Origin of the sequence: Flavobacterium mesophilum, from assembly GCF_039581405.1 — a bacterium.
In the GTDB taxonomy this organism is placed as follows: Bacteria; Bacteroidota; Bacteroidia; order Flavobacteriales; family Flavobacteriaceae; genus Flavobacterium.
In genome coordinates this window covers 634,384-692,054 of the sequence record NZ_JBCPXZ010000003.1, presented here as the reverse complement: position 1 = coordinate 692,054, position 57,671 = coordinate 634,384, and the positions used below count along the sequence as shown (strand labels likewise).

56 protein-coding genes (1 of these 56 running past the window's edge) are annotated in these 57,671 nt (G+C 34.2%); 14 read left to right on the top strand and 42 right to left on the bottom strand.

The window, feature by feature from the left end; all coding sequences use genetic code 11:
* The first annotated feature begins 384 nt into the window (after nt 1–384).
* The 7 genes from AAYQ19_RS11940 to AAYQ19_RS11910 all read left to right on the top strand — a co-directional run bounded on the left by AAYQ19_RS11940 (nt 385) and on the right by AAYQ19_RS11910 (nt 7,429).
* A complete protein-coding gene (locus AAYQ19_RS11940; RefSeq protein ID WP_343536516.1) occupies nt 385–831 on the top strand; it encodes a GNAT family N-acetyltransferase in 447 nt (148 codons plus the stop codon).
* Between the two features lie 93 nt (nt 832–924).
* The gene (locus AAYQ19_RS11935) at nt 925–2,385 is read left to right on the top strand and encodes a lipopolysaccharide biosynthesis protein (protein ID WP_343536515.1); all 1,461 of its coding nucleotides are present in this window, start codon (nt 925–927) and stop codon (nt 2,383–2,385) included.
* A gap of 29 nt (nt 2,386–2,414) precedes the next feature.
* Entirely contained in the window at nt 2,415–2,849 is a 435-nt protein-coding gene (dut, locus tag AAYQ19_RS11930; protein ID WP_035646609.1) for a dUTP diphosphatase, read from the top strand.
* Nucleotides 2,850–2,947: 98 nt separating this feature from the next.
* Nucleotides 2,948–3,964: a sugar phosphate nucleotidyltransferase gene (locus AAYQ19_RS11925; protein ID WP_343536514.1), complete on the top strand. Its 1,017-nt coding sequence runs from the start codon at nt 2,948–2,950 to the stop codon at nt 3,962–3,964.
* A gap of 52 nt (nt 3,965–4,016) precedes the next feature.
* The gene (locus AAYQ19_RS11920) at nt 4,017–5,366 is read left to right on the top strand and encodes a tetratricopeptide repeat protein (RefSeq protein WP_343536513.1); all 1,350 of its coding nucleotides are present in this window, start codon (nt 4,017–4,019) and stop codon (nt 5,364–5,366) included.
* 3 nt (nt 5,367–5,369) lie between these two features.
* Nucleotides 5,370–6,152, top strand: coding sequence for a lipoprotein insertase outer membrane protein LolB1 (lolB1, locus tag AAYQ19_RS11915; RefSeq protein WP_343536512.1), 783 nt, complete (start codon nt 5,370–5,372; stop codon nt 6,150–6,152).
* A gap of 23 nt (nt 6,153–6,175) precedes the next feature.
* A complete protein-coding gene (locus tag AAYQ19_RS11910; protein WP_343536511.1) occupies nt 6,176–7,429 on the top strand; it encodes a murein hydrolase activator EnvC family protein in 1,254 nt (417 codons plus the stop codon).
* A 45-nt stretch (nt 7,430–7,474) separates the two neighbouring features.
* Here the strand turns inward: AAYQ19_RS11910 and AAYQ19_RS11905 are convergent, their stop codons facing one another.
* Nucleotides 7,475–7,894, bottom strand: a complete 420-nt coding sequence (locus AAYQ19_RS11905) for a CBS domain-containing protein (protein WP_343536510.1) — start codon at nt 7,892–7,894, stop codon at nt 7,475–7,477.
* A gap of 230 nt (nt 7,895–8,124) precedes the next feature.
* Here AAYQ19_RS11905 and rbfA point away from each other — a divergent pair, with 230 nt between their 5' ends.
* From rbfA to AAYQ19_RS11885, 4 genes are all read left to right on the top strand, one after another.
* On the top strand, nt 8,125–8,517 hold the full coding sequence (gene rbfA, locus AAYQ19_RS11900; RefSeq protein WP_163409529.1) for a 30S ribosome-binding factor RbfA: 393 nt from the start codon (nt 8,125–8,127) through the stop codon (nt 8,515–8,517).
* A gap of 1 nt (nt 8,518) precedes the next feature.
* A complete protein-coding gene (locus tag AAYQ19_RS11895; RefSeq protein ID WP_343536506.1) occupies nt 8,519–9,718 on the top strand; it encodes an ABC transporter permease in 1,200 nt (399 codons plus the stop codon).
* Nucleotides 9,719–9,890: 172 nt separating this feature from the next.
* On the top strand, nt 9,891–11,318 hold the full coding sequence (locus AAYQ19_RS11890; RefSeq protein WP_343536505.1) for an MATE family efflux transporter: 1,428 nt from the start codon (nt 9,891–9,893) through the stop codon (nt 11,316–11,318).
* Between the two features lie 70 nt (nt 11,319–11,388).
* Complete coding sequence (locus tag AAYQ19_RS11885) at nt 11,389–11,997, top strand: N-acetylmuramoyl-L-alanine amidase family protein (RefSeq protein WP_343536504.1); 609 nt, start codon at nt 11,389–11,391, stop codon at nt 11,995–11,997.
* A 54-nt stretch (nt 11,998–12,051) separates the two neighbouring features.
* Here AAYQ19_RS11885 and dusB read toward each other — a convergent pair whose 3' ends face one another.
* The 34 genes from dusB to flxA all read right to left on the bottom strand — a co-directional run bounded on the left by dusB (nt 12,052) and on the right by flxA (nt 44,917).
* Entirely contained in the window at nt 12,052–13,044 is a 993-nt protein-coding gene (dusB, locus tag AAYQ19_RS11880; protein WP_343536503.1) for a tRNA dihydrouridine synthase DusB, read from the bottom strand.
* Between the two features lie 148 nt (nt 13,045–13,192).
* Entirely contained in the window at nt 13,193–14,482 is a 1,290-nt protein-coding gene (gene flxY, locus AAYQ19_RS11875; protein WP_343536502.1) for a flexirubin biosynthesis putative acyl-CoA ligase FlxY, read from the bottom strand.
* A complete protein-coding gene (locus AAYQ19_RS11870) occupies nt 14,479–16,146 on the bottom strand; it encodes a C45 family autoproteolytic acyltransferase/hydrolase (protein WP_343536501.1) in 1,668 nt (555 codons plus the stop codon). The genes flxY and AAYQ19_RS11870 overlap by 4 nt, the downstream gene beginning before the upstream one ends.
* Before the next feature lie 7 nt (nt 16,147–16,153).
* Nucleotides 16,154–17,668, bottom strand: a complete 1,515-nt coding sequence (locus AAYQ19_RS11865; protein ID WP_343536500.1) for a phytoene desaturase family protein — start codon at nt 17,666–17,668, stop codon at nt 16,154–16,156.
* Nucleotides 17,665–21,342: an MMPL family transporter gene (locus AAYQ19_RS11860; protein WP_343536499.1), complete on the bottom strand. Its 3,678-nt coding sequence runs from the start codon at nt 21,340–21,342 to the stop codon at nt 17,665–17,667. The genes AAYQ19_RS11865 and AAYQ19_RS11860 overlap by 4 nt, the downstream gene beginning before the upstream one ends.
* Before the next feature lie 170 nt (nt 21,343–21,512).
* Nucleotides 21,513–22,697: a DUF2062 domain-containing protein gene (locus AAYQ19_RS11855; protein ID WP_343536498.1), complete on the bottom strand. Its 1,185-nt coding sequence runs from the start codon at nt 22,695–22,697 to the stop codon at nt 21,513–21,515.
* Nucleotides 22,698–22,716: 19 nt separating this feature from the next.
* Nucleotides 22,717–23,202 carry a hypothetical protein gene (locus tag AAYQ19_RS11850; RefSeq protein ID WP_343536497.1) on the bottom strand — a complete coding sequence of 162 codons (486 nt, stop codon included), beginning with the start codon at nt 23,200–23,202 and terminating at the stop codon, nt 22,717–22,719.
* Nucleotides 23,199–23,576 carry an ApeI family dehydratase gene (locus tag AAYQ19_RS11845; RefSeq protein WP_343536496.1) on the bottom strand — a complete coding sequence of 126 codons (378 nt, stop codon included), beginning with the start codon at nt 23,574–23,576 and terminating at the stop codon, nt 23,199–23,201. The genes AAYQ19_RS11850 and AAYQ19_RS11845 overlap by 4 nt, the downstream gene beginning before the upstream one ends.
* A 95-nt stretch (nt 23,577–23,671) precedes the next feature.
* Nucleotides 23,672–24,292: a porin family protein gene (locus tag AAYQ19_RS11840; protein ID WP_343536495.1), complete on the bottom strand. Its 621-nt coding sequence runs from the start codon at nt 24,290–24,292 to the stop codon at nt 23,672–23,674.
* A gap of 28 nt (nt 24,293–24,320) precedes the next feature.
* A complete protein-coding gene (gene lolB2, locus AAYQ19_RS11835; protein WP_343536494.1) occupies nt 24,321–24,956 on the bottom strand; it encodes a flexirubin biosynthesis protein LolB2 in 636 nt (211 codons plus the stop codon).
* On the bottom strand, nt 24,922–25,554 hold the full coding sequence (gene lolA2, locus AAYQ19_RS11830; protein WP_343536493.1) for a flexirubin biosynthesis/transport protein LolA2: 633 nt from the start codon (nt 25,552–25,554) through the stop codon (nt 24,922–24,924). Before lolA2 ends, lolB2 begins: the two co-directional genes overlap by 35 nt.
* Nucleotides 25,544–26,320, bottom strand: coding sequence for a polysaccharide deacetylase family protein (locus AAYQ19_RS11825; RefSeq protein ID WP_343536492.1), 777 nt, complete (start codon nt 26,318–26,320; stop codon nt 25,544–25,546). Before AAYQ19_RS11825 ends, lolA2 begins: the two co-directional genes overlap by 11 nt.
* Entirely contained in the window at nt 26,317–27,381 is a 1,065-nt protein-coding gene (locus tag AAYQ19_RS11820) for a beta-ketoacyl synthase N-terminal-like domain-containing protein (RefSeq protein ID WP_343536491.1), read from the bottom strand. The genes AAYQ19_RS11825 and AAYQ19_RS11820 overlap by 4 nt, the downstream gene beginning before the upstream one ends.
* The gene (locus AAYQ19_RS11815; protein ID WP_343536490.1) at nt 27,381–28,577 is read right to left on the bottom strand and encodes a beta-ketoacyl-[acyl-carrier-protein] synthase family protein; all 1,197 of its coding nucleotides are present in this window, start codon (nt 28,575–28,577) and stop codon (nt 27,381–27,383) included. Before AAYQ19_RS11815 ends, AAYQ19_RS11820 begins: the two co-directional genes overlap by 1 nt.
* Nucleotides 28,578–28,751: 174 nt before the next feature.
* A complete protein-coding gene (locus tag AAYQ19_RS11810) occupies nt 28,752–29,009 on the bottom strand; it encodes a phosphopantetheine-binding protein (RefSeq protein ID WP_343536489.1) in 258 nt (85 codons plus the stop codon).
* Nucleotides 29,010–29,011: 2 nt separating this feature from the next.
* Nucleotides 29,012–29,626, bottom strand: a complete 615-nt coding sequence (locus AAYQ19_RS11805; protein ID WP_343536488.1) for a beta-ketoacyl-[acyl-carrier-protein] synthase family protein — start codon at nt 29,624–29,626, stop codon at nt 29,012–29,014.
* Between the two features lie 40 nt (nt 29,627–29,666).
* Complete coding sequence (locus tag AAYQ19_RS11800) at nt 29,667–30,131, bottom strand: hypothetical protein (protein WP_343536487.1); 465 nt, start codon at nt 30,129–30,131, stop codon at nt 29,667–29,669.
* Between the two features lie 110 nt (nt 30,132–30,241).
* Nucleotides 30,242–31,384, bottom strand: a complete 1,143-nt coding sequence (locus AAYQ19_RS11795; RefSeq protein ID WP_343536486.1) for a beta-ketoacyl synthase N-terminal-like domain-containing protein — start codon at nt 31,382–31,384, stop codon at nt 30,242–30,244.
* A 103-nt stretch (nt 31,385–31,487) separates the two neighbouring features.
* Nucleotides 31,488–31,937 (bottom strand): acyl-CoA thioesterase, encoded by a 450-nt coding sequence (locus tag AAYQ19_RS11790; protein ID WP_343536485.1) that lies wholly within the window; start codon nt 31,935–31,937, stop codon nt 31,488–31,490.
* Nucleotides 31,912–33,195 carry an ABC transporter permease gene (locus AAYQ19_RS11785; protein ID WP_343536483.1) on the bottom strand — a complete coding sequence of 428 codons (1,284 nt, stop codon included), beginning with the start codon at nt 33,193–33,195 and terminating at the stop codon, nt 31,912–31,914. Before AAYQ19_RS11785 ends, AAYQ19_RS11790 begins: the two co-directional genes overlap by 26 nt.
* Nucleotides 33,185–33,883, bottom strand: a complete 699-nt coding sequence (locus AAYQ19_RS11780; protein ID WP_343536482.1) for an ABC transporter ATP-binding protein — start codon at nt 33,881–33,883, stop codon at nt 33,185–33,187. Before AAYQ19_RS11780 ends, AAYQ19_RS11785 begins: the two co-directional genes overlap by 11 nt.
* 61 nt (nt 33,884–33,944) lie before the next feature.
* Nucleotides 33,945–34,943 carry a BtrH-related acyltransferase DarH gene (darH, locus tag AAYQ19_RS11775; protein ID WP_343536481.1) on the bottom strand — a complete coding sequence of 333 codons (999 nt, stop codon included), beginning with the start codon at nt 34,941–34,943 and terminating at the stop codon, nt 33,945–33,947.
* Complete coding sequence (gene DarG, locus AAYQ19_RS11770) at nt 34,943–35,347, bottom strand: flexirubin biosynthesis protein DarG (protein WP_343536479.1); 405 nt, start codon at nt 35,345–35,347, stop codon at nt 34,943–34,945. The genes darH and DarG overlap by 1 nt, the downstream gene beginning before the upstream one ends.
* A 24-nt stretch (nt 35,348–35,371) precedes the next feature.
* Nucleotides 35,372–35,836: a hotdog family protein gene (locus tag AAYQ19_RS11765; protein ID WP_343536820.1), complete on the bottom strand. Its 465-nt coding sequence runs from the start codon at nt 35,834–35,836 to the stop codon at nt 35,372–35,374.
* Between the two features lie 9 nt (nt 35,837–35,845).
* On the bottom strand, nt 35,846–36,277 hold the full coding sequence (locus AAYQ19_RS11760) for a hotdog family protein (RefSeq protein ID WP_343536477.1): 432 nt from the start codon (nt 36,275–36,277) through the stop codon (nt 35,846–35,848).
* Nucleotides 36,277–37,410, bottom strand: coding sequence for a dialkylresorcinol biosynthesis protein DarB (gene darB, locus AAYQ19_RS11755; protein WP_343536476.1), 1,134 nt, complete (start codon nt 37,408–37,410; stop codon nt 36,277–36,279). The genes AAYQ19_RS11760 and darB overlap by 1 nt, the downstream gene beginning before the upstream one ends.
* Before the next feature lie 19 nt (nt 37,411–37,429).
* On the bottom strand, nt 37,430–38,332 hold the full coding sequence (locus AAYQ19_RS11750; RefSeq protein WP_343536475.1) for an NADPH-dependent FMN reductase family protein: 903 nt from the start codon (nt 38,330–38,332) through the stop codon (nt 37,430–37,432).
* A gap of 205 nt (nt 38,333–38,537) precedes the next feature.
* A complete protein-coding gene (locus tag AAYQ19_RS11745) occupies nt 38,538–39,416 on the bottom strand; it encodes a lysophospholipid acyltransferase family protein (RefSeq protein ID WP_343536474.1) in 879 nt (292 codons plus the stop codon).
* Nucleotides 39,416–39,670, bottom strand: a complete 255-nt coding sequence (locus tag AAYQ19_RS11740) for an acyl carrier protein (RefSeq protein WP_132988170.1) — start codon at nt 39,668–39,670, stop codon at nt 39,416–39,418. Before AAYQ19_RS11740 ends, AAYQ19_RS11745 begins: the two co-directional genes overlap by 1 nt.
* Nucleotides 39,663–40,898: a beta-ketoacyl-[acyl-carrier-protein] synthase family protein gene (locus AAYQ19_RS11735; protein WP_343536472.1), complete on the bottom strand. Its 1,236-nt coding sequence runs from the start codon at nt 40,896–40,898 to the stop codon at nt 39,663–39,665. Before AAYQ19_RS11735 ends, AAYQ19_RS11740 begins: the two co-directional genes overlap by 8 nt.
* Before the next feature lie 96 nt (nt 40,899–40,994).
* Nucleotides 40,995–41,333: a hypothetical protein gene (locus AAYQ19_RS11730; protein WP_343536470.1), complete on the bottom strand. Its 339-nt coding sequence runs from the start codon at nt 41,331–41,333 to the stop codon at nt 40,995–40,997.
* 32 nt (nt 41,334–41,365) lie between these two features.
* Nucleotides 41,366–42,097, bottom strand: coding sequence for a flexirubin biosynthesis SDR family reductase FlxB (gene flxB, locus AAYQ19_RS11725; protein ID WP_343536469.1), 732 nt, complete (start codon nt 42,095–42,097; stop codon nt 41,366–41,368).
* 34 nt (nt 42,098–42,131) lie between these two features.
* Nucleotides 42,132–43,358: a WG repeat-containing protein gene (locus AAYQ19_RS11720; protein WP_343536468.1), complete on the bottom strand. Its 1,227-nt coding sequence runs from the start codon at nt 43,356–43,358 to the stop codon at nt 42,132–42,134.
* A 38-nt stretch (nt 43,359–43,396) separates the two neighbouring features.
* A complete protein-coding gene (flxA, locus tag AAYQ19_RS11715) occupies nt 43,397–44,917 on the bottom strand; it encodes a flexirubin biosynthesis tyrosine ammonia-lyase FlxA (protein WP_343536466.1) in 1,521 nt (506 codons plus the stop codon).
* A gap of 101 nt (nt 44,918–45,018) precedes the next feature.
* Between flxA and AAYQ19_RS11710 the strand changes: the two genes are divergently transcribed.
* A complete protein-coding gene (locus AAYQ19_RS11710) occupies nt 45,019–46,269 on the top strand; it encodes an NAD(P)/FAD-dependent oxidoreductase (RefSeq protein ID WP_343536465.1) in 1,251 nt (416 codons plus the stop codon).
* Nucleotides 46,270–46,333: 64 nt separating this feature from the next.
* On the opposite strand, the gene AAYQ19_RS11705 is transcribed toward AAYQ19_RS11710, so the two are convergent.
* From AAYQ19_RS11705 to AAYQ19_RS11675, 7 genes are all read right to left on the bottom strand, one after another.
* The gene (locus tag AAYQ19_RS11705) at nt 46,334–46,798 is read right to left on the bottom strand and encodes a hypothetical protein (RefSeq protein ID WP_343536464.1); all 465 of its coding nucleotides are present in this window, start codon (nt 46,796–46,798) and stop codon (nt 46,334–46,336) included.
* Nucleotides 46,799–46,941: 143 nt separating this feature from the next.
* Nucleotides 46,942–48,627 (bottom strand): sodium/sugar symporter, encoded by a 1,686-nt coding sequence (locus tag AAYQ19_RS11700; protein ID WP_343536463.1) that lies wholly within the window; start codon nt 48,625–48,627, stop codon nt 46,942–46,944.
* Nucleotides 48,628–48,903: 276 nt separating this feature from the next.
* Complete coding sequence (locus AAYQ19_RS11695; RefSeq protein ID WP_343536461.1) at nt 48,904–49,953, bottom strand: UDP-glucose--hexose-1-phosphate uridylyltransferase; 1,050 nt, start codon at nt 49,951–49,953, stop codon at nt 48,904–48,906.
* Between the two features lie 17 nt (nt 49,954–49,970).
* On the bottom strand, nt 49,971–51,131 hold the full coding sequence (galK, locus tag AAYQ19_RS11690) for a galactokinase (RefSeq protein ID WP_343536460.1): 1,161 nt from the start codon (nt 51,129–51,131) through the stop codon (nt 49,971–49,973).
* Nucleotides 51,131–53,479: a glycoside hydrolase family 2 protein gene (locus AAYQ19_RS11685; RefSeq protein WP_343536459.1), complete on the bottom strand. Its 2,349-nt coding sequence runs from the start codon at nt 53,477–53,479 to the stop codon at nt 51,131–51,133. Before AAYQ19_RS11685 ends, galK begins: the two co-directional genes overlap by 1 nt.
* 10 nt (nt 53,480–53,489) lie before the next feature.
* Complete coding sequence (locus tag AAYQ19_RS11680) at nt 53,490–54,527, bottom strand: glycoside hydrolase family 53 protein (RefSeq protein WP_343536458.1); 1,038 nt, start codon at nt 54,525–54,527, stop codon at nt 53,490–53,492.
* 5 nt (nt 54,528–54,532) lie between these two features.
* A complete protein-coding gene (locus AAYQ19_RS11675; protein ID WP_343536457.1) occupies nt 54,533–55,585 on the bottom strand; it encodes an aldose epimerase family protein in 1,053 nt (350 codons plus the stop codon).
* Between the two features lie 102 nt (nt 55,586–55,687).
* Between AAYQ19_RS11675 and AAYQ19_RS11670 the strand changes: the two genes are divergently transcribed.
* Complete coding sequence (locus tag AAYQ19_RS11670) at nt 55,688–56,686, top strand: GntR family transcriptional regulator (protein WP_343536456.1); 999 nt, start codon at nt 55,688–55,690, stop codon at nt 56,684–56,686.
* A 267-nt stretch (nt 56,687–56,953) separates the two neighbouring features.
* On the top strand, nt 56,954–57,671 hold the start of the coding sequence (locus AAYQ19_RS11665; protein WP_343536454.1) for a transketolase family protein. Its footprint extends 1,337 nt past the window's final position; 718 of the gene's 2,055 nt are visible here — the first part of the coding sequence; its start codon is at nt 56,954–56,956; its stop codon lies off the right edge, out of view.

The window sequence follows — 57,671 nt, the reverse complement described above, 5'->3', positions numbered from 1 at the left end:
AATCAAAAATTGAGAATCACTACCATTTTATAAAATTATTGCACAGATTTATCACCTCTGTTTTGCTTTGTCTTTTATGGGAACAAACTAGCTTTATTAGTCCCAAGGCTCTGTTTTTTTGAGGGTTACATTTCAGCAGAATCAATCCCTTGTGCTTTGTCTTTTGTGGGAACAAACTAGCTTTATCCGTCCCAATGCTTTGCTTTTTTAAAGGGTTGCATTTTAGCTTTTCTCATTCCCTGTTATACAAAGTTAATACAGAAGCAATTGTAAAAAATTATATAATTTTTTTAGGTTTTTATACATTTCACATCTTTAGTTGTCTCAGAATTATACTATAAACGTTGAAAAATTGAGTATTTTTGAGGTTTATTTTTTAGTACAATGGAATTTCAAATACGAGAACTTACCACAATCGAAGAAATGCTGGAACAAATTGACACCATGCGATTTCTTTATCCAAAACTTTCAGTTGAAAAGTATCAATCCTTTCTTTTGGAGATGGTACCACATAATTATATTCAAATTGGAGTTTTTGATAATGATTCTTGTTTAGGAATCACAGGTTGCTGGTCGGCGACAAAACTATGGACAGGAAAATATCTTGAGATTGATAATTTTGTTGTAAATCCAGAATTTAGATCTAAAGGAATAGGAAAATTGCTAACAGATTATGTTGATCAAAAAGCCAAGGATTTAGGATGCAGCAGTATCGTTTTGGATGCATTTACTGGAAATTTTGGAGCACATCGCTTTTACTACAATCAAGGTTATGGACCAAAAGGATTTCACTTTGTAAAAGTTTTGGACGAAACTAAATTGACACAATAAAAATACAGAAAACCTGTTTTATTGAACCTGCAAATCATTATTAAACCAAAGAATTGGTTATTTTTGTTTTACGAACTTTATTATTAAATTATTTTGGGATTATATAAAAATCTATTCAAACAAACTGCGATTTACGGACTAGCAACGGTTTTACCTAGAATGCTGAGTTTTTTATTGGTCAGATTATATACCGGTATTTTGCCAACAGCAGAATATGGCGAAGTGTCGATTGTCTTGTCTTGGATGGTTTTCTTTAATGTTGTTCTTTCTTACGGAATGGAAACTGCTTTTTTCAGATTCTATAGTGCCGAAGAAGACAAGAAAAATGTAATCGCAACTTCTACGATTTCAATATTTTGGTCGTCTATTGGATTTTTGTTTGCAGCTTTGATTTTTAGAAATACGCTTGCAACTTGGGCCGAAGTCGATGTTCAATATATTACTTATTCCGTTTGGATTTTGGTCCTGGACGCCCTGGTTTTAGTGCCTTTTTCAAAATTAAGAGCGAATCAGCGCCCAATGGTTTATGCTGCAATCAAGATTGGAAATGTGATAATAAATTTATTACTGAACATTTTCTTCTTAATGTATTTGCCTACACTTGCCGCTTCAAACCCTAATTCAATTTGGGATAATTTATATGTTGAGAATTTCCAAATCGCTTATATTTTCATTGCAAATCTTTTGGCAAGTCTAGCCACTTTTATTGTGCTTTCGCCAAATTATCTTTCACTTGGGCGAAAATTCGATCCAGAACTTTGGAGAAGAATGATGAAATACGGACTGCCAATTTTGGTTGCCGGATTAGCATTTGCCGTAAACGAACATTTCGATAAAATCTTATTGGGATATTTGCTTCCTGAAAATTTGGCAAAATCTGAAGTTGGTGCTTATTCAGCTTGTTATAAATTAGGATTGTTTATGGTTCTATTTGCAACAGCATTCAGATTAGGAATAGAACCTTTCTTTTTTAGTCATGCAAAAAATGAAAACGCACCGCAGACTTATGCCGTAATTACGAAATATTTTGTGATTTTAGGATCACTAATTTTGTTGGGAGTTATCGTATTTGCTGATGTCTTGAAGTTTTTGCTTCTTAACGACAAATCCTATTGGGAAGCAATGAAAGTAGTTCCTTTGATTATTTTGGCAAACTTCTTTTTAGGAATTTACAACAACTTATCGGTTTGGTATAAATTGACAGACAAAACAAAAATTGGAGCTTATATTTCGATAGTTGGTGCGATTGTAACTTTGGTTTTAAACTATCTTTTGATTCCGAAATACAGTTATTATGGTTCGGCGATTGCGACCATTTCTGCTTACGGAAGCATGATGCTTATTTCCTATATCCTTGGAAATAGATATTACCCAATTCCTTATGACATGAACAAGATTGGTGCTTATTTAGGCGTTTCAATATTATTTTCAATAATTTCATTTTACGGATTTAGAGAGAAATATTATGTTGGAATTCCGCTTCTTTTAATCTTTATGTATATGGTTTATCATTTTGAAAAAGATACAATTAAGGGAATAATGAAGAAAAAGTAAGACCGCATTTAAAAATTTTATACGTACAAATGAAAATACAGATCATAAATAAATCACAGCACGACTTACCAAACTACGAAACAATTGCTTCGGCAGGGATGGATTTGCGTGCTAATTTAACAGAATCAATTACATTAAAACCGTTAGAAAGAACCATTGTAAAAACAGGGCTTTTTATTGAATTGCCAATTGGTTATGAAGCACAGGTAAGACCAAGAAGCGGACTGGCAGCGAAAAAAGGCGTAACCGTTTTAAATTCTCCAGGAACTGTAGATGCTGATTACAGAGGTGAAATAGGAGTGATTTTAGTAAATTTATCAAATGAGGAATTCGTTGTTGAAAATGGCGAGCGAATTGCACAATTGATTATCGCAAAACACGAAAGGGCAGAGTGGATTGAAGTTGAAGAATTATCTGAAACATCAAGAGGCGCTGGAGGTTTTGGAAGCACAGGCGTGAAATAGTCACAGTCGCAGTTTTCAATAATCAGTACTTTCAAATGAAAAAATAAGAACCAAACCAAGAAGATTTTTAAAATCTTCCCGTAAAAATAAAGATAAAAATGAAAATAATAGTTCCAATGGCGGGCCGCGGCTCGAGACTTAGACCACATACATTAACAGTTCCAAAACCTTTAATTCCGGTTGCAGGAAAATCTATCGTTCACCGTTTGGTGGAGGATATTGCCAAAATTTTAAAAGAACCTATCGAGGAAGTTGCTTTCATTTTAGGTGACGAAGCTTTCTTTGGCGAAGATGTTGTAACAAGTTTACAGGATTTGGCAAAAGGTCTTGGAGCCAAAGCGTCTATTTACCGTCAAGATTTACCTTTAGGAACAGGTCATGCGATTATGTGTGCGAAAGATTCTTTGTCTGGTCCTGCAGTTATCGCTTACGCAGATACTTTAATCAGAGCTGATTTTGAATTGGATCCTTCGGCAGATGCTGTAATTTGGGTAAAACAAGTAGAGCAGCCAGAAGCTTTTGGAGTTGTGAAATTAAATTCAAATAATGAAATTATTGAGTTAGTTGAGAAACCAAAGGATTTTGTAAGCGATTTAGCGGTTATTGGAATTTACTATTTCAAAGAAGTGGGAGATTTGAAAAAAGAACTTCAAGGCGTTTTGGATAATAATATTCAAAATGGTGGAGAATACCAAATCAACGACGGAATTAAAGCCATGATGGCAAACGGAAAAGTTTTCAAAACGGGAAGCGTTGATGAATGGATGGATTGTGGAAACAAAGATGTAACTGTTGAAACAAACAGCAGAATGCTTGGATTTTTGCACAACGACGGCGAGCATTTAGTTGATTATAATGTTACGTTGGAAAATGCAACGATTATTCCACCATGTTATATTGGAGAAAATGTTGTCTTGAAAAACACAACAGTTGGACCGAATGTTTCTGTTGGAAAAGGTTGCCGAATCACTGACAGTTCTATTAAAAATAGCTTAATACAAACCTATTCTCAAATAAAAAACGCTAACTTAGACAATGCGATGATTGGAAATCACGTTAGCTATGATGGTAAGTTTACTAGCATCAGTATTGGAGATTATTCGGTTTTAGAATAAAAAAAGAGTTTTAGTAGATTCTTTTTGGTTTAAAAAATAAATTGTAAAAAGAATGAAAAAAGGCGTTTTAGTACTTTTATTTTTGGTTTTGCTTGGCAATTCAAATTCGGTTTTGGCTCAGACTGAACCGGAAGATATTGCCATGGTGCCAGATGAATATCAAGATGCTTTTTATGAATCTTTGAAACAAAAAGGAATCGAAAATTATGATAAAGCTATAGTATCATTAGAGAAATGTATAAAAATAAAACCTAGTGATGCTGTTGCTTATTTCGAATTAGGGAAAAATTATTTTGCTTTAAAAGACTATCAAAGTGCAAATACGGCTTTTGAAAAAGCGACACAGTTAAATCCTAAAAACAAATGGTATTGGCTTGGAATTTATGACGTAAGTTATGAAACCAAAAATTATCCGTTGGCGATTGAAACGATTCAGAAAATTATTGTTTTTGACGAAGAATACAAAGATGATTTGATTTCGTTATATATGCTTACCAATCAATTTGATAAAGCGCTTGTTGCGATAAACGAAATGAATGATAAATTCGGAAAATCAGAAGATCGTGATCGCTACAAAATGCAGATTTTATCGCAGGGAAAATATCAAAATGCAGAGATTGCGAATTTGATCGATCAGATAAAAAAGAATCCGAAAGAAGAATCAAATTATATCAATCTGATTTATTTGTATTCGAAAACAGATGATAATGATAAAGCTTTGGAAGCCGCAAAACAATTGGCAAAAGAAGTTCCAAATTCAGAATGGGCGCAAGTAAGCTTGTTTAAAACCTATTTGGATGCCAATCAAGCAGACAAAGCAATTAAGTCGATGAATGTGATTTTGTCAAGTTCAAAAATTGATCCAAAAATCAAGCATCGCACATTGAATGAATTTTTGATTTATGTGAATAAAAATCCGCAATATGCTCCAGATTTAGAGAAAGCGATTTCTTATTTTGACAATGACCCAAATGTAGATGTTGCAAAAGAAATTGGAAAATTTTATCACAGCAAAGGCCAGTATGAAAATGCTATTAAATATTATGAAAAAGATTTAAAAGCACATTCAGATACTGATCGCGAAACCAATTTGCTTCTGCTCGAAGCGTATACAAAGGCCAAACAATTTGAGCCAATGACAAAAAGAGCTATGAATATGATTGAAGTTTATCCGAGTCAGCCACAATTTTATTATTATGCAGGACTGGGAAACAATCAGTTAAAGCAATTTAAGAACGCAAAAACCGTTTTAGAAATGGGACTTGATTATGTTGTGGATGATAAAACGCTGGAATCAAATTTTAATATTCAATTAGGAGAGGCTTACAATGGTTTGGGAGATGCCAAGAAAAAAGAGGAATACTTTTTGAAGGCCAATGAGTTATTAAAACAAAAGAAGTAAAAGATGAAAAAATATATAGCAGTTTTAGTACTGTCGGTTTTTGTGATTTCATGCAAATCAAAAGCTGTAGCGTTACAAAACAATACTACTAAAACAGAAGAAGCGCCAAAAGAAGATAAAAAAGCAATTGAAAAACATTATAACAATAAGTTAGATTTTTCGACTTTAAGCATAAAAGCCAGCGCAAAATATGAAGATGAAAAGCAAAGCCAGAATGTTACGGCCGATATCAAAATCGAAAAAGACAAACAGATTTTAATAAGCGTTCGTTTTCTTGGAATCACAATGGCGAAAGCTTTGATCACGCCAACAACGGTTAGTTATTATGAAAAAGTAAAAGGTTCTTATTATGAAGGCGATTTTACTAGTTTAAGCAAATGGCTGGGAACAGAACTAGATTACAGCAAAGTTCAAAATTTACTGGTAGGAGAAGCTCTTGACGATTTGAGAAAAGGAAAATATACGCAGACAATTGTAGAAAATCTTTTCCGTTTGGAAGATGAAAAAGAAGATAAAGTAAAAAAGGTTTTTTATCTTGATTCGGATAAATATTTGATTCAGAAGGAAGAAATTTCACAATCGGCAGAAAATGTAAATCTGGAAATTATTTATTCAGATGTTAAAACATATAATCAAGGAACGCTTCCAACGAATATTGAAATTAATGCGGTACAGCCAAAAGGCAAAACAAACATTAGTTTAAATTATAATAATATTTCATTTAATGAAGAACTTTCTTTCCCATATAGTGTTCCTAGTGGGTATAAAAAAGTTATAATTAAGTAAATTTGCAAAAAGAAAACAGAAACATGCATAAATTTCTCCTAAGCCTAATTTTTATTTGTGCCACGACTTTTACGTGGGCACAGGATTCACAGCAAGAAAAACTTGAGCAGCGTAAAGCGCAAATTCAGCAGGAAATTAGAGATAATGAAAAAATGCTTCAGTCTGTGAAGAAACAGGAGAAATCGGCTGTAAATGTTTACATGATTCAGGCGAATAAAATTAAGCTGAAAGAGAAACTTATTAATACAACTGCAAAGCAAGAGCGAATTTTAAGCAATGACATGTACATTAACCAAGTTCAGGTTAATAAGCTGAAAAAAGAATTGACAGTTTTGAAAGCTGATTACGCGAAGATGATTTTGAAATCCTATAAAAGTCGTTCTGAGCAAAGTAGAGCCATGTTTATTTTGTCTTCTGAAAGTTTTTTGCAGGCTTATAAAAGAGCGCAATATTTAAAACAATATACAAATTACAGAAAAAATCAAGGTTTAGAAATTCAGTCTAAAACGGCTCAATTGGTTGATTTTAATGCAAAACTAGACGGACAGCGACAAGTTAAAAAGAAGATTATTGCTGAAAATCAGAAAGAAAAACAAAGCTTAGAAGTTGAAAAGAAAGAACAGCAAAAATTAGTTAATTCTCTTAAAAAAGACAAAAACAAAATTATTGCCGATACCAGAAACAAACAAGCTGAAGCTAAAAGAATCGACAGACAAATTGATCGTTTGATTCGTGAAGCAATTGCTGAAGCAAATAGAAAAGCGGCCCTTGAAAGAGCAAAAGAAAATCCAGGATCTACATCTTCAACAGCGCCAGTTTCATCTTCTAAAATTGCTTTAACGCCAGAAGGAAAAATATTAGCAGCAGACTTTAAAGCAAACCGAGGAAAATTGCCTTGGCCAGTTGAAAAAGGATTTGTTTCGTTAGGTTATGGAGATCAGCCACACCCGTTGCATCCGTCAATTACGGTTCATAATTCAGGAGTTGAAATCACAACAGAACAAGGCGCAACAGCCCGTGCAGTATTTGAAGGAGAGGTTTCGAGCGTAATTGTTTTATCGCCAATCAACAGAGCTGTTATGATTCAGCACGGAGATTATTTTACAGTTTATCAAAATTTAAGTTCAGTTTCAGTTGCAAAAGGTGATAAGGTAAGTACGAAACAAAGTATTGGAAAAGTAAGAACCAGTGGAGATACAGGAAAAACAACCATTAAGTTTTTGATTCTTCAAAATACAACCAATATGAATCCGGAAGGATGGTTGCAAAATAGATAAAAAAAGGGAGCTCAATGCTCCCTTTTTTATTAAATATAAATTTGATTAATCGTATTGTTCTAAAAGATATTTGATAACATCTGTTGTGGTGACAATTCCTTTAAGCTCGTCGTGATCGACAACTGGCAATGCGTGGAAATCTTCTTTGGCAAAAATCTCGGCCAAATCTTTAATAATCATGTCTGACGGAACTGTTTTTGGTTTGTTCGTCATTACTTGAGAAATTGTCAACATATCAAGAATTGCTTCATCTGCGCCTTCTTGACCTTCAAACAAAGCTCCAAAAGTCAGTCGGTTGATGTCTGTTCGGCTGATGATACCCACGACTTCTTTTCCTTTAACAATCGGAATGTGACGAATTGTATTTTTCTTTAATTTTTCAACTACAGTTTTTAAATCATCTTTTTCATTTGCAGTCACCACGGTTTTTGTCATAATGTGACTAATTGGTTCTCTCTTTTTCATGATAAATAGGTTGTAATGTTTCCATCAAAGGTCGAAAAAGAATAGTGTGAAAAATATGACTTTTATCAGATTTACTGTTTGAAAATAAGAAAGTTAAGTTAATTTTATTTTTGAATTAAAAATGAAGAAATGAGGATCAGATAAGGATGAAATAATCATCTAATTGAAAAATCAATTTATATCTTGAGTCGAAATTAACCGATTGAATTTAAAAATAGTATTTTTGCAGTATGGAAACAAATAGACAGAAAAAAATAGGCGGTGTCATCCAGAAAGACTTGGTTGATATTTTGCAAGGTGAAGTGCGAAAAAACGGAATTAGCAATTTAGTAATTTCGGTATCCAAAGTTAGTGTTACTACAGATTTATCTGTGGCAACAGTATATTTAAGCATTTTTCCTCAGGAGAAAGCAAAAGAAACTTTAGAAGCTATAAAAACAAATACAACTTTAATCAAACATGATTTGTCACAACGCGTGCGTTTGCAATTGCGTCGTGTGCCAAACTTGGTGTTTTTTATTGACGATTCATTAGATTATATCGAAAAAATCGACAATGCTCTTGCAGGTAAAGAAAACCCAATTGAAAACCGTGACCTTTTAGAAAAAAGAAGAAAATCATAAATTGAATTTCCCGCTTTACATAGCCAAACGTTATATTTTTAGCAAAAGCAAAAACAATGCTATCAATATCATTAATCGTATTGCCAGCTTAGGTATTATTGCTGGTACGATGGCTTTGTTTGTGGTTTTATCTGTTTTTAGTGGATTAAAGGTTTTTAGTTTGTCGTTTACAAACGAGATTGATCCCGATTTGAAAATGACAAGCACCTATGGAAAATCATTTTTGATTACACCAGATCAGGAAAGCCAGATCAAAAAAATTGACGGTGTCGTATCCTATACCAAAATTATAGAAGAACGCGTTTTGTTTTTGTTTAAAGACAAACAAAAAGTTACTTCGTTAAAAGGAGTTGACCGCAATTATCCTGTAGTCAATGATATTAGAAAAAAGCTTTTTACTGGACAATGGCTTAAACCAGATACATATCAGGTGGTTATTGGCTATGGAATTTCGCGTGATTTTTCTTTAGGCGTTTTGGATTTTGAAAATCCGTTGCAGATTTTTGCGCCAAAGCCAGGAAAAGGAGCGATTGAAAATCCTGAAGATGCTTTTACAAAAACAGATGTTTTGCCAGTCGGAATTTATTCGATTAGTGAAGATTTAGATTCCAAATACGTTTTTGCTGATTTAGGTTTGGTTCAAGAATTGTTGATGTACAAGCCAAATCAAATTTCTGGGCTTGAATTTAATCTGAAAGAAAATGCAGATGAAAGTGCAATTCGATCACAATTAGAAAGCATCTTCAAAAACAAAGTAACACTTCGAAACCGTGCACAGCTCAATGAATCTTTGTACAGAATGCTTAATACCGAAAATATTGCGGTGTATTTGATTTTTACATTGGTGATCATTGTGGCACTTTTTAATTTGATTGGTGCTTTGATTATGATGATTTTGGAGAAAAAAGGAAATCTAAAAACCCTTTTTAATCTCGGAACAGAAATTAGTCATCTGCGAAAAATATTCCTTCTTCAAGGAACTTTGCTAAGCGTTTTCGGTGGAATAATTGGACTTATTCTTGGAGTCATTTTAGTATTGTTGCAGCAGAAATACGAGTTGATTATGATTACGCCAACTTTGGCTTTTCCAGTTGTTTTTACAATTGAAAACATTCTTATCGTTTTAGGAACCATTATTTCTCTTGGTTTTCTGGCTTCTTTAATTGCTTGTAGCCGTGTCAGCAAAAAGCTGTTAGATTAAGATTTCCGGCTGAAAAATATTTCCTATATTTATCGGATCAAAAAATTACCGCATATGATTGTTTCTGCCTAATCCTGATTTATTTTTTTAGAATAATTAGGATACTTACGTTTTTTACTTTTTAGTTCAGGTTTGCTGATCTGAACAATTTTATCATTTATCCTAACTTATCATGACAGAAACATCTATAAAGGAAAGTTTTATTTCCAAAATTTTTACCACAACAAAACAAGCTTTAAAAGGCGATGAATCATTTGATTATACTTCTGGAAGTATAAAAAAAGCTGTAATTCTATTGGCCATTCCAATGGTTTTGGAAATGATGATGGAATCGGTTTTTGCATTAGTCGATTTGTATTTTGTTGGACATTTAGAACATAGTAGTTTTGCCATTCAAACTGTTGGTTTGACAGAATCGGTATTAACCGTAATTTATTCATTAGCAATAGGAATGAGTATGGCAGCCACGGCGGTTGTCGCCAGACGAATAGGAGAAAAAGATCCTGTCGCTGCAGCGAAAGCGGGAATGCAGTCAATTATAATCGCATTTGCAGTAAATAGTGTTCTGAGCATTTTCGGAATTATTTATGCAAAAGATATTTTGATTTTAATGGGTTCTTCTATAGAATCAGCAGAACACGGTTTTCGATTTACACAGATTATGATTGGCTCTAGTTTATGCATTATGCTTTTATTCTTGATAAACGGAATTTTCCGCGGAGCAGGAAATGCAGCAATTGCCATGAAAAGTCTTTGGATCGCGAATATTTGCAATATTATTTTGTGTCCGATTTTAATTAATGGTTTTGGACCAGTTCCAGCTTTCGGATTAATTGGTGCTGCATTGGCAACTACTATTGGAAGAAGTATTGGGGTTTTATATCAATTATATCATTTGTTTTCTGGAAGCGGCATTTTAAAAATTAAGCTTCCTTATTTTGCTCCAGATTTTACACAAATAAAAGCTTTGGTAAAAATCGCAGCTCCAGGAATTTTACAGTTTGTAATTGCATCTTGTAGCTGGATTTTCTTGGCACAATTAGTAGCAACAACAGGAGGCGACCACGGTTCAGCAGGATATCAGACCGCTTTAAGGATTATGATGTTTTTCATTCTTCCTGCATGGGGATTAAGCAATGCGGCAGCAACTTTGGTTGGGCAGAATTTAGGTGCCAAACAAATCGAGCGTGCTGAAAAATCCGTTTATACGACCGCGCGATACAATGTAATTTTCATGGCTACTATTATGATTATTACCTTAGGACTGGGACAATATATTATTTCGTTTTTCACGAATGATGAACAAGTGAAAACCATTGCAATTGAAGCTTTGCAGATTATGAGCATCGGCTTTATTTTCTACGGAATCGGGATGGTTTTGATTAATACGTTCAACGGAGCAGGAGATACTTGGACACCAACCGGAATTAATTTCTTTGGATTTTGGTTATTCCAAATTCCGTTAGCTTTTGTATTGGCAAAACATTTTAATATGGGACCAACCGGCGTTTTTATTGCCATTCCAGTTGCCGAAACTGCAATTACCTTGACGGGAATCTTTTTTTATAAAAGAGGAAAATGGAAACGAGTTCAAGTATAAACACCAATTTTGTGCAATATTTTCTTAAATTTTTCGTTGGAATTTACTTAACACCAAAAACAAATTTAGTATGAAAACAATCACCAAAGTTTTAGGAATTCTAAGTACCGTATTTTTATTTGTGCTTTTTTCGTTCAAGCCAGCAGAAGAAAAAAGAGTAATTGTAATTGATGCCGGGCACGGAGGAGAAGATCTTGGTGCTGTAATTAATGGCATTCAGGAAAAAACTATTTCCGAAACAATTGCAAAAAAAGTAAAAGCTTTAAACAAAGATTCTAACATTGAAGTTGTACTGTTGCGAGATGGAGATCATTTTATAGAATTGAAAGACAGAGTTTCCATGATTAATAATCTTAATCCAGATTTGGTAATTTCGTTGCATATCAATTCTTCTCAAAATAAAGACATGAACGGTGTTCAAGCGTATGTTTCATCTTCTAAAAAAGAGTACCGTGACAAGTCGATGGAAAGTGCAGAAAAGATCGTCAATAACGTTTCTGGCAATAATCTTGCAAAAGGTAAAATTGAAGAAGCTAATTTTTATATTTTGAAAAACGCAAATTGTCCAGCAGTTACATTAGAAGTGGGTTACTTATCAAACAATAATGATAGAGCGTATTTAAATAGTGAAAAAGGGCAAAATGAAATTGCCTTTAGAATTTTAGAATCGGTAAAATAAAAACCATAATATAAAAATAAAAAGACCTTCAATTTTGAAGGTCTTTTTTATGTTTTAAGCAAACTCATATCCTGCATAAACCTGTTCGATTTCTTTCATAATGGCGAATAAATCTTCAGGCACATCAGTTGTAACTAATTTTTGTTTGAATTCTTTAAACGAATGGATTCCTTTGAAATAATTTGTATAATGACGACGCATTTCCACAATTCCAAGACGCTCGCCTTTCCAATCCATTGACCATTGCAAATGATTTCTAGCGGCTTCCACACGATCAATAACCGTTGGAGCAGGTAAGTGTTCTCCAGTTTTGAAATAGTGCTTGATTTCGTTAAAAATCCACGGATAACCAATCGCAGCACGACCAATCATGATACCGTCAATTCCGTATTCGTTTTTATATTTTAAAGCTTTTTCCGGACTGTCGATATCGCCATTTCCGAAAATAGGCATTGTAATTCTTGGATTGTTTTTTACACGCGCAATGTGTGACCAGTCAGAATGGCCTTTGTACATTTGCGCACGAGTTCTAGCGTGAATCGTTAAAGCTTGAACACCAATATCTTGAAGTCTTTCTGCTACTTCATCAATATTGATTGAGTTTTCATCCCAACCTAAACGCGTTTTTACAGTAACTGGCAAATTAGTTCCTTTGATAACGGCTTGTGTCAAACGAACCATCAAATCAACATCTTTTAAAACTCCCGCGCCCGCACCTCTGCAGACTACCTTTTTTACTGGACAACCAAAATTGATATCCACTAAATCCGGTTTTACCGTTGAAACAATTTTAGAAGACATTTCCATCGCTTCTTCGTCACCACCAAAAATCTGAATTCCAACAGGGCGTTCGTAATCAAAAATATCCAGCTTCATTCTACTTTTTATAGCATCACGAATCAATCCTTCCGATGAAATAAATTCAGAGTACATCATGTCAGCTCCATGCGTTTTGCATAATCTGCGAAACGGCGGATCACTAACATCTTCCATCGGTGCGAGTAATAAAGGAAATTCGGGTAATTCTATGTTGCCAATCTTGACCATCTTCATAATTTTTTGCAAAATTACAACTTTTCTTCGAATTGACGTGATATTAGGGGCAAAGTGACAGAGTAACAAAGTTGCAAAGTTTTTTTTATCAGGCAATTACATGACCTTTGTTACTCTGTCACTTTGTAACTTTGTCCCTATACTAAGATCTATAGTCAAAAAATCGAATTGGTTTTCGGCTCATTGGGTTAAAAACGATGGGATTTAGAATTTCCTTTGGAACAAATTCTATTTTCGGAGTTACTCTTAGTTTCGCTCTAAAATGATCTTTAATTTCCTGAAGAAATTCTGGAGATTGGTTTTTTACCGCAATTTTGATTAGGATTTCATCCGTACCTAAATCATTGGTTGAAATTTCAATTAAATGATTTTCGATATTATCAAAACTGCTCAAAACATCGTTCATCGCTGGTGGATACAATGTTGTCCCTTTATATTTGATCATTTGTTTTTTACGACCAACAACCGGGCCGACACGTAAAGTATTTCGTCCGCATTCACAAGGTTCATCATGAAATTGTACAATATCGCCGGTTTTAAAACGAAGCAAAGGCATCGCTTCAATTCCTAAAGTGGTAAAAGTAAGCTCGCCAGTTTCACCATTTTTAACCGGCATATTATCTTCATCTAAAACTTCGACAATGATTAATTCCGGATGATGATGTCCGCCTTTTCCATGTTCACATTCTGTAAAAGCCGTACTCATTTCGGTAGAAGCATAAGTCGAAAACAACTTGATGCTCCATTTATCGGTGATTTTTTTAGATAAAATATTCATTGAAAAATCTTGTTCTCTCAAAGATTCTCCAATGCAAATGGCACCTTTTATGCTCGAATTATTGTAATCGATTCCGTGAATTTCGGCGTATTCAATTAATTTCAAAAGGAAAGAAGGAACCGTAATCAAATAACTCGGATTGTATTTTAAAATCGAATCCCACTGCATTTCTGGAATTCCGGCACCAACGCGAATAACGCCAACTTTCAATTTTCTTAAACCAAGAAAATAAGCCAATCCGGCCATAAATTTTCGATCAATTGTCGTCATTAATTGAACCACATCACCTTCTGCAATTCCGGCGCAAGCGAAAGAAATAGCTTCATTATATGCTAATCGATCCAAATCAGAATCAGTTAAACCGAAAGTTACCGGATCACCCAAAGTTCCTGATGTTGAGGCATAATCGATAATTTTATGTGGCGGAACACACAAAAAATCATCGTTGTATTGTTGTAAATCTTCTTTTGTAGTTACGGGAAGATATTGCAAATCTTCCAGCTTTTTTATCGTCGAAATATCAATATTTCTTCCTGCAAAAAGTCTTTTATAAAAGGGAGAATTCTCACTTATATAAGCTAAAAGTTCAGTCAATTTATGCTCTTGAAAAACTTTAATTTCGTCTAAAGAATTTTTTTCTATTGCTGGAATCATTGTAATTTTCTTTTGAGTTTTTTTAAATATTTTTCAATTTTTGCTTTATCAGGAGCTGTTGTAATTTCTTTGGTAAGCGCTTTCTCAAAATTGATCTGAGCTGCGCGGAATTCTTTTCGCTGATAAAAGTACAACCCTGCTTTGTAATATACAACCCAATAATCGGGGTTTAAGGATTGATAATGGCTTATAAATTCAGAAGAAATTGCCTCTTTATTTTTGAACCAAACATCTATTTGATGATTTTCATTTCTAAATTTTTTATAGTTTTGAAACGCCTCTGTCTTTAAAAAAGGATCTTTGGCAATATTCAAATTTGCTTCTGCAAATGAAATTGCGGTATTTGTTTTTTTGGAAGAAAAAATAGAATCCAAATTATAGCAAACGAATTCTCCTAATTGATACGGATTTGCCGAAACCCAAACGAGTTTTTGTTCTGGTTTGAAAATAATTCCGTGATGCGCCATTAATTGATTCAGCGCTTTTTCATTTCCAAAACCTAGCGGAATATCATGTAGGCCATTTTTATTTCTAAGAATTTCTGAAGCAATTTCTGGGTTTATTTTTTGGTTTTCCGAAAGAAGTTCCTGTATTCTTTCAAAACGATATTCAGAATGACTTTCGGCGATTTGCGTTTTATTTCGTTTGTCATTTTTAAAAGAGTCACTCTGAAAATGGTTAGAACAAATTAATTGATTGCTATTTGGGACTTCAAAAACGTCTATTTTTTTTGGAGAAACTTCAATTAAAACGGCTTTGTTGTCTTGAGCGCTTCCTACCATAATAGATTCGGAAACAAATACTTTTCTTTTTTTTGCAATCGCAATTGCTTCTTCAATATTTTGTGCGTGTTGTAAAATTTCTCGAGTCAAAATAGAAATTGGTGTTTTGGCGCTCAACGGAATTTCTGATTTTGCGGCATTAATCGTAACCGTCAAACCTTGCTGATTCATTCCAGAAACTGCACCAATCATTCCGGGCCAGGAAACCATCATAAAATTGTGACCTTGCTCAGGTTTAATAAAGGCAATGATTTTATTTTCTGCGAAAGCATCGTTGACATAAAAATCAAAATTTCGGCCCAAAATCAAATTTCCATCTTCTGATTTTTCGCCCCAAGCGGCAAATGACGAGCAGCCAACTAAAGCCAAATCCTGTAAAGCGTGCCCAATGTCGTGCGCCGCGTGCAAGTACAAACCGCGCTGATATTGTGGTGCAATGTTGTCAAAATCGTGCGAGGTATATTGTGAAACACCAAAAATCTCGGTCTGATATTCGTCGGGAACATTGGCATATAATTTACGGTTGTACCATTTTAAGAAATGACGCAATAGTTTTTGCTCAAATTTTGACGGAACTAAATCTTTGATTTTGGAGAAAAATATTTGTTGTTGTCTCTGTAAAAGTGAATCAGACAAAGCACCGGTATTCAGTCCTATTTCTAAAGGATCACCTTCGACATAAAGTTCCCAAAGGCCTTGTTTATTTTTTAAAAGAGAATTATTTCCTGAAATAAAAACGCTATCAGAAACTTTTGTGACAACAGGTTTTGCGGCATTAAAGTTCGAAATATCCGGCTGATGATTTTTTGATTTCGAAGTACCACAAGAAACCAGAATCCCTAAAAAACCGATGAAGAAAAGATATGTAATTCGGTTTTTCATAATTCATTTATTCAGCCTGATTGATTTTAGTAATCAAATATTCTTTCCCAACAATTTCAGAACAAGTTACCACGGCACCAATAGTTACGCCCAGAACACCATGCATGTTGATGCTTTGTCCGGTTAGATATAAATTTTCGATTTTTGTTTTTGACGGAATCAAAGTTTTCATCGGATTGTTGGAATCTTTGACGTAACCGTACATATTTCCGTTATCACCACCAATATAATCACGATAGGACAGCGGACTAGAAGTGTGGATTGATTTGATACAATCTTTGATTCCTGGAAATTTTATTTCAATCTCATCTAAAAATTTAGCCGTTTTTCTGGCTTTGAATTCTTCATAACTTTCACCTCGATCGTTTTTTTCTACAGTTGTATTAAACGTTTCAGCCCAAGGCAAAACATCGTCAAATTTCATGTAGGTTATGAAAGTCATTCCGTCAGCCCAGATTTCGTCATCTTTAGAAGCATTCATCGAAGCCATGTACGTTTTTGGCCAAGAATCTTCGTCATATTCATGAGCTGTCCAAACTTCACTGCTATCTTTAAAATGATAATAATTATGATTGATGTATTTGAAAGTTTCAGGCTTAAAAACAAGATACAAACTGAAAGCTGAAAGCACGCCTTCAAGATTTTGAATTCGGTTGAAAAATGGTTTTCTGAAGTTTTCTTCACCTACCATTTTTAAAGTGGTTTTCGGTTCAATATTCGAAATAAAAAGAGTACCAGAAACCTGTGTTCCATCTTTCATTTTAACCAAATTCACTTTGTGATTTTCGACTTCAAAATGGGTAACTTCTTTATGTTTATAAAATTCGCCACCATATTTTTTGAGCTGTTTCAAAAGTTGTTTCGTAATCTGGCTTCCGCCATTGATGCAACGCCATGAACTTTGGATATATGAATTTACAATCAACGCGTGAACGTAAAAAGGCGATTTATCAGGAATTCCTGCATATAAAAAATTAGACCCGGCCAAAACAGCTTTTAGCTTTTCATTTTCGGTAAAGGAATCGATTGTTTCTTTTGCATTGAGTGTCAAAATTTCAGAATCGTATTTACCTTCCCATTCTAAATTATAAAGCGGAAAAGAATCACAAATAGCTTGTAAATTTTGACAGTAGTTTTCAATATTTGCCTCTTCTTCTGGGAAATATTTTGCTAATTGACGAACAAAATTTTCATAACCTTGCGCATGTGGATATTCGGTATTATCATTTTCGAAAGAAATAATATCGAAAGCATTTTCATCTAATTTTTTCAAATTCAGCTTATCGATAATTCCCAAATATTTGAAATATTGATGCAGATTTTGGCCTTCACCTAAACCTCCGATATAATGAATTCCAGTATCAAAAATGGTTTTGTCCCGAACAAAAGTCTGCAGATTGCCACCGTACTGATTATTTTTTTCAAGTACACAAACGCTGTAGCCTTCTTTAGCCAGAATGATAGACGAAACTAATCCGCCCAAACCGCTACCGATAATTACTACATCGTAATGTTCTTTCATTTTTTTAAAATAATCAGGTCATTTTCGTCTAAAACGCAATGAAAACCAAGGTCAATAATTCTATTTTTTAAACGGGGACAATCAATTAAAATTACACAAGATGTTACAGAAATAACGTTTTGAATTTCATTTTCATGATTTTCATCTGAAATTAAAACGACATCAAATTGATTTTCTGATATTGTTTCTAAATTTTCGAGATAGGTTATTTTTCTCTTTCCAACGATATAATTGGTTTTAGCAACATCTCGTTTTTCTTCATCAACGATATAAGAATGAATTTTTCGCTGTGGTTCCTGCAAGGTCAATAAAACATCCAATTGTCCATAATTATCAGCTAAATGCAATACTTTGGCTTTCGCCGAAAATTGTTTTCCAAGAATAAAATAGGTTTCGAGATGTTTCTTTAAATCTTTTTTTACGCTATCCACCACTTCAATTTCTTTATAATCAAAACTGTGAAGCAACATTTTTCTGAAATAATCTGCGCCTTCTAATTGTTGACGGATTGTACGATATTCTGTTTTGAAGAAAGTACTTATTTGTTTTGTTCTTTCGGCATAATTTTTTCCGAACGAAGTATTTTCAGGCGTAATTCTTTCTAAAATCGTAATCGTTAATTTCCCGTTATGAATGACAAAATCGCCTTTCGGAATTAACTCAGAAGCACCGTGAATAACAATCGGCAGAATATCTAAATTAAATTCTTCTGCCAAGAAAAAAGCACCTTTATGGAATCGTTTTACAACATTACTTTCGGAACGCGTTCCTTCTGGAAAAACCATTAAAGAATATCCTTCGTTTACTTTTTTACGCAAATGTTCGACACCACCTTCCAAGCCTTCAGAAACGGGATAGAAACCAGCTTTTCTAACTACACCACCAAAAATAGGAGAGTTGTAAACCCAGTCGCTTACCAGAAATATAATTTTTGGACTCAACATTCCCATTGCCAAAATGTCTAGAAAGGAAGAATGATTGGCGATAATAACGGCAGGTTTCTCGAACGTTTCATTAAAATTATTGACGACTTTTTTGCGAATAAACGGATTTGAATACAATACCGATTTCATGAATTTTGAAACGATATATCTAAAACCTTTCATTTTTGTTTTGGCACTCAAAGGTAAAATTGGCATTAGTGTAAAACTGAAAATGGACATGATAATACCGCCCAAACCATAATAGGTAAACGAAATTACACCGTGAACAAAAGTGCGCAAATGAAATGGCGGATTTCCTTTTTTTGATCGGTTTGAAATGAATAATTTAAAAAGAATCGGGTAGAAGATAAATGTGATAATCAACGCAGCGAAAACCCCAATCAAAGAAACTGATGAAATCGAAGTCAACGCCGGATGTTTGGCAAAAATCATCGCGCCAATTCCTAAAATTGTCGTGATTACGGCTAAAATAATCGAAGTTCGGTAAATGGCAATTTCATTTCTTCCGGTCGTATATTCTTTTTGTAAAGCACTCGTCATGAAAATGCTAAAATCGACACCGTGACCAAAAATTAAAGTGCAGACAATCATGCTGAAAATATTCATTTGAATGCCAAAAATGCCCATAATTCCGGCCGTTACAATTCCGGTTAACGCAATTGGAATACAGCTTACGATGACCAATTCAATTCTTCTGAAAAAGAAGAACAGAATTAAAATTACTGCGACAAACGAATAATTGACAAGCGAATTGAAATCGGTTTTTAAAGTACTGAAAAACGTTTCGTTCATTTGTTGGCGGTCAATGGCAATCAAATTATTTTTGGCTGAAGCCGATTTTACAAACGCATCGCGCTGTTCTGGGGACACTTTTACCAAAGTTGAAATCGTATAAAAACCATTTTTTTCAGTCACAAATTCTTTTAGTTGAAGTGCCTGAATTTTTAAAAATTCGTTTGCCGAAACTGGTTTGAAATCAAAATTCAAATGATCGAAAAACAAGGAATAAGTAGTTGGCTTAAAACCAAGTTTTGAACCTTCGGAAATTAATTGTGATTGTAAAAATTGCTTTTTATTGGTATCCCAAAAGGAATTCCATTTTTCAATTTTTTGAAGCTGTGCCGTCTGCGAGAGCATAATGCCGCCGACAGAACTAAAATTCAAGATTCTGTTTTGTTGTTTTTCTGTAGATAAATCAGAGAAAAGTTTGCTGTTGGTTTGCAAAACTTCATCCATGCTTTTTCCGTACGAAGCGACATAAATGGTTTTTGAAGTTAAGCTTGTGCTTTCTTCCAATTGTTTTTCGGCCGCTTTGATTTCTTTTGGAACAAAATTCAATTGCGACAAATCGTTATTGAAACCAACATCGTTATAAGTCAAACAGCAAATAATCGTGATGATTACGCAAAATCCAATCAGGAATTTATTGTTGTGAAATGAAAAATGCGCCATTTTATCAATGACATTTTTCTTGTGTTCTGCAGGATTTTCTTGTGGTTTATATAAATGCGGAACAATTAAAAGCGAAAAAAATCCAGTTGCCATTACAATCACCGCGGCGAAAATTCCGAGATCATTTAGCGCATCCGATTTTACAAAAAGCAGACATAAAAATGCAACCGCCGTTGTTGAACTGCTCATGATTACAGGCATCGTGATGTCTTTGTACAACGTTTTGATATCGCTGTTGTGCTTGTAATGCGTGAGAATGTGAATGGAATAATCAATCGTAATTCCGAGTAAAATGGAACCAATTCCGAGTGAAATTGCTGAAATCTGTTCTTTTACAAAATATAAAAATGCTACAGCGAAAAATGCTCCGAAAACCGTTGGAAGAAAAATAATCAGCGGAATTAATATTTTTCGATAGAATAAAATCAGAATCAACATCAGCGTAAACATCGCAATTGATGTTGTCAAGACGATATCGCTTTTGATTTGATTGGCATTGGCAACCGCAATCAAAGCCGAACCAAAATAACTGATGGAAGTTTTGCCGTTGTATTTCTGATTTAAATTTTCTTGAATCGATTTTAGTTTTGCTGCAAAAACAGTGTTTTTTTCGGTTTCGCTTGACGGAAGATTTGAGGTGATAAAAAGCAAAAGTTTCTTTTTGTCTTTCGTCATTACAAAACCATTGTCGAGTATAAAATCGTCGCCAATATTCAATTGCTGTAATTTTTTTAAAGCAATAAACGAAATCCCAAGCGGATCTTGCAGTATAAAATCTTTTGTAATAAATCCTGATGGCGAAATAATCGATTTGTAATTTCCTTGAACGGTTGCCGCAATACTGTCTTTTTGCAGTTTGGTTTGAATGGCTTCGTAGTCTTTATTTTCTAGGAAAAGAGGCAGATTATTGTAAACAAAATCTATAGTTTCCTGAATATTTTCTTCGTCGATTTTTCCTTGAATTCCGGTTACATATGGTTTGCAAGAAATAGAAACGCTATCTGAAAAAGCAGTTGCCATTTCTTTTAAATCTTCTGCAGAACCATTTTTTTCGAGTTTGAAAATGACGGTTATTTTATCGGCAAAATTTAATTGTTTTAAGACTTTTGCCGTAACATCTGCTTTGTCATTGGCGGGAATTAATTTGGTTATATCTTCTTCAAATTTAATTTGAGAAGCGAAAAATCCAAAAATAAAAAGCATCAGCAAAGCCAAAAAAACCGAAAGCGATTTTCTTTTATTTACAAATAAATGAATGGCGTAAAAGTATTGATGCATAATTATTTTTATTGTTTTTTTGCCACAAATTGCACTAATTTCCACCAATTTTTAATCCTTTAATCTTGGTAAGTTTTCAGGAATTTAATAGAATTAATTCGTGCTAATTCGTGTAATTCGTGGCAACTTGACAAAGATTTTAAACCTTTTTATTTGTGGAAAAACTTTATCTAAATATTCGTTTTGGTTTTAGAACTAAAAGAAGTCAAAAGCAAATAACTTATAAGACCAACGGTTAGCGCAGAAACGGATGCTAAAATAAGACTTCCTACGATATATTGCGTTGCATTTTTTTGAATATCGTCGAGTGTGATCGAACTATCTAACACTAAAGGTGCATCGCTCGAAACAAAAATGCTTCCGACTTGAAGCGAAGCATAAATAATAAACGGAATAAATGGAGGGAAACTGACATTTGACGTCAGATAGGCAATGACTTTATTGAGTCTGAAAATCGCAGCAAATGTAAAAAGCAAAATGGTCTGAAAACCCCAAAAAGGCGAAAATCCAATAAAAATTCCAAGCGCTATCGCAGCCGATTTTTTAAAATTAGAATCGCTGCTTTCTAAAATATCTTCTAGAAAGAATTTTTTAAAACCTTTTTTTTTTGCTTTTCTAAAAAAATCTCTCGGCTTGATATAAAGCAAAGCATTGGTTACCAAAACGGTATTTAAAATACTGATTCGGGTAAAATCTCTGAAAGGGCGAAAATGAGAAACACGCTCTGCAGGATCATATAAAACTTGAATCGGAATATTTTTTACGACAATTCCTTTCCACGCGGCACGAACAATAACTTCAATTTCAAACTCAAATTTATTGGTGTAAAATTTCTTCGGAAGCAATTGCAATGGATACAATCTGAAACCCGATTGTGTGTCGTCAAGTTTGATTCCGGTTTCAAACTTAAACCAGAAATTTGAAAATTTGTTCCCAAAACTGCTTTTCTTCGGAACATTTTCTTGTGTCATATTTCGGCTTCCAATCAATAAAGAATTTGGTTCTTCTTGAATGGCAGCAATAAAATTTGGAATGTCTGAAGCAAAATGCTGTCCATCAGAATCGATTGTAATCGCATATTCGAATTGCATTTCGATTGCTTTTCTAAAACCATTTCTAAGTGCTCTTCCTTTTCCTATATTGTTAGGATGATGAATTTGCGTAAGCTGTGAATAGTGTTTTAGAATTTCAGGAGTTTCATCAGTTGAACCATCATTCACAATAATCACATTTGGAGTAAATTCCAAAATAGAATCCAAAACTTTTTTTAGCGTTTTTTGATTATTGTACGTCGGTACAATAACACAAAAAGAAGTGGAATTAAGGAGTTCGTGTTGTGATAAAATAGGTTTCATTTGGAAATTTTGCCTTTGCTTACTTCACAAATTGTTTCTCTTTTTCAGAGAAGCTTTTTGATTGTAAAATAAAGTCTTTTAGATATTCTTTAAGAGCACCATTTTGATCAGCATAATGCTCCGTAAGATATTTTTTGTCTTCTTTGATATTCTTTTTGTAGCCAGTAACACCAGGAACATTTTCCTGAATGCACAAACGAATCATACGGATTTCAATATTGCTTGGTTCGCTTTTTATAGTCGATTCAAGTAATTTTGCTCCTTCTTTGAAACGTTCAATTTTATCGTGTAATTTTTTTTCGAATTTAGAATCCAATAAAATCGAAGCCGCTTTGTACGCCACTAAAGTTTTATCGTCATTATTAGAAATGCCCGACAATTTTTCTGAAAACTCTTTTGCGTTGCTGTCAGATTTTGTAACATTCGGATACATTTTTCTGATGGACGCCAAATCAGGATTGCCCACAAAATTCACCCACAAAAGCAGTGTCAATACTAGTTTCATAATTCCAATTTTTTGTACGTGTTGCTCAATTTTAGCGCAACAGTATCATTAAAATAAGTCGTGTTTTTTACTTTAACCAAATGGTCTTCGGTTTTTGTAATGTCAAGTTCTAAACGCAATTCCGGATTAGCTTCTGGATTTATAAGCGCCATAAATTTCACATTTGCCAATGTTTGGATCATTAAGGTTTCTTGCGAAATTTTCTCCGCCAATTCCTTAATAATCTGAATCATGCAAACACCCGGCATAATTGGATTTCCTGGAAAATGACCTTTGAAAATCTCATGTTTTTCATTGACCAAAATTGTAATCGTATATTTTGTGTCTCCCGTTTTTTCTTCCGAAAGAACTTTGTAAAAGTCTTTTAAAACCATTTTTGTTTTTTTGTTTTTACCATTAAGATATTAAGAAAATTAAGCATAACATTTTATAAAACTTAATGTCCTAATGTCTGAATGGTTCAAAATTTTTATTTTGTTTTAAAAGTATAACTGATTCCGAATTGAAAAACCTGATTTAAAATCACATTTTCGTAATAATAATTGTTGTTATTATTATAATCTAAATCGTCATACCCATAAATATCAACCAAACCTTGTTTGAAACGTGCTTCAAAAGTTAATCCGTTTGGCAACGTGTAACCAATTCCACCAACAAAAGCCAAATCTACATCAATAGGATCTAAGCCATATCTCCCAAAATTATCATCAACTTTTAAATCAAATGACGGACCAGCTAAAACATGAAATCCTTGTCCATGAAAATAAAATTTAGCGACCGCCCCTGTTGTGATATAATTTAAGTTATAAGTCGTTTGACCAAGTCTAAGTTGCTCCGGTGAACCATCATAATAAACACCTTTGCTTCCTTGTCTCGAATAGTTTAATTCGGGTTGAAGCGTGAATAATTTATTGAATTTAATTTCAACTAAACCTCCAACATAATAATCAGATTTCATACTATTATTATCAATATTGGTTAAACGCGAAAGGTTTAAACCGCCTCTAAGTCCGGGATTAACAGTTACCTGCGCTTGTGATGAAATAACGCCGACAAATAAAACAAATGCAATTAAGGTTAATTTTCTCATAGTTGGTTTGGTTTATGTTAACTGAATTTTATTCTGATTTAAAATAATTTAGCTCAATTTTCAGCTTGATATTTTGATGCAAAATGACAACTTTTTTAGCAAAAATATCGTTTTCTAAAGTAAAAGTAATTGTTATTTTATCTTTTGTTTTAGAAGAACGAACTACTTTTTCTAATTTTTTATCTTTTTTGGAGAAGAAAAGATAGTTATCGCGTTTTCCGTCTTCCGATTTATAAATGTCATTTTCCGCATTTTCGAACTGTTCCTGAATCAAATATTTGTTTTTAAGAAGCAAACGAAAATCTTCTTCCAAAGTATTGATCAGGATTTTTCGATCGAGTTCTGAAACTATCGAATTGACTTTGAAACTGTTTTCCGAAATTTCAAAATCCATTAATTTGTTTCCGAATTCAGTCGTAAAAACCACACGATGCGTCGTGTCGTTTATTTTCTTGGCAATAAAAATTCCAGACATTTCATGACCGTAAACCGTAATGTTGGTTTTGTAAACATAATCGGCTTTTGAATCGGTGAAATAAGGAACTTCTATCGAGGTTTTTTCTAATTTTTTAGGCGTATAATTTTTGGTGACCGAGCCACAAGAAACTAAAACAATTGCCAGAAAACAATTAATTAGTAAAAACTGAATCGTCGATTTTTGCATTGATCACTTTGTTTTTGAGTACAATTCGGGTATAATCTTCAGATGATTCTAATAATTTTACCTGAACCACAGTTGCTTCTTCTTTGTCAAAAGTCAGCTCAATTTGTTTGATGTATTTTTTCAGCGTCGCATCTTTCGGAATAAATTTAGCCAAGTTTTGACCTTTTAATTTGAAATACGAAATCGTAAATTCTTTATCGTCAAACATGTTTCCGCTCACGCTTCCGACAATCAATTTATTGATACGCGCAAAGATTTTGCTGTTGCCAATATCAACCGCACTTTTCTTTCCTTCGTCATTAATGAGGATTTTTCCGTTTTTGAAAACAATGCTGTAATTGTATGGTTTTTTATATTGCCAAGACAATAAAGCCGGTTCTTTAAAAAGCATTTTCCCCGAAGTTTCGATGTCTTTTGATAAAAAATCCAAATGTTTGTATTGCACGAAATCAGTACTTAAAGTCTTGATTTTTTTAGCAACTACGTTGACATCTTGTTTAAAAGAAGCAATTTCTGCATCCGTCATTTTTTGTTCCTGAGCGAATAAATTGGCGCCGAAAAGAATGGAAAAAAGGAGTATATAAAATTTAGTTTTCATAAGCTTTAAGATTCAAAAGTTCTTCCACAGAAATCACTTCATATTGATTTTGCTGTAAAAATTGCAAAAACTGTTCCAGTACAGAAACAGAGTGTGATCCTGTGTCGTGCAAAAGTACGATTCCGCCGGGAGAAACTCGCTTTTTTATTCGGTTCAAAATCAATTCCTGATTTGTTGTGCCACCGTCAAGCGAACGGATATTCCAGCCGATAACTTTATGTCCAGTGATTTTTAAAGCTCTACGAATTGATGGTGTTGTAACTCCATAGGGCGGACGAAAAAAGTTGATTTTTTTTGAAGTGAATTTCTCCAGAAGTTTGTTTGTTTTCTGAAGTTCCTGGGTTATTTGTTTTGCAGTATAAAAATCAAAAAAGGTAGAATGCGAATACGAATGATTTCCAACCAAATGACCTTCGTCGATCACTTTTTGAAGAATTTCAGGATGTGCTTCTATGTTTTTTCCAATGCAGAAAAAAGTCGCTTTTGCGTTGTATTTTTTCAAAAGTTTTAAAATTTCCAAAGTATAAATGCTCGGACCGTCATCAAAAGTCAAAGCAATTTTTTTTTCTGTTTCCGATGGATTATTGCAAAAAGCTTTTACGTGATAATTGGAGGAAATTCGGGCTGAGCCGAAAGCATTAATTCCCATCCAAATCAAAATAATCAAAACAAACCACCAAATAGTAATTGCTGTATAAAGTTTCAGAAGAACCAATAAAAGCAATAAAAAAACAAAAAATAGTGAGATGTTTTTATGCGTTATCATTTTGAAAGTAACGTAAAACTATGGTTTTTTCCATTCACCTGATTGTAAAGTAAAATGGTTTTATAAGCCGATTTGGAAACCGAATTTACTTTTACAATTTCCGGAATTTCTTGCGTTTTTAAAACTTTAGAGGCCATCCACAAAGCAAAAGCCGAAGCCGTATCAAAAGCGCCACTCAAATGTTTGTAATACAATTGTGGAATTTCTGCGAAAGCATTTTCAGAAAGATTTCGATAATAAGAATCAGAATCTGAGTTTCCATCATAACCTAAAACTACAGCGTCAAGATCTCCAATTTCTAAATTATTAGTTTTTAAAAATGAAATTATAGCGTTTTCAACTTCATTTTCTTCTAATGAATTTGTTATTTCAACATCAAGAATTTCGGCATAAGTTGAATCCTTTTTTTCATTTTCCAAAACAAAAAAACTTGCGCCTTCACCGTAAACAACGCCAGTTGAATTGGCGTTTAAAACATCTGACGGAAGATCATTTTCTTTTTTGATTCTTCCCGCCAATTTGAAAAGCGAAAGTGTGTATTCTCCGTTTTCATCTACACCGCCAACCAAAATTGAATTGGCTTCCTCTTCTTCAATCTGCATTTTAGCATCTAAAAGTGTTGATTCAAAAGAAACCGCTCCATTTACATAGGTAAAATTATAACCTTTGCATTGTAGAGAAAGTGCAATTTGTGCGCCAACTGTATTATGCGTCGATTGAATAAATGAAGTTGGAGTTAAAAACTCTTCATTGTTGTCCAGAATATTTTTTAGGAATTTTTCAGAATCTTCGATACAACCCAAACCAGTTCCGGTAATGATCGCATCGACATTTTCGACATTAGCATCTTTCATGGCCAAAGCCGAAGCTACGATTCCGTTTTTTACGCCTTTTGCCATTCTACGAATCATCGCAGGCGAAATGTAATCTTTGTAAACTGGCGAAACGATTGAAAGTACCGTTTCATTTTCGTGTACAACTGCTTCTTCCAAAAAAACAGTATCAAATGTTTTTTGAGTCGAAATACAGCCTACTCCATTTATATATGTTTTTTTTGTCATTAGCTTTTTGAAAATATAAGAGTGGAACAGTTTCCGCCAAAACCGAAAGAATTGGACAAAACGTGTTCGATATTTTTGTTTTTTAGGGAAGTCTGTGGTTGCAATTCAAATTCTTCCATCGGAACTTCGAAATTCAAATTCGGATAAACCACATTATTTTGGATTGCCAAAACACTGTAAACAGCTTCAATTGCCGCTGCGGCCGCTAAAGTATGTCCTGTAAAAGGTTTTGTAGAACTAAAATCGGGCACTTTTTCATTTTCATAAATGCGCAACAAAGCTCTTCCTTCAGATAAATCGTTATTTGGCGTTGCTGTTCCGTGTACGTTGATGTAGTCAATTTCAGAAGGTTTTAGTCCTGAAACTTCAAAAGCTTTTTTCATGGCTAAATAAGCGCCGTCGCCATTTTCTGAAGAAGCGGTTTGATGAAAAGCGTCATTTGCATTTCCGTAACCCGAAACTCTTGCCAACACTTTTTTGTTCTGTTTCGCCACAACTTCATCTGATTCTAAAACCAAAAAAGCAGCAGCTTCGCCAAGATTTAGTCCTTTTCGAGTATTGTCAAAAGGTTTGTTGTAATCGTCAGATAAAATCATCAAAGTCTTGAATCCGTTGATGGTGAATTTTGCCAAAGCATCAGTTCCGCCCACAATTACGCGATCTAATTTTCCAGATTTAATCAATCGAGCGCCGAGCATAATCGAATTTGCGGCAGAAGAACAAGCGGTACTTATAGTAGTCACCATTCCTTTTAAACCCAATTCGTCAGCTATTTTTTGAGCAACATCGCCACCGTCATGACAAGTGATAAATTTTACCAATTCTGGTTTTTCAAAATAATCGTAATAATGTTTTTCCGTCATGTCCATTCCGCCCACGCTAGTGGCCGAAATAAGTCCGGTTCTGAATTCGTTTATAGATGAAATCCCAGCATTTTCAATAGCTTGTTTTGCTGCCAAAGCACCAATCATAGCCGTTCTAGAAAAGTTATTGTTTTCAGAAAGCTGTAATTCGGCAACTAATTCTTCATTGGTTTTTTTGATTTCACCCACTTTGATGACATCGGCATGAACCGTCGGAATATTTTCAATTCGGGAAATGCCAATTTTATTTTCGATAAGCGAAATATAATTTTCTTCGACTGAATTTCCAATCGAAGAGATAATTCCCATTCCGGTTATTGCAACACCTTTCATCTAATTTTAGATTTTATGATTTGATTAAACTTTGCGCCTTTGCGCCTTTGCGAGCATATTTCTCGCGACTAAAAGCAAATAAAGCTTATGATTTAATCTCGCAAAGTCGCTGAGTCGCCAAGTTTTTAATTAACTGCGAAAACCCGTTCAATCAGTGTAATCCGCGGGCAAAAATTATTTCGTTCTGTTAGCGTTAATATAAGCCGCCATAGTTTCGATAGACTGAAAAATAGCTTTTCCTTCTTTCGGATCAACTAATTTAATTCCGTAATCTTTATCCAAAATCACGATCAATTCAAGTGCATCAATCGAGTCTAAACCTAAACCGTCTCCAAACAAAGGATCGTTATCAGCAATGTCTTCCACTGCGATATCTTCAAGGTTCAAAGTTGTTATGATTTTATTTTTTAATTCTTCTTTTAATGCTTCCATGATCATTTATTATATAATGTATTGATATTTTCGTTTTTGTATTTCTCGTTTTCTTCCTTGCCGATTACACAAAGAAAAGCTTTGTAATTGTTGTCGAAATATTCCGTCCAACCGCATAAAACCAAATCGGCTTTGTTTGTGTTTAATAGAATATCCGAATAGTTCGACATGAATTCGGCATTGAAAGCATCAAATATAAAGAAAGAATTCTCACTTTTCAGCTGATGACGAATACTTATTTCGCCGAGGCAAATATTTGGCAGTGTATAAACAAAAACCGCCGGACTCGGAAAATAGTTTTCTTTATCCGAAATTGATTCTTGATATTTCACATCAGTATCCAAACTTGACGATTTATTGGCCAAAACCAAAGCGATATTATTTTCTTTTTCCGAAGAAACAATCGGACTTAAAAGCAATTCTGATCCTAAAAAAGCGAGTTTGCTCAAAGCATCCATTTTGAAAAACTTTGGATACTGCATTTCAAAATTACGATACGCTTGTTTGGCAAAATCTGCAAAATCGGTTGGCTCAATTTTGAATACAGAAGTTTCGTTTAGAACAATTTCGTTGTTTTCAATTTTGATGTAGGATTGTATGTAGGTTTTGTTGGCCATTCTTTTATTAGTATAAAAAATTTATACGGAATAAGTGATTTTAAATCTTCTTCATTTTTTCATTAATAATATCATTTAGTGGCCTAATGAAATCATCAATATTTTCTTTTCCATTTTTTATAATGTAAAACTTTTCTACTTTTTCTTTTAGTTGTAAAAAAAAATCTAAAGAGGTTTTTTCAATATTTAAATCATCGTAGCAATCATATAAATATTGTGATAAATAATCTAAATTTTCTTGATCATAAGTTTTTAAAAAAATTGAACAATAAAGAAAATTTTTATCTAGATATTCATTGTTACTAAAAAGTATTTCGTCAGCTAAATGATAAAGTAAATCTTCATTCCAATTTAATATTTCGATTGAAAAGTTTTTACTATCTGTTTGATTTAAATCGCTAATGAACTCTCTAATGTAAGGTTGAAATACCAATTCATAAAAGCCACTACTTGCGCCAAGATTACTCTCAATATCTTTTTTTAAGCCTGCAATTTTATCATTCATATTTCTAGTAATTTTAATGAAATTGAACTTGTAAGTTTTCCTTGAAAGTTAGTTTTTTTGAACTGTTCGAAATTTCCGAACAGTTGAATCATTCGTGAAAATCCGTGTAATTAGTGCTTCACTTTCTCAAAAACCACAGCCGTATTACAACCTCCAAATCCAGAAGCTGTTTTCAAAAAACAATCAATATTCTTTTCTTCATTTCTCTCAATCACATTAATAGATTCGCTTACACCGATTTCATCAAAACCTTTTGATTCAAAAAGCATATTTCTATTGGCAGATTCTATCGCAATTACCGTTTCCAATAATCCCGACGCGCCTAATGTATGACCGTAAAATCCTTTTAAACTATTGATCGGAACGTTTTGCAAATCCAAACGACTTAAAGCAATCGCTTCCATTTCGTCGTTATAAGGTGTTGCGGTTCCGTGTGCTGAAATATAATCTAATTTTTGGGCATCAATTTGAGCTTCTTTCAAAGCATTCTGAATACTTCTAAACAAACCTTCGCCCGTTCTTGAAGGTCCAGAAATATGATTGGCATCGTTTATCGAGCTGTCTCCAATTACTTTTATTTTTGAGTTTTTGGCTTCCGCCGACACCAAAACTGCAGCCGTTGCTTCGCCTAAACTTACGCCGGTTCTGTTTTTAGAATACGGTTTGCAAGGCAGTTCGCTCATTGCTTGAAAAGCATTAAAACCAGACAAAACAAATTCAGAAACTTCGTCGCCTGCAACTACAAAAATGTTGTCATAAAGTCCGGACTGAATCATTCTCTTAGCAACAGAAATTGCTAAAATTCCAGAAACACAGGCATTTGAAACGACGATTGGCTGTGTTTGAAATCCGAAGAAATCGGCAACATTTTTTGCCAAAACATCTAAATGCGCGTTGTTGAAACTTTCTTCAGAATGATTTTGCAAAGCCGTTACGTTCCCTTTTGTGGTAGAAAGTATAAAAGCAGTTTTTGAATTTAATTCAATTTTGGAATTTTTGATGATTGGTTCCAAAGCCAAAATCATCATTTTTTCTAAGCGTGAATATTTGGTTTCCGTGCTGATTTTTGCAAAAGCACTGTTTATTTTTTCATCGTTGATAATCGAAGCATAAAACGAATTCGGCATCAAAGAAATAGCATTATGAAGTTGAATTCCCGTATCGCTACGAAGAATCGCTTCGATGTTTGATTCTACATCAAAACCTAAAGGAGTGATACAATTCGTTTCGTTTATATATATTTCTCTTATCATTTTCAATTCTAATTTCGTGAAATTTTGCCCGCAGATTTGACAGATCAAGCAGATTTACACCGATTTAATTTGTGCTAATTCGTGAAATTCGTGGCAAAAAACACTATTTCAACAACCCAACTTTCCTTTTCCATTCCTCATAAAAAGGAGGATTCGTCAGCATTAAATTGCCTTCTTTATCTAAAAAAACCTGAACTGTTTCGCCAGTGCAAGCCACTTCGCCTTTGTCGTCAATAATTTTAAAACGGTAAATCATTTTTGCGGCAGGCGTATCAACAACCGTTGTTTCAATCGTGACAACATCGCCGTAACGTAAAGACAATTTATGTTCGCATTTTGATTTTACGATTGGCGTTGTATAACCCGTTTTCGCAATGTCTAAATACGTCAATCCGTGTTGGCGTCCGAAAGCTTCTCGTCCATCTTCGAAATACGTGATATAATTGCCGTGCCAAACAATCCCAAGCGGATCAGTTTCGTTAAAACGAATTCTGATTTCGTGAGAAACCGTCAAGTCTGTGGCTTCGTTATACTGTTCTTTTCTTTTTGTCATAAAATAATGCGATGGAAGTTGTGATTATAAAGAACAAAAATAACAAACTTATTTTTGGAATGATTTCAAGGAAACTGCTGTTGCGCAATAAAACATCATAAAAAGCCTCTAATCCCCAATTCATCGGAGAAGATTTTGCGATATACTGCATGATTTTTGGCATGGCAAAAACCGGAACCCAGATGCCGCCAATAGCTGCCAAAATAATAACACTCGTTGCTCCAAACGGCGCCGATTGTTCCTGAGTACTCGCAATTGTTCCCAATAAAATTCCAAACCCGATGGCGCCAAAACCTGAAAATAAAGCGACAACACTCATTAAAAATAAATGTCCTTCAATATTCAGCGGAGGCAAACCAATATGCGGAAACAAGAAAATCGCAACGGCAACCATCATATAAAACTGAATCATGCAAATCAGTAAATACGTAATTGTTTTTCCGATGATGACAATCAAATTAGAAACAGGATTGGTCAATAAACGCACAAAAGTTCCTTGTGATTTTTCTTTTACAATATTGATCGAAAGTGGAATCACAATAAAAAATATCGCAAAAAGCGTCCAAGCCGGAACGTTGTGTTGCACCGAATTTGGCAACACTTCTTTATTGTTGATTTTCGGAATTATTTCTTTGAAAGTGATGAAATTCTTCTGTTCAAATTCGGTGTTTTCTTCCCCAAATTGATTTTGAAAACTTGTATAAATAGTTTTGGTTTCAATTTGCGAAATCATTTTGTCAATCGAACTCATCACCGAATTTTTGAAACTCAACTGAACCGCCGGATCAAAATACAATTTGACTTCTTTTTGCTGAATAACTCTTTGCTTTTCAGGTTTTGCAACGCTGTCTGAAAAACCCATTTTGCTCACAATATTTTCTACATTCTGATCGACTTTTGCTTGTAAATCTGCGCTTAGATTTTTCGGAATTACAATCGCCAATTGAAATTTTCCTTTGTAAACATTTTCTTTGGCAATATCTTCAGTAGTCGGTTTGTTGTCGATTTGCGTGACAACGCTGAACAAATTGTTTTTGTCTAAATTCTCAAAAACCGTTTTTGAAACCGAACCTTTATCATTGTCCACCAACAAAATCTGAATTTTATTATCAGTAACCGTTTTAAAAGTGCTGTCCTGAATTAAAGTTACTGTAATAACCAAAACCAAAGGCATGATAAATAAAATAATCAAACCGCCTAAATCTCTTTTTAGCAAAAGAAATTCTTTCACTATCGACATCCAAATTTTATATATCATCGCGCAAGTCTTTACCGGTTAATGAAATAAAAACATCTTCGAGATTTCGAGCATTTTCTGTCGAATTAATTAAAGTTTTCGGACTTCCTTTTGCATAAATTTGACCTCGATCTAAAATTGCAATGGTGTCACAAAAATCTTCGGCTTCCGCCAAATGATGCGACGTATAAATAATCGTTGTTCCGTTTTGATTTAAAACTTTAAGATAATCGATAATCGCATTTTTAGACTGAACATCAACGCCAACCGTTGGTTCATCCAAAAACAAAACTTTCGGATTGTGCAGAATTCCAGCAATCAAATTGACACGACGTTTCATGCCGCCCGAGAAGGTTTCGATTTGTTTGTCAGCAAATTTTAGTAAGCCCAAAAGATCTAAAGTTTCGATTACTTTATCTTTCAAATCCGAACCTTTCAAACCGTACATGCTTCCAAAATAATGCAGATTTTCGCGTGCGGTCAAAGTGGGATACAAAGCATATTCTTGAGGAACTACGCCAATGATTTTTTTGATTTTTGAAGCATGATGCGAATAGTTCAAATCATGAATGGAAAAATGTCCAGAAGTTGGTTTTACCAATCCGCAGAGCATTGAAATTAATGTGGTTTTTCCAGCTCCGTTTGGACCTAGCAAACCAAAAATTTGTCCTTCGTTTATCTCTAGCGAAACATCGTTCAAAGAAAACATTTCTGCGTCTTTGTACTTTTTCGAAAGGGATTCTATTTTTATAACGGGTTGCAAAATATAATTAGCTGATTGCTTTTTTTAGTTTTTTGAAAAAGATTTCTTCGCGATTCGCAATGTCCAAAAGTTCATCAGCAATGGCGTTGTAGGCATCTTCTTTGGCACTTCTGTTTTTGTAAATTCTAGAAGCTTCAACAGCGAAATCACGCCATGAATCGCCAATTTTTGTCATTTCTTTCGAAAGATTTTTCAATTCTTCATTATTCAAAACAACCGATGCTTCTTGCAAAAATGCCGCATAAATAAATCGGAAACCGCCGCCGCCAGTTCCAATTTCTTCCTGCATGCGCACCATTTGTGCCAAATAATGATTGGCTTTTCGAACACCATGTTTTTTAGGCCATTTACGGATTTGACGTGAAACCATTTTAATTCCTCGCACGCCTACAATTGGCATTGGTGCGAGCATATCGCGACATGTATTTTTGATTCCTTTTATGATGGCGCTTTTTAAATCAACATTATTTGGAATCTGAATTGGATAATACATTTGGCCTCTTGGCGCGAAAGCACCTTTTGCAAAACGCACTTTATCCATTTCGTCGTGCGTCAAAGTGGTAACCGTTTCCATCACCGGATCGCTGATTAAATAATCGGTTTCGGTTTTTCCGTAAACGACTAAATTGTGCGCATTGAAATGAAAGCGATATTCATCTGGAAAATAACTCAAATGATAAACTCCAACTTGTAATCCGGTCGGAATATTATTTTTTAGATTTTCTTCCAAAGCTTTATTGGCATTGGCAACAGAAGAAAATTTTTGTCTTTTAATTTTTAAATTTAAACGATTGGCGACTTTATTGAAAATATGTCCTGGCAAAGTTCTGTAACTGATTGCCGGCGCATGATTGACTTTTAAAAAAGGCAAATACACGAAAAAAAGTCCCGAACCAATTCCGAAAACCATCGGTTCGCTGATATGGAGTCCGCTGTTTTTTAAGAGGTTTGAAGCTACTCCATTTTCACAATGAGCAGATTGATGATGTGTAAAAGTAACTTGCATTATTTTGAGATACTATTTTTTAATTCGGCTATTGAAATATCAAAAGCGTCAGCATATTTTTGTAAAGTCTTGTCGTTTAATTTGGCAAAAACAGATGGTTTAAAATGTCTTTTTACACGCCATTTCCACATTTCGACATAACCAGCAAGAATCGAAAGATCCATTTTGTTGAGTTCCATAAAATAGCAAATCGGACTCACTTCTCCGTTCAGTACTTTCTGTTTTGCTTCTTCAGCACGTTCTTTTATGTCGTCAATTGCGTTTGAAAGTGCAATTGCTTTTGGTTCCCAACCCGTACTTAAAGCGGTCGTGTAATCGCCGTTTTCGTCTGTTGCATAAACCAATTCTTTGAGATTTTTTTTGCTTAAATTTCCATCGTGCTGTGGTACATTTTCTTTTTCCATGACGGGTTTATTTTCAATTTAGCATTATGTTGTGGCCGAAATCGTCTTTTGAATAAACAAATTGATTTCGCACTCTAAAAGTATTTTCTCCTTGATCAAACTTTGACAACTCATGGTGCAAAGTGTGTAATCGTCGCCAACAAATTTTGAAACCAAAGTTGCTTTTGTCGTTATCGTTTCGCCAACTTTTGGCAAATCGTATATTTTCAAATTTTTTATGGCACTGATAAAACCGATGACATTTACATTTTCATGTTCAGTTCCGTCTTCGTCAAAAAAGTATTTTTTACCCACAATTGCAGAGCAAGTTTGTGCTGTATTTTCGATTAAACCCGCTTCCGTAAAAATGGTTTTATCAACAAAAATATTGTCTTCTTGGATTAAAAATGTGGTTTCAACAAAGTTGGCATCAATATCCAAAATCAAATCGACCATCAGCATTGGCGCGCGATGAGGCAAGTAATTTTGGATGTCAACTCCCAGTGTCATATTCATAATTTATTTGGCTAAAACGGTTTTCATTTGCCCGCTTGCAATTTCTTCATCATTTAAAAATGTCACGATATCGACTAAAGTTACTCCGGCAAATTCCTGTAAAATAATAACATTCGACTGAATTATATCGTTGATTTGAGGCAATTTTTTAATTTGAATATCTTTTATAGAACCTATATAGCCGGTTGGTGCAGTTTCATTTTTCAAAAAATATTGATAACCTGTATGCAAAGCAACAGATTGCGCCATATGTTCAACCAATCCTGCTTCTAAAAAAGTATTTTCTTCTAAAAAAATGTTGTCATTCTGAATTTTCAAACCAGAAATTAATCCCGTTTCAGAATAAGAAAACATACGATCTATCATTACAAAAGGAAACTTTTGCGGAATCAGATTTTCGACTGCTTCTTTTTCTAAAAGTACAGCGGTTTCCATTAGCAAACGGTTAAATACGCATACGCAAATGAAAAACGTCCGCTTTCTGGAACCGACAATAAAATTTTGTCGCCTTTTTTCAATTTTCCAGAATTCATTAGTTCTTCAACTGCAATATAAATCGAAGCTGATCCAACGTTTCCAACTCTCAAAAGGTTCATGAACCATTTTTCAGATGGAATTACAATTCCTTTTTCGTCTAATCCTTTTTTTAATCCTTCAACAAAAAAATAGGATGAAACGTGAGGCAAGAAATAATCAACATCGTCGGCAGTAACATTGTGTTTAGCCATGGCATCGCTCATACTTTCAACACCTTTTGGCAGAATATATTCGTCTAATAATTTTACATCTTGTTTTACCGCAAACACAGATTCTTTTAATAAATCTTCTTGTTTGTAGTCGCTCCAAGGTTTGATTTCTCCGTTTTCTAATTTGTCTCCTCCTGCATACATGCAAGTCTCTAATTCGAAGGCATAAGAATACGCTTCCATCCATTCGATTTTTAAAGAAATGTCTCCACTTGGTTTGTTTTCCAATAAAAAGGCACCAGCTCCGTCAGACAACATCCAACGTAAAAAATCTTTTTTGAAAGCAATAATCGGTTGTGCTTCCAGATTTTTTAAGTTGATGATTTCTTGGTTGTATTGTTGTGCCGAAAGCCAGGTTGAAACTTTTTCAGAACCTGCGCAAACAGCATTTTTAGAATTTCCAGATTTTATAGAAAGAAAACCGTATTTCAAAGCATTCATTCCAGAACAGCAAATTCCAGCAGAAGAGTTCAATTCAACAGATTTGTTTTTTAATAATCCGTGAACCATTGCCGCATGCGAAGGCGCAAAAACGTCTGGTGATGAAGTTCCACAGGATAGAACTTCTACATCCTGATCAGTGAATTTTTCATCAAACAACTGTGAAATTGCACTTTTTGCCAATTCAGCATTACTGTGGGTGCTTTTTCCGTTTTTGTCTACAGCGTAATAACGGCTTGTAATTTTATTATTGCGCAAAATAATACGTCTCGCTTTTGAAGCAGTGTCGTTTATTAGCCCTAAATAATTCTCCATTTCATCGTTTGAAACAGCTTCATTCGGCAAATATTTTGCGGCTTTGGTAATATATACGTCAAACATAATATAATTTTCTCCTCTTCTAAACTCCTTGATAATATTGAGTTTCCTTTTTTATAGTTTTAATCTTAAACGGATAGCTAATAACATGCAATATATATACTATTGGCGAGATTACCCATATTGCAAGGAATAAATAAACATAAAATAATTTCAGAAGCAGTTTTCTGTTTTTTTGGTTTTTATGAATGAAATTAGACCACTTATTAAAGATTTTGTTAGCCGTTTTGTCTACAGTCACTAAATACGGACTGATTTTTACGGCTCCAATTTCGGCTAATTTTGGTTGTAAATCTTCTAATTTGTTTTGTTTGAATTCGGAAAGCATGATTTCCCCAAATTTATCCGATTCCTGAATGTCTTTTTCGGAAACTCCCGGCAACGGAAAAAAGCCCAAATATCTTTTCTTTACTCCCGAAAACATCCAGTTAACAATCGTAATCACGCTGATTAAATTTCCAACGCGATCGACTAAAGCTACGTTTCCAACCAATTTTGCGTTGGCTTCTTTCAATAAAACTTTTACTTTTTCTTGCGCCATTATCCACATATTTCGCGAACCATTTATGGTAATAACGGGTGTGTTGTTGAGAATGATTTTGGCTTCCGGACTCTTTAAAAAAGAATTCATCGGGATGGATGGCGTTAAATACCAAACTTGATAATGCAATAAAACAAGATCATATTTTGTATTTAAAATTTCATCAGAAACGGGTTTCAAGGCCGTTGGAATTTGTAGAAAAGATTCAGGAAAAGCGTCGAAAAAAGTGGTTTTATTCCAAGGAAAAGGAAAAGGTTTTTCTAACTGAATTTCATGAAAAGTCACTTTTATATCCTCTGAACTTAAAAACGGCTTTGCAATGTTTTTTGCAATCGATTCTAATTGTCCAGATTGAGAATAAAAGATAACGAGGACATTTTTCATTTGGGTTTACTTTCTTTGGTTGCGAACAAAAATAAGTAAATTTTATTTAAAAGAATTTTCTTGTTTAAGGAATGATAAATTGGCCGCAGATTTTACGGATCCAACGGATTTACACCGCATTTTTTTATACCCCAGGTTATTTTTAAGATTTAAATATTATAAAAAAACCGCGAAAACCAGTTTAATCCGCAAAACCCGTGGGCAATTATTTAAGCTGATTCCAAAAATCAAAATAATTGAACCACTGCAAAGGATATTTTTGCAAAATGCTTTCGACGCTTTTTACGTATTCTTTCAGTAATCCTTTTTCGTCGCGGTGTTTAACGGTTGCTTCGCGTGCGTATAAATGATAATGAAGATTTGGTTCTTTCATTACATAAACAAAGACTACAGGAACTTTTAATCTTGAAGCGATCAAAAATGGACCTGCAGGGAAGTTGGCTTCTTTGCCGAGAATTTCTTCGGAAAGTGATTTTGTTCCTTCAAAATAACGATCGCCGGTAAAGCAAACCAATTCATTATTGGCTAAAGCCGAATTGATTTCGAAAATATGTGACAAATCATCTTTTATGATAATGAATTTTACAGCCGATTTTTGCGTAACGCTTTCGAGATAATTTTTGATTGCAGAATGTTCTAAATCGGTTGTAACAAGATTGATTTGGAAGTCAAGATCGATGTCGCCAAAAAAGTGCTCTGCGATTTCAAAATTTCCAACGTGCGCGCTAATTAAAACGCCACCTTTTTTTTCTGCCAAAAGTTTTTTCAGAATTTCGATTCCGTCAAACTCGTACGTGAATTTATTTCGCAGTCCTGCTGAAATGGAGATTTTGTCAATAATAGTTTGTCCAAAAGTGTAATAACTTTTGAATACCATTTTTTTGGATTGGAAATTGGAATAGTTAAGTCTTTCTCTGAAATAATAAAAAATCGCCCGATTGCTTTTCTTTAGAAATAGAAAATAATAAGAAGCAACAAAATAAAGCAAGGCATAAGCCGATTTGACACCCGCTTTTTGTATTAAAAAAACGAATATTCTATAGCCTAAAACTGTACCTTTTGATTTGCCATCCCATTGACTCATTAAGCGGTTTTAGCTTTTAGTTTGGTTTCGATCAAATCATAGAAGTTTTGAAAAGTTGCAATTCCAACGAAATCTGCCTCTACTAGTTTTACACCAAAGTTAGATTCTATTGAAACTACTAAATCAACATAATCTAAGCTATCTAACCCAAGTGTATCTTTTAAATTAGCATCTGGTTCAATTTCATCATTATCTACTTCAAATTCATCAACCAAAAAACCATTAATTTTCGTTATAATCTCTTCTTTATTCATTGTCCAATTTAAACTTTTTAACCACCAACGCAGAGTTGGTTCCTCCGAACCCGAAAGAATTGGACAAAAATATGTCAAATTTTTTGTTTAACGTAGTTTTAACTAAATTTAATTTCATCGCATCTTCATCTGGATTCTCTAAATTTATGTTTGGCGCAATGAAATCGTTCTGCATCATGATGATAGAATAAATGATTTCACTTGCTCCTGCCATCCAGCATTCATGGCCCGTCATTGACTTTGTAGAACTTACGGGAGGATTTTTTTCGCCAAAAACTTCAAAGATTGCTTTTGCTTCGTTTGCATCACCAACCGGAGTTGAGGTTGCGTGTGCATTTATATATTCAATATCTGATGCCTTTAATTTTGCTTCTTCAAGTGCGCGTAGCATTGCTGTTGCTGGTCCTTCGACGTTTGGAGTCGAAATATGTCCGCCGTTTGATGAAAATCCGTAACCTGAAACTTCGGCAATAATGTTCGCGCCTCTTGCAATGGCAGATTCGTAGCTTTCCAAAATTAAAGTCGCACCACCACCACTCGGAATTAATCCATCGCGTCCTGCATCAAAAGGTCTTGAGGCTCTTTCAGGATCACTTTCTCTATTTGAAAAAACGCCTAGACCGTCAAAACTGCTCATCGCATACTTGTTGATTTCTTGTGAACCGCCAGTAATTATGATATCTTGAAAGCCGCTTTTGATTAAAAAATAAGCCAATCCAATAGAATGCGAACCGCTCGCGCAGGCCGCACTAACCGTCAAATTGATGCCACGAAGCTTAAAAATCGTTGAAAGATTCATCGTTACCGTAGAATTCATCGATTTGAAAATCGCTCCAGAACCAATTAAAGCAGTGTCTTTTTTCTCACGAACAATATCTGTCGCGTCAATGATTGCTTTAGAAACACTGTCGTTTCCGTACATAATTCCAACTTCGCGATTTTCGAAAAAAGCGTCGTCGATATTAGCATTTTTTAAAGCTTCTATAGTAGCCATATAAGCGTACTCGGTTTCTTCACCGATGCTCATACGTTGTCTGCGTGTCAATAAATTTTTTAAATCAGCTTTTGGAACCATTCCGGTCAAAGCCGATTGGAAACCGAATTCTTTTCGTTCAGAATCAAACTTAATACCCGATTTTCCGTTGTATAATGATTCCTTTACTTCATCTAAAGAAGTTCCGATACAAGAATAAATTCCCATTCCAGTAATTACAACTCTCTTATTCATGGTCTTTCAAAGTAATTTTTTATCCTTAAAGTGTAATTTTTTTAATGCTAATTTTGGTGAAGAAATAATAAATCTGCCGCTTTTCCAAGCATATTTTCATTTAGGAGGAGTAATATCCTCTTTTATTTCATCAGCCAAAGGTAGCAATTCATTCATTTTTGGCATTGCCCAATAAAAGTCCCAACTTTTATTTTTCTTCAAGCAAGCTAAAATAAATTCACCATTGCCAACATCTTTTATATATAATTCGTCACATTCATCAGTTAAATGATCGAATTTATAATTTTCATCTTCTGTTGTCTTTCTCCATGGATTTTCGAGAGAAATTTCCTCGCCTCCAATCATTGTTGTTTCGGCTTTAGTTAATCTTGCAAAAATGAATAGCAAAAGTAAGATTGAAAAAAAAATGATTATTACATATTTAACTTTCTTCATCTTTTTAAAGGTTGTTTTGGGAATTAAAAAGACTAAGAATATATTCCGCCATTAATGTTAATAATTTCGCCAGTAATATAACTTGATTTTCTAGAAATCAAAAAGCTTACCAAATCGGCAACTTCCTCAGCTTCGCCAAAACGATTTACAGGAATCAGTTTTAATAATTCTTTTTCATCCAGTTCGCTCGTCATGTCGGTTCTAATAAAACCTGGCGCAACGGCATTTACTGTAATGTTACGTTTTGCTACTTCTTGAGCCAAAGCTTTTGTTGCCGCAACAATAGCGCCTTTTGCTGCAGAATAATTGGTTTGTCCGGCTGTTCCTTTAACTCCAGAAACCGAAACCATATTTACGATTCGGCCATATTTATTGCGCAGCATTTTTTGGATAAAAAATTGCGTTACATTAAAAAATCCGTTTAAACTGGTGTTCACAACGCCATTCCAATCTTGCGGCGTCATCCACATAAAAAGGCCATCTTTTGTAATTCCGGCATTGTTTACAATAGCTTCAACTAGTGTTTCAGGATTTGCTTCCTGCCATTTGGTTAAAACTTCTTGTACTTGTTCAAAATTAGAAACGTCAAAACCTAAGATTTCTCCAGTTGCACCTAATTTTTGTATTTCCTGAAGTGTTTCTTCGGCAGCGGTTTGGTTTGAATGATAATTGATCAGAATATGATAATCAGATTCCACGGCTAATTTTTTGCAAATTGCACTTCCAATTCCTCTAGAACCGCCTGTTACTAATACACATTTCATTACGTAAGATTTTATTTTTATTTGGGGCTAAATATTATTTTTTCTTTGCAACTGGCTTTTTTGCCGATTTTGCAGCAGGCTTCGCTTCTTGTTTTGCTTCCTGTTTTGGTTTTTCAGCAGGAGCTTCGGCTACTTGCTTTTTTTCTGATTTCGAAAATAGTTCGGCATTTTCATACCATTGGTTGCTTAAAACAGTTCCGTCTGGTTTTAAGAAACCCCATTTTCCTTCGTTTTTTACTCTCGCAACTCCGTCAATAAATCCTTTGTCTTGTTGCGTAAACATGGCGATAATGGCGTTTGTTGTGATTCCGTATTGGGTCGGGATTACCAATTTTCCAGATTCGTTTATAAATCCCCAATTACTTTCTTTTACCGGAGCCAGTCCGTTTGTACTGAAAACTTCGGCATCATTATATGTTGGTTCAATAACAAATTTTCCTTCCGGATTAATGAATCCCCATTTTTTCCCAACCAAAACTGGAGCTAAATTTTTAGAAAAAGCTTTTCCTTTATCATATATAGGAAGAATTGCCCAATTCCCTTTTAAGTCAATATAACCAATTTTTCCGTTCTTTTTGGCAAATGTCAAATCCTGGGTTTCGAAATCCCAGATTTTTTCAGCACCATCAACAGGAATAAATTTTCCTGCGCTTACTAAACCAAAAGTTTTGTCTTTTCTGGCCCAAGTTGTGTTTTTGAAATAATTTCCAATTTCAGCATAAACCGGTTCAACTAATTCTTTTCCTTCGGTATTAATAATTCCCCAGTTTTTGTTTAGTTCCACTCTCGCAAAACCATTTTCAAAAGATTTGATTTGATCGTATTTTGGCTCTAAAACAATAGCCATTTTATTGTTGATCAAACCCACTTTATTGTTTTGTCTGATAAAAGCAACGCCATCGTTGAATTCAAATAATTTTTCCGAAGCCGGAGCTTTCTGGATTTCTCCTTTTGTATTGATGTAAACCCAATCCTTATCTTTTTGTACAATTGCTATTCCGCTGTTAAAATCTTTGGCATCTTTAAAATCGGCTGGAATTACCCAAGTGCCTTTTGCATCAATAAAACCCCATTTTCCGTCCTTTTCTACTGCGGCTAATCCTTCAGAAAAACTTCGGGCAGATTTGAATTGAGGTTCGATTTTAAAAGATCCGTCTTTAGATAGGAATCCGATTTTTGAATTTTTTTTAACTAATGCCAGTTCTTGACTATTAACAAATTGAATGAAAACTAGCAACAAAAAAATAAGAGGTTTTTTCATGATTTTAAGATTCAATAATTAATATGCGAAAAAAAGATTTAGCTGTTGATCAGATAATCTTTTACTTTTTGAACAAAAGGATACATTACTTGATCTTCCTTAAATTCTGGTATAATATGACGAACATCATCGTACCATTTTTTAGTAACCGATGAAATTTTATCTTTTTGACCTAAATAATCAATTGCCTGAACGATGGTAATCATTTCAATAGCTAAAACTTCAAAAGCATTTTCGATTACTTTTGAGGTAATTACTGCTGCGTTTGTTCCCATGCTCACAATGTCTTGATTGTCATTGTTGTTTGGAATACTGTGAACATACATTGGGTTTGAAAGCATTTGGCTTTCGGCAGTTGTTGAGGTTGCTGTAAATTGAACACCTTGCATCCCGAAATTAAATCCTAATGTTCCTAAATTCACAAATGGAGGAAGAATTTCGTTGATTTTTGAATTTAATAAATAATTCAATTGACGTTCTGCCAACATCGTTAATTTGGTAATAACGATTTTCAGTTTGTCCATTTCAAGAGAAATATAATCTCCGTGGAAATTTCCGCCGTGATAAACATGTTGGTTTTTTACGTCTATAATTGGGTTATCGTTTGCCGAATTAAATTCGTCTTCCAGAATAGAAGCAACATTATTGATTGTTTCTAAAACCGGACCCAAAATTTGAGGCACACATCTTAATGAATAATATTCTTGTACTTTTTCTTTGAAAATTTCTTCCGTATTTTCTCCTGAATATAAATGGTCTTCACGTTTGCGGATCAAAGTACTGTCAGAAAGATTTTGTCTCATTCTTTCCGCAATCTCTTGTTGTCCTTTATGGCGTTTAGTTTGGTTTAATTCTGCAGAAAAATGATCGTCGTACGCCTGAACTAATTCGTTTATCGCACAAGAAGATTTTAATGACCAGTTTAATAATTTTTTAGCATGATGAACATTTACAACGCCAATTCCTGTCATTACTGAAGTTCCGTTGATTAAAGCCAAACCTTCTCTGATTTCGACTTTAATTGGTTTCAAACCTTCAATATCAAAAACATCGCGGGTTGGTCTTCTTCCGCCTTTATAAAAAACTTCGCCTTCGCCAATTAAAACTAAAGCCAAATGTGATAGCTGTACCAAGTCGCCGCTCGCGCCAACACCACCGTGTTCAAAAATTAGAGGTGTAATATCTCTGTTGATTAATTCGGCCATTAAATGAATTACCGATGGATGAACTCCAGAATTTCCTAAAGAAAGTGTGTTCAAACGTGCCAAGATTGCTGCTTTTGCACAAACCGGACTTAATGGTTTTCCTGTTCCAGAAGAGTGGCTTCGGATTAAATTGTATTGCAACTGAATTTGGTCTGACTCCTTAATTCTGTATTGAGCCATTGGTCCAAAACCAGTATTTACGCCATATATAATTTTGTTTCCTGAAAATTCTTTCAAGAAATTAAAGCTTTCATTTACTCGATTTAAAACTACATCACTGATTGCAACTTTGTTATTTCCAAAAATGATTGACTCGAATTCTGCTAAACTTAAATATTCATTAATTGTGTTCATTAAACCGTATTTGATTGTGCTAATTTAATTTTATTTATCAAAATAAATGTAGTTATTTTGATGATGGCAAATGTAAGTTAATAATTCATAACATTTTTATTATGACAAAGGAGTTTGTTGATGTTTTAGTGATTGGTGCAGGACCTTCAGGATGCGTTTCAGCATCGTATCTTCATAAAAATAATGTCAAGGTCAAAGTTGTTGAAAAAGCAAAGTTCCCAAGACTTGTTGTAGGCGAGAGCCTTATTCCGCGAGTGATGGATCATTTTGCAGAAGCAGAGCTTTTTGATGCACTGAATGCAATGAACTTTGAAAAAAAATTAGGAGCTCGTTTTATTAGAGGTGCAGAAATTTGCAATTTTGATTTTAGTATAAAATTTGGAGAAGGCTGGGATTGGACTTGGCAAGTGCCTCGAGCTGATTTTGACAACACAATGGCGCAGGAAGTCGTTCGAAAAGGAATTGATTTGGAATTTGAAACCGAAGTTCTTGAAGTTTCTTTTGAAGGAAAAAATTCAAAAACAATCGTAAAAGATAAAGACGGAAATTTAAAAGAAATCCACGCTAAATTTATTGTAGATTCTAGCGGATACGGACGTGTGTTGCCTAGACTTTTAGATTTGGACACGCCTTCAAAACTAGATCCGCATTCTTCGATTTTTACGCATGTTAAAGATATAAATAGAGAAGAAGGCGAGGAGGGAACGCAAATTTCATTTGATATTTTAGAAACCGAAGTTTGGCTTTGGGTAATTCCGTTTTCTAATGGAAATACAAGTTTAGGTGTTGTCGGGCCAACAGATTTTATCAATTCACTTTCAGAAAATAAAGATAATGCTGAGGCTTTGCGAAATGCGATTCAGAAATCAGATTATTATATCAAAAGATTTAAAGGAACCGAATTTTTGTTTGAGCCAGTTAAATTAGAAAATTATTCAAGAGCCGTAAAAAGAATGTATGGCGATGGTTTTGCGTTGACTGGAAATAGTTCAGAATTTTTGGATCCAGTATTTTCATCAGGAGTGGCTTTTGCAACTGAATCTGGAATGTTGGCGGCGAAATTATATTTGAAAGAGGCACAAGGAATTCCTGTTGATTGGGAAGTAGAATTTACCCAATACATGAAACGTGGAATTGCTGTCTTCACGACTTATGTTCAAGAATGGTATACCGGAAATCTGCAAACGTTGTTTTTCCATCAGCCTGAAAATCCAGATGTGAAAGAGAAAATTTGTTCTGTTCTGGCGGGTTATGTTTGGAATGAAGAAAATCCGTTTGTCAAGAAACACGATCACGTAATTGCAAATATGGCTTATTTACTAAATATGCAAAAACAACAAAGCTCTGAATAATTCAGAGCTTTTTTTATGTCTTTTAATACAGTTTTCAATGTTGTGATTTTGCTTTTTACGTAATTCAAAAACAAATCTTCAATAGAAATATTATGAGATTAAGCAGTACTATTTTAAACAGTAATAAGCCGAAAAGCATATAATCTGCGACATAATATCTTTCATTAAGTAATGATTTAAAAACGCTAACTTTTACTATTGGTACTAATTGATTAGTCAAACTTATTTTTCTAGCGGTAATTATTTTTTCTTGCATTTGAACCGCCATAAAAGTTATGCATAAGTTTAAAATATTTAGAGATGAATTTATCTTTTTGATTTTTAATGAAACTACCGATAGATTTTTTTTAGAGAAAATAAACATAATTGTCAGTTCCATTAATCGCACTAAATCTACTAACAGAACTAACAAAGGAATTCCAAGTATTAATCTTACCAGATAGGGCTTTTCCCAATAATCAACCATAATCATTTCCTGAAGCAAATAGGCTAAAAAAAAGAGTGGTATTAATTTAAAAAACTTAATCATATTTTGATAAACTTAATTTGAAACACGATCATTTATGCTGTAAAATTTTAATTTATACATTCAAAAAAAAAATATAAAAAAAGGCTGTCTAATCATCAGACAGCCTTTTTAATCTTCAAAAAATAATATAGTAAAAAATTATACTACCAGAATTTAACGTATAAAGCCACAATAATCAATAATGTAATTACGATTAAAACAGTTGTTTGTGGTTTTACTTTGAACATTTCAGAATCAATTTCGAATGCTTTAGGGTTTACTTTTGGCCCAGCAAAACTGATTCCAATCATCGCTAACATTGTAAAGAAGAATGATAATCCCATACAAATGTGGAATGGAATTTCGAAACCACCTTTTCCGTTAGCATATGCTGTATACAATAATGTGTCGTTTCCGAATAACATTGGTGCATATTCGTTGAATAATACAGACAATAAGAATCCTAAAATTACCCCAACAATTGCAGCAGTTCCAGTTGTTCTTTTCCAGAACATACCAAGGAAGAACATTGCGAATACTCCAGGGCTAATGAATCCTGTGTACTTTTGGATGTATGTAAATCCTCCAACTCCTCCAATTCCAAGAAGGTCATTCCATGTAAATAAAACAGCTAATAACATTGCAGCAAAAACGGCAATTCTACCAATGTTTACTTGTTGTTTTTCACCAGCTTCTTTTTGAATGTATTTTTTATGAACGTCTAAAGTATAGATCGTTGAAATACTGTTTACTTTACCTGCCAAAGATGCTACGATTGCAGCAGTCAAGGCCGCTACAGAAAGTCCTTTAAGACCAGTTGGCAAGAATGTCAAGATTGCAGAGTAAGCGCCATCTTTTCCTCCAACTAATTGAGGCAAGTGTCCGTTTTGGTATAAAACATAAGCAGCAATACCAGGCAACATTACGATAAGTGGCATTAATAATTTAAGCATACCAGCAAACAAAATACCTGTACGAGCTGTTTGCAAATCAGCACCTAATGCTCTTTGTGTGATGTATTGGTTACATCCCCAATAGTTTAAGTTGATGATCCAAATACCAGCAGCATAAGATAACAATCCTGGGAAAGTCAAATATTTATCAATTTCAAGTTGAGATGAAGTTGCAGTTGGTCTAGGAATGATCATTTTGAAGTGCTCAGGAGCTTCTTTCATCAAAACTTTGAAACCTGCAATAGCATTTTCACCAACACCAAAATATTGACCAACAGTTGTTAAAGCAATGTATGAAGTTACTAAGCCTCCAATGATTAAAACAGCAACCTGAATAACGTCTGTATAAGCTACAACTTTCATTCCTCCAAGAGAAATAAATAAAGCAAATACAGCCAATCCAATCATGATTACGTGCAAATATTCACCTCCAGCAAGACCGTTAATAGCAACAGCTCCTAAATAAAGGATAGAAGTCAAGTTTACAAAAACATATAAAAACAACCAGAAAACGGCCATAATCAAAGCAGTAGATTCGTTGTAACGTGTTTTTAAGAATTGAGGCATCGTGTAGATCTTATTTTTAAGATATACAGGAATAAACCAAACTGCTACGATAATCAAAGCAATAGCAGCAAGCCATTCGTAGGCAGCAACAGCGATTCCTAAAAAGAAACCTTCACCGCTCATCCCGATGAATTGTTCTGCTGAAATATTTGAGGCAATTAATGAAGCTCCAATAGCCCACCAAGTTAAGTTTCCTTCAGCCAAAAAGTAAGCTTTAGCATCTTGTTCGTCTTGTTTACGCTTGCGGTAAACTGTGTAACCGTAGACCGAAACTACGATGAAATAAATAATAAAAACCGCATAATCGGCAAAAGCGAGGTTCTGGTTCATTGTTAATAGTATTTTAAAAAATTAGTATAGGTGATTGTTTGTAAAGTGGTTTTATGAATTCATTTTTAATTATAATTTCCGAAACCTTTTATTTTGTTGTTTTATCTTGTTAAAACTAAGATATCCATTTTTATTCTGTTATTTTTTTATGAAAATAAGAACGAAAGCCAAAAGTATAATAAAATTCCATATCTACACCATTTACAAATGTATTTTTTACATTTATAATCGATTTATTATGTTAAATTTTAAAACCAACTTGATTTTGTCTCAATTTTAAAGACTTTTATAATGCACATCTGATTGCTGTCTTAAAATCTCGGCACTTTTCTCAGGAGTGATATCTCTTTGTGATTCTCCCATCATTTCATAACCAACCATGAATTTTTTAACCGTCGCTGATCGCAACAATGGCGGATAAAAATGCATGTGGAAATGCCACTCAGGATGTTTTAAACCATCTGTAGGAGTTTGGTGAATTCCTGACGAATATGGGAAAGAAGTACTGAATAAATTGTCGTATTTTGTTGTAAGCTGTTTTAAGATTTTGGCGAAAGCCGTAGTTTCTTCAGCAGTAAAATCAGTGATTTTTCCGAAAGCTCTTTTGCTTAAAATCATAGTTTCGTAAGGCCAGATTGCCCAAAACGGAACCAATGCCACAAAATGATCGTTCTCGATTACAATACGATCGCCTGATTTTAATTCGGCTTCCAAATAATCTTGAAGAAGCGTTCTTTGGTTTTTATCGTAATAGGCCTTTAAGCTGTTTTGCGTTTTTTCAACTTGCGTTGGCAATGATGACTGTGCCCAAATTTGTCCATGCGGATGCGGGTTAGAGCAACCCATCACGCTTCCTTTATTTTCAAAAATTTGAACGTGATTGATATATTTAATGCTTCCTAAATCAGTATATTCTTTTTGCCAAGTTCTAATGATGTTTTCGATTCCGTCAATTTCCATTTCTGGCAAAGTCAAATCGTGTCTTGGTGAAAAACAAACTACTCTTGAAATTCCTTGTTCTGGTTTTGCTTTGAAGAAAGTGTGTTTGATATCTTCTTCAAAAATAATTTCGTCTTGCTTCATCGCTGCAAAATCATTTTCAAAAACAAAACTGCTTTCATATTTCGGATTGCTCATTCCGTTTGCACGAACATTTCCTGGGCATAAATAACAAGTTGGATCGTATTTTGGCAATGCTTCAGTAGCGATAGTTTCATTTTGTCCTTGCCAAGGACGTTTTGCGCGATGAGGTGAAACTAAAACCCACTCATTGATTAAAGGGTTAAAACGTCTGTGTGGGTCTTCGTTAATGTCAAAATTTTTCATGTAATGTTGTTGCGGTATTAAAGTAGTTGTGTTCCGTTTGAGATTTTTACATCATAGAATTTTAATTCAATTCCAAATGTATCTAAATAAAGGTTTGAAAATTTACGTTTTACCTCATTTTCATGTCCTTTTTTAATTAAATTTATGGTGCATCCACCAAAACCACCTCCCATTAAACGAGAACCAATTATTGCATCATCTGCTTTTGCAGTATCTACAAGCATATCAAGCTCTTCACAACTTACAGCATATTCTTGTGATAATCCGTAGTGCGTTTCAAAAAGCAATTGTCCTAAAAGTTCTATGTTTCCTTTGTCCAAAGCCTCGCAAGCTTTGATTACGCGGTTGATTTCTTTTACAACAAAATGAACTCTTTTAAAAACGGTTGGATCGATTTTATCTTGAATGCTCAAAAGCTGTTCTTCTTTGCAGTCTCTAAAAGTTTTTACTTCTGGGAAATTTTCTTTTATAATTGCAAGACCTTGTTCGCACTCGATTCTTCTTGTATTGTATTCAGATGTGAAAAGCGAATGCTTCACGTTGCTGTCCATTAAAATCAAAGAATAATCTTTGAAATCGGCATTGTGATATTCAAATTCCAATGTGTTGCAATCTAATTTGATCACTTTGTTATCAAGACCGTGAACACTTGAAAACTGATCCATAATACCGCAGTTGATTCCAACCCAGTGTTCTGCTTTTTGTCCTAATAATGCTATATCTTTCTTTTCAATTTTTAAGTCAAAAAGTGACGCAATTCCGAAAATCATTCCGCATTCTAAAGCTGCTGAAGAAGACAATCCAGAACCAACCGGAATGTTGCTGCTGAAAACACAGTTGAAACCTTCAAAAGCGAAACCATTATCCTGAAGTTGTTTAATAACGCCACGAATATAATTTGTCCAAACGGCATCGTTCAATTCGACTTTTTCAGTCAAATCGATTTCAAATTCTTCATTTAAATCAATTGCGATTACTTTCGATTTTTTGGTGTTGTTTTTCTCAAAAGCAAAACAAATTACTTTGTCAATTGCGGCAGGCAAAACGTAACCGTCATTATAATCGATATGCTCTCCAATGATGTTGATTCTTCCTGGAGAAAGTACAATTTTTTGAGGAGCAGACCCGAAAGTTTTCTCAAAAAACGCTGTCGTGTTTTGTATTAAAATCTCATTCATTATTTAGTAATTGTAATAGTATTTTCTTGTAATTTATTTGATGTTGCTTTTAGGACAATTTTCTTTTTTAAGTCTTTTGTTTTTAGAATAACGGTTGCAATTCCGGCTTCGGCTTGAACTGGATTTTGGCCAATGATTTCTGCATTTCCTTCGGTCAAAATAAATTTAACTTCATTTGTTGCATTTGGAATTACAGTTCCGTTTTTGTCTGTGATTTTGGCATAAACAAAAACCATATCTGGAAAATCAGGATTGATTTTTACCGAAGAAAGATCATAACTCAATTCAATTTTCGAAGCAGTTTCTGGCGTTTTTACACTGTTTGAAGCCACTTTTTTTCCGTTGATAAATCCTTCTGCGCGCAACGTTCCGGCTTTAAATTCGGCAACTTTAAAAATAAATGGCGCGTGTTCCAGTTTGTCGCTGTTGTTGTTGATAGTAGGTTTTTCTTTTGAAACCAAAACATCATTTAAGTACAAAGCCACTTCGTCGCAATTACTGTAAACCGTAATATTCAAAGGAGATTCTGGAGTCCACAAATTGGCAATATTAACCATTGCTCCAGAGAATAATTTTTTATCCAAAACCACATTTGCATCGCGCTGGCTTTGATAGAAATAGTATGCAAATTTTGGAATTCTGAAAATATCACTAATTCCAGAACTTTCAATATCCGGACTGTAACCGCGATTGTAATCAAACATCAGCCAGTTTGCTTCTCCAATTGTATTAGCACCTTTTCGGTTTGAGTTTGAAGCTTCTTGAAAATTGTAAGCTTGTTGTAATAAACGTTTTTCACCAGCGCCTCTTAATTGGCGAGATGTTCTTTCTTCTTCTTTTAAATTGGCAAATTCAGTTTGGTTGAAACCAGCATTTTGAGCATAATATTCCCAATCGCCATATTCAGCAATAAATATTTTGCGGTTTCCTTTGCTGTATTTTGTCCAATAATCGGGTGCTTTTGCGTGCTGACGCGCCGGAATGAACAAATCGTAGTTTTCATTGTCAATCCAACTTGCGCTGTAATTATGATCAAAAGGCAATTCTTCTTTTAAAACTTTTGTCGCCTCTTTCATGAATTCTGGAGACATGTTCGTTTCGTTTAGTGAAGCTTCCCAAAAAACAATACTTGCATGATTTCTATCTCTTCTCGCCATATCACGAATGTCTTGATAGGCATTTTTTTGAAATTCTTCTCCGCCAAAAAACTGCCAGCCCGTTAAGCTGTTCATCACTAAAATTCCCAATTCGTCGCAGGCATTTAAAAACGCTTCTGCATGCGGATAATGAGACATTCTCACGAATTCGAAACCCGCATTTTTAAGTTTTACAGCATCGCGATATTGTGCCTCGTCTGAAAGTGCATAACCTAAATAAGGATATTCTTGATGTTCGTTTGTTCCGGTGATATAGATTTTTTCGTCATTCAAATAATAACCGTCAGCTTTTAATTCTGATTTTCTGATTCCGATTTTCTCTGAATAGGCATCAACGATTTTATTTTCAGCAATTACCTGAACTTCCAATTTGTATAAATTCGGATTATGGATTGACCAAAGTTTTGGATTTTTAACCGAAATTTTTTGTGTCAACGTATAATCAGCATTTGATTTTACAGTGAAATTATCTGATTTGAATTCTAATTTTTTACCCGAATTATCCGTTAAAATAAACTTCAAAGAAGCCGTTTTATCACTTTCAAATTCATTCTTCAAATGCACTTGAACCGTTCCTGAAGCTTCAGTTTTAGAGATGTTGTTGAAATTTGCATAAATACCGCCGCTTGCTGTTTTATTAGCATTTACAGCATCCGTAATATGCAATTTTGAAGTCGTGATTAAATAGACATTTCTGTAAATGCCGCCATAATAATTAAAGTCCAAATCCTTTAAAGGTTTTCCCGGAAGGAAGTTCGGATTGTCTTCATTGTTGACTTTTACTTTGATGGTGTTTTCGTTATTTGCATTCAAATATGGTGTTGCATCAACAGTAAATGGCAAATAACCGCCTTTGTGATTCAGCACTTTTTTGTCGTTGATCCAAACATCAGCTTCTTGCATAACGCCTTCAAAATACAAGAAAGTCTTTTGATCTTTTGAAGCGTTTGTTTTGAATTTTTTCTGATACCAAGAAGTTCCCTGAAACTGTTTAATAACAACCAATTTCTCCAATCTTGCCGTATGCGGAATCGTTACTTTTTCCCAATCTGAAGTAGGAGTTTCTTCTCTTTTAAATTCCCAATCAGCACCAAAATTCACTTTTGTGCGTGATTGCGCCTGAATTTTTCCGAAAGAAAAAGTCAGAATAAATGATAAAAGAAAAAATATGTTTTTTGAAAAGATATTCATTTTGTAAAATTTAATTTTTAAAAGCATCCAATGCCGGCGAAGGTTTTCCATCCGAAAGCCAAGCATTTAATTGATAACCGCTCCAGCTTTTTTCGCCTTCTGGTTCCCAATAAATTACGCCTAAGCCTTTGTTATTTGGAACACTTTTAACCGCTTTTATTGTTGCCTCTAGAAGCTCTTTTGTATTTTGTACTAAAGTATAATCGCCTCCAACTTCAACAACCATAACTTCTTTATTGTATCTCGAAGCCATGTCTTTTAGATTGTTTTCTAAATCTAAAATCGTGCTTTTGTAATCGGTTTTGATCCAATAAGGGTAATACGACATTCCAATTACATCATATTTTACATTGTTTGCAGTGGCTTTATCAAAGAACCATCTGAATTTTTCGCTTTTGTTTCCTTCGTCAAGATGAACCACAACTTTTATTTTTGAATCGATTGCTTTTGTGGCATCATAACCTTTGTTAAGCAATTGTGCCAATTGACCAAAATTGTCTGTGCTTCCTTCCGGCCAAAGCATGCCACCCGGAATTTCATTTCCAACCTGAACCCATTCTGGAGTAACGCCCGCTTTTTTCAATAAACTCAAAACATCGTAAGTATGATTGTAAACATCGTTTAAAAGTTCAGCAAAAGAATGTTTTGCCCAAGCTGCAGGTTTGTTTTGTTTTCCTGGATCTGCCCATGAATCGCTGTAATGAAAATCAATCATAATGCGCATTCCCATTTTTTGTGCGCGAACTGCCATCACAACGGTTTCTTCCGGACTGCAGTGTCCGCTTGCTTTGTCATTTGAAGGATTTACCCAAACGCGCAAACGAATCGTGTTAATTCCTCTGTCTTTCAATAATTGAAGACAATCTTTTTCTTTTCCGTCTGCATCATAGAATTTATAACCTGTAGCTTCCATTTGTGGCAACCAGCCAACATCGGCTCCTTTTGCAAAACCTTTTTCTTCAGATTTTGCTTCCTTGTCTTTTGTTGTCGTGCACGAAGCAAAAACAACAACAGCAAAAAGGCTTACTATTAATTTGATCTTCTTCATAAATCTTATTTTACATTTTCAAATTTGTAAACTGTTTTTTGGTGGTATTCTTCTCCTTTTTTCAAAACTGAATTCGGGAAATGCGCTTGATTTGGAGCATCTGGAAAATTCTGCGTTTCAAAACAAATACCACTTGCAGGGTGGTAAACAGCGTCCTCTTTTCCTTTTAAAGTATTAAAGCAGTTTCCGCCTACATATATATGAACGCTTGGCTGATCGGTGTAAACGCTCATTTTCAATTTTGTTTTCGGACTGTATAATGTCGCCACAACATCATTTGAAGGTTCAATTACGAATGAATTGTCAATTGATGCTGGACAGTTTTTTGCTGTTCTAAAATCAAAATTATGACCAGAAACTTCAGTAAATTTTCCAGTTGGAATATTCTCTGAATTGGTTTCTAAAAATTTATCCGAAACAATAGTCATTTCCTGGTCCAAAACAGTCGAATCGTGACCATTCAAATTGAAATAACTGTGGTGAGTCAAGTTGATAACAGTATCTTCAGTTGTTGTCGCTTTGTATTCTAATTGCAATTCGTTTGCTTCTGTCAAAGTATATTTTAAATCAACATGCAAAGCGCCCGGATAATTTTGGTCTAAATTTTCGCTTAAAAGACTAAAAGTAATCGACGGATTTTCGCCTAAAGTGATATCAGAAACATTCCATGCTTTTTTTCCGAAACCAACATTTCCGCCATGCAAAGCATTTCCATTATTATTTCCTGCCAATTCAAATGTTTTTCCATTTAAAGAAAAAATACCTTTATTGATTCTTCCTGCATAACGTCCTACTGTTGTTCCAAAATAAGGCGCACTTGGCAAATTGTACGAAGCGATATATGATTCTAAAGTATCAAAACCTAAAACAACATCTACCAGTTTTCCATCAACAGGAATTTGCAATGAAGTGACCGTTGCGCCATAATTGATCAACTGTACTTTCATTCCGTTTTTGTTTGATAATTCAAAAGAGAGAATTTCTTCGTTATCAAGGGTTAAACCAAAAGATTTAAAGGCAGATGAATCTTGAATTTGCGATATATGTTTTATTTCCATGTTATTTTTGACAAAAGTGAAATCCAAAAATAGAAACATTTTACACGTTTACATACCAGTACCTACCAGTTTTTTGTATATTGCGCCAAAATTTGAATTTCTATGAATATCATTTCAATCCAGAATAACATTGGCTTGCCAAAATATAAGCAGATAATTCTTTCAATTGAAAAAGCGATTGATGAAGAAAAATTAGTGAAAGGCGATCGTCTTCCATCGGTAAATAAAGTTTGTTTGGCTTTTTCGTTATCGCGCGATACGGTTTTATTGGCGTATGACGAATTGAAAAAACGAGGCATTATTTACGCCATTCCGGGCAAAGGTTACTATGTAAAAAGCGTTGAAACTACTATAAAACAGAAGGTTTTTCTACTTTTTGATGAATTGAATATTTTCAAGGAAGACATTTATAATTCGTTTTTAAAGAATATCGGAAAAAATGTTCAGGTCGATATTTTCTTCCATCATTTCAATATTCAGGTTTTCCAAAAACTCATAAATGACAGCAATGGCAACTACACGAAATATATTATCATGCCTACCAATTTGCTCGATACGGCAACTTTTATAAAAACCCTACCAGTAAATGAAGTTATCATACTGGATCAAACCAATCCTGATTTGAAAGCGTATCCTGCGATTTACCAAAACCACGAAAAAGACATTTTTGAAGGTTTGTATAATGCCAAAGCAAGACTCAACAAATACAAAAAACTCATTTTAATTTTTCCAGGTTTTAGAGAACCGTTGGGGATGAAAATAGGCTTTGAGGCTTTTTGTTCACAATATAATTTTGAATATGAAATTATCAGTGAGTTTAAAAATCGAAATATTACCGAAGGCGATTTGTACATTACGCCAACGGATCGCGAATTGGTACATTTAATTGAAAGTGCCCGCAATCAAAACTTGAAATTAGGAACCGATTTCGGAATTATATCCTACAACGAAACACCTTTGAAAAAGATTGTTGCCAACGGAATTACGACTATTTCAACTCATTTTGAAACGATGGGAAAAATCCTGGCCGAAATGGTTTTAAAAGGAAAAAATGAACAAATCGAAAACAAGTCCTCTTTGATTATGCGTAACTCGCTGTAATTGATATAAAACAGTATTTTCTTCTTCTTGTAAACTATCTGTCAGTCAAATTTCTTTTTGCTTGACAAATCATCATTTTTTTAATTAAAAAAATAAGGAAACAATTTTTTTGTTTTTGTGGAATTATTTTACATACATTTGTAAATGTAAATTTTACACTTATTATTTGTTTCATTCTGTAGGAAAGATTTCTGTCTGATATTCAATGAAAACGAATTAAAAACCACAAATAACCAAACTCAATACCTTTCAATTTAGAAATTAAAAATGAACAAGAAAATAGATCAATTAGCAGCAGATAATATAAGAGCTTTAGCCATTTCAATGGTGGAGAAAGCAAAATCAGGCCATCCCGGAGGAGCGATGGGCGGTGCAGATTTCATGCATATTTTATATACCGAATATTTAAAATATGATCCGAGTGATATGCATTGGATTTTTAGAGACCGATTTTTTATGGATGCGGGACACCTTTCAGCGTTGATGTATGCACAATATCATTTACTTGGAAATTTTGAAAAAACCGATTTGGAGAATTTCAGACAATGGGGTTCGGTTACGCCAGGACATCCAGAAATTGATGTAAAAAGAGGAATCGAAAATACTTCTGGGCCATTAGGGCAAGGACACGCAATGGGAGTTGGAGCAGCAATTGCAGCTAAATTTTTATCCGCTAGATTTGATAATTTATTTGATCATAAAATTTATGGTTTTATAACTGACGGAGGAGTTCAGGAAGAAATTTCGCAAGGAGCAGGCCGTATTGCTGGACATTTGGGATTGAACAATTTTATTATGTTTTATGATTCAAATGATGTGCAATTGTCTTCGATGACAGATGAGGTTACCAATGAAGATACCGCAATGAAATACGAATCATGGGGATGGAAAGTCATTACAATTGACGGACATAATCATGATGCAATACGCTCAGCATTGGATGCTGCAAATGCTGAAAAAGAAAAACCAACGTTGATTATTGGAA

Excerpts from the sequence above, each read along its gene's own strand:
- AAYQ19_RS11940 (WP_343536516.1), top strand. The coding sequence starts at position 385 with ATGGAATTTCAAATACGAGAACTTACCACAATCGAAGAAATGCTGGAA.
- dut (WP_035646609.1), top strand. The coding sequence starts at position 2,415 with ATGAAAATACAGATCATAAATAAATCACAGCACGACTTACCAAACTAC.
- AAYQ19_RS11925 (WP_343536514.1), top strand. The coding sequence starts at position 2,948 with ATGAAAATAATAGTTCCAATGGCGGGCCGCGGCTCGAGACTTAGACCA.
- AAYQ19_RS11920 (WP_343536513.1), top strand. The coding sequence starts at position 4,017 with ATGAAAAAAGGCGTTTTAGTACTTTTATTTTTGGTTTTGCTTGGCAAT.
- lolB1 (WP_343536512.1), top strand. The coding sequence starts at position 5,370 with ATGAAAAAATATATAGCAGTTTTAGTACTGTCGGTTTTTGTGATTTCA.
- AAYQ19_RS11910 (WP_343536511.1), top strand. The coding sequence starts at position 6,176 with ATGCATAAATTTCTCCTAAGCCTAATTTTTATTTGTGCCACGACTTTT.
- AAYQ19_RS11905 (WP_343536510.1), bottom strand. The coding sequence starts at position 7,894 with ATGAAAAAGAGAGAACCAATTAGTCACATTATGACAAAAACCGTGGTG.
- rbfA (WP_163409529.1), top strand. The coding sequence starts at position 8,125 with ATGGAAACAAATAGACAGAAAAAAATAGGCGGTGTCATCCAGAAAGAC.
- AAYQ19_RS11890 (WP_343536505.1), top strand. The coding sequence starts at position 9,891 with ATGACAGAAACATCTATAAAGGAAAGTTTTATTTCCAAAATTTTTACC.
- AAYQ19_RS11885 (WP_343536504.1), top strand. The coding sequence starts at position 11,389 with ATGAAAACAATCACCAAAGTTTTAGGAATTCTAAGTACCGTATTTTTA.
- dusB (WP_343536503.1), bottom strand. The coding sequence starts at position 13,044 with ATGGTCAAGATTGGCAACATAGAATTACCCGAATTTCCTTTATTACTC.
- flxY (WP_343536502.1), bottom strand. The coding sequence starts at position 14,482 with ATGATTCCAGCAATAGAAAAAAATTCTTTAGACGAAATTAAAGTTTTT.
- AAYQ19_RS11870 (WP_343536501.1), bottom strand. The coding sequence starts at position 16,146 with ATGAAAAACCGAATTACATATCTTTTCTTCATCGGTTTTTTAGGGATT.
- AAYQ19_RS11865 (WP_343536500.1), bottom strand. The coding sequence starts at position 17,668 with ATGAAAGAACATTACGATGTAGTAATTATCGGTAGCGGTTTGGGCGGA.
- AAYQ19_RS11860 (WP_343536499.1), bottom strand. The coding sequence starts at position 21,342 with ATGCATCAATACTTTTACGCCATTCATTTATTTGTAAATAAAAGAAAA.
- AAYQ19_RS11855 (WP_343536498.1), bottom strand. The coding sequence starts at position 22,697 with ATGAAACCTATTTTATCACAACACGAACTCCTTAATTCCACTTCTTTT.
- AAYQ19_RS11850 (WP_343536497.1), bottom strand. The coding sequence starts at position 23,202 with ATGAAACTAGTATTGACACTGCTTTTGTGGGTGAATTTTGTGGGCAAT.
- AAYQ19_RS11845 (WP_343536496.1), bottom strand. The coding sequence starts at position 23,576 with ATGGTTTTAAAAGACTTTTACAAAGTTCTTTCGGAAGAAAAAACGGGA.
- AAYQ19_RS11840 (WP_343536495.1), bottom strand. The coding sequence starts at position 24,292 with ATGAGAAAATTAACCTTAATTGCATTTGTTTTATTTGTCGGCGTTATT.
- lolB2 (WP_343536494.1), bottom strand. The coding sequence starts at position 24,956 with ATGCAAAAATCGACGATTCAGTTTTTACTAATTAATTGTTTTCTGGCA.
- lolA2 (WP_343536493.1), bottom strand. The coding sequence starts at position 25,554 with ATGAAAACTAAATTTTATATACTCCTTTTTTCCATTCTTTTCGGCGCC.
- AAYQ19_RS11825 (WP_343536492.1), bottom strand. The coding sequence starts at position 26,320 with ATGATAACGCATAAAAACATCTCACTATTTTTTGTTTTTTTATTGCTT.
- AAYQ19_RS11820 (WP_343536491.1), bottom strand. The coding sequence starts at position 27,381 with ATGACAAAAAAAACATATATAAATGGAGTAGGCTGTATTTCGACTCAA.
- AAYQ19_RS11815 (WP_343536490.1), bottom strand. The coding sequence starts at position 28,577 with ATGAAAGGTGTTGCAATAACCGGAATGGGAATTATCTCTTCGATTGGA.
- AAYQ19_RS11810 (WP_343536489.1), bottom strand. The coding sequence starts at position 29,009 with ATGGAAGCATTAAAAGAAGAATTAAAAAATAAAATCATAACAACTTTG.
- AAYQ19_RS11805 (WP_343536488.1), bottom strand. The coding sequence starts at position 29,626 with ATGGCCAACAAAACCTACATACAATCCTACATCAAAATTGAAAACAAC.
- AAYQ19_RS11800 (WP_343536487.1), bottom strand. The coding sequence starts at position 30,131 with ATGAATGATAAAATTGCAGGCTTAAAAAAAGATATTGAGAGTAATCTT.
- AAYQ19_RS11795 (WP_343536486.1), bottom strand. The coding sequence starts at position 31,384 with ATGATAAGAGAAATATATATAAACGAAACGAATTGTATCACTCCTTTA.
- AAYQ19_RS11790 (WP_343536485.1), bottom strand. The coding sequence starts at position 31,937 with ATGACAAAAAGAAAAGAACAGTATAACGAAGCCACAGACTTGACGGTT.
- AAYQ19_RS11785 (WP_343536483.1), bottom strand. The coding sequence starts at position 33,195 with ATGATATATAAAATTTGGATGTCGATAGTGAAAGAATTTCTTTTGCTA.
- AAYQ19_RS11780 (WP_343536482.1), bottom strand. The coding sequence starts at position 33,883 with ATGTTTTCTTTGAACGATGTTTCGCTAGAGATAAACGAAGGACAAATT.
- darH (WP_343536481.1), bottom strand. The coding sequence starts at position 34,943 with ATGCAAGTTACTTTTACACATCATCAATCTGCTCATTGTGAAAATGGA.
- DarG (WP_343536479.1), bottom strand. The coding sequence starts at position 35,347 with ATGGAAAAAGAAAATGTACCACAGCACGATGGAAATTTAAGCAAAAAA.
- AAYQ19_RS11765 (WP_343536820.1), bottom strand. The coding sequence starts at position 35,836 with ATGACACTGGGAGTTGACATCCAAAATTACTTGCCTCATCGCGCGCCA.
- AAYQ19_RS11760 (WP_343536477.1), bottom strand. The coding sequence starts at position 36,277 with ATGGAAACCGCTGTACTTTTAGAAAAAGAAGCAGTCGAAAATCTGATT.
- darB (WP_343536476.1), bottom strand. The coding sequence starts at position 37,410 with ATGTTTGACGTATATATTACCAAAGCCGCAAAATATTTGCCGAATGAA.
- AAYQ19_RS11750 (WP_343536475.1), bottom strand. The coding sequence starts at position 38,332 with ATGAAAAATGTCCTCGTTATCTTTTATTCTCAATCTGGACAATTAGAA.
- AAYQ19_RS11745 (WP_343536474.1), bottom strand. The coding sequence starts at position 39,416 with ATGAGTCAATGGGATGGCAAATCAAAAGGTACAGTTTTAGGCTATAGA.
- AAYQ19_RS11740 (WP_132988170.1), bottom strand. The coding sequence starts at position 39,670 with ATGAATAAAGAAGAGATTATAACGAAAATTAATGGTTTTTTGGTTGAT.
- AAYQ19_RS11735 (WP_343536472.1), bottom strand. The coding sequence starts at position 40,898 with ATGAATAAGAGAGTTGTAATTACTGGAATGGGAATTTATTCTTGTATC.
- AAYQ19_RS11730 (WP_343536470.1), bottom strand. The coding sequence starts at position 41,333 with ATGAAGAAAGTTAAATATGTAATAATCATTTTTTTTTCAATCTTACTT.
- flxB (WP_343536469.1), bottom strand. The coding sequence starts at position 42,097 with ATGAAATGTGTATTAGTAACAGGCGGTTCTAGAGGAATTGGAAGTGCA.
- AAYQ19_RS11720 (WP_343536468.1), bottom strand. The coding sequence starts at position 43,358 with ATGAAAAAACCTCTTATTTTTTTGTTGCTAGTTTTCATTCAATTTGTT.
- flxA (WP_343536466.1), bottom strand. The coding sequence starts at position 44,917 with ATGAACACAATTAATGAATATTTAAGTTTAGCAGAATTCGAGTCAATC.
- AAYQ19_RS11710 (WP_343536465.1), top strand. The coding sequence starts at position 45,019 with ATGACAAAGGAGTTTGTTGATGTTTTAGTGATTGGTGCAGGACCTTCA.
- AAYQ19_RS11705 (WP_343536464.1), bottom strand. The coding sequence starts at position 46,798 with ATGATTAAGTTTTTTAAATTAATACCACTCTTTTTTTTAGCCTATTTG.
- AAYQ19_RS11700 (WP_343536463.1), bottom strand. The coding sequence starts at position 48,627 with ATGAACCAGAACCTCGCTTTTGCCGATTATGCGGTTTTTATTATTTAT.
- AAYQ19_RS11695 (WP_343536461.1), bottom strand. The coding sequence starts at position 49,953 with ATGAAAAATTTTGACATTAACGAAGACCCACACAGACGTTTTAACCCT.
- galK (WP_343536460.1), bottom strand. The coding sequence starts at position 51,131 with ATGAATGAGATTTTAATACAAAACACGACAGCGTTTTTTGAGAAAACT.
- AAYQ19_RS11685 (WP_343536459.1), bottom strand. The coding sequence starts at position 53,479 with ATGAATATCTTTTCAAAAAACATATTTTTTCTTTTATCATTTATTCTG.
- AAYQ19_RS11680 (WP_343536458.1), bottom strand. The coding sequence starts at position 54,527 with ATGAAGAAGATCAAATTAATAGTAAGCCTTTTTGCTGTTGTTGTTTTT.
- AAYQ19_RS11675 (WP_343536457.1), bottom strand. The coding sequence starts at position 55,585 with ATGGAAATAAAACATATATCGCAAATTCAAGATTCATCTGCCTTTAAA.
- AAYQ19_RS11670 (WP_343536456.1), top strand. The coding sequence starts at position 55,688 with ATGAATATCATTTCAATCCAGAATAACATTGGCTTGCCAAAATATAAG.